At 64.7% G+C, this 57671-nt stretch carries 52 protein-coding genes and 1 pseudogene (2 of these 53 only partly in view); 15 read left to right on the forward strand and 38 right to left on the reverse strand.

Translation table 11 applies throughout. From position 1 onward, the window contains the following. The 13 genes from pks13 to glf form a co-directional block, all read right to left on the reverse strand. Positions 1-3878, reverse strand: partial view of a polyketide synthase Pks13 gene (pks13, locus tag ACFWO3_RS16585; RefSeq protein WP_378579816.1) — the 5' portion only. 991 nt of this gene lie to the left of the window's left edge; the window shows 3878 of its 4869 coding nt (coding positions 1-3878); the start codon lies at positions 3876-3878; its stop codon lies off the left edge, out of view. 80 nt (positions 3879-3958) lie between these two features. After that, entirely contained in the window at positions 3959-5854 is a 1896-nt protein-coding gene (gene fadD32 / locus ACFWO3_RS16590) for a long-chain-fatty-acid--AMP ligase FadD32 (RefSeq protein WP_378579667.1), read from the reverse strand. 193 nt (positions 5855-6047) lie between these two features. Continuing rightward, positions 6048-7040, reverse strand: coding sequence for an LLM class F420-dependent oxidoreductase (locus ACFWO3_RS16595; RefSeq protein WP_378579668.1), 993 nt, complete (start codon positions 7038-7040; stop codon positions 6048-6050). Between the two features lie 146 nt (positions 7041-7186). Then, positions 7187-8167 carry a cutinase family protein gene (locus ACFWO3_RS16600; RefSeq protein WP_378579670.1) on the reverse strand — a complete coding sequence of 327 codons (981 nt, stop codon included), beginning with the start codon at positions 8165-8167 and terminating at the stop codon, positions 7187-7189. Positions 8168-8178: 11 nt separating this feature from the next. After that, entirely contained in the window at positions 8179-8727 is a 549-nt protein-coding gene (locus ACFWO3_RS16605; protein WP_378579671.1) for a DUF732 domain-containing protein, read from the reverse strand. A 101-nt stretch (positions 8728-8828) separates the two neighbouring features. Continuing rightward, entirely contained in the window at positions 8829-10670 is a 1842-nt protein-coding gene (locus tag ACFWO3_RS16610) for an alpha/beta hydrolase-fold protein (RefSeq protein ID WP_378579673.1), read from the reverse strand. Positions 10671-10837: 167 nt separating this feature from the next. Then, on the reverse strand, positions 10838-11833 hold the full coding sequence (locus ACFWO3_RS16615) for an alpha/beta hydrolase (protein ID WP_378579674.1): 996 nt from the start codon (positions 11831-11833) through the stop codon (positions 10838-10840). A gap of 209 nt (positions 11834-12042) precedes the next feature. Continuing rightward, positions 12043-13038 carry an alpha/beta hydrolase gene (locus ACFWO3_RS16620; protein ID WP_378579676.1) on the reverse strand — a complete coding sequence of 332 codons (996 nt, stop codon included), beginning with the start codon at positions 13036-13038 and terminating at the stop codon, positions 12043-12045. Between the two features lie 236 nt (positions 13039-13274). Continuing rightward, positions 13275-15212 (reverse strand): flagellar motor control protein ZomB, encoded by a 1938-nt coding sequence (gene zomB / locus ACFWO3_RS16625; RefSeq protein ID WP_378579677.1) that lies wholly within the window; start codon positions 15210-15212, stop codon positions 13275-13277. Beyond that, positions 15190-16095: a decaprenyl-phosphate phosphoribosyltransferase gene (locus tag ACFWO3_RS16630; RefSeq protein ID WP_378579678.1), complete on the reverse strand. Its 906-nt coding sequence runs from the start codon at positions 16093-16095 to the stop codon at positions 15190-15192. The genes zomB and ACFWO3_RS16630 overlap by 23 nt, the downstream gene beginning before the upstream one ends. Continuing rightward, the gene (locus tag ACFWO3_RS16635; protein WP_378579818.1) at positions 16092-16589 is read right to left on the reverse strand and encodes a phosphatase PAP2 family protein; all 498 of its coding nucleotides are present in this window, start codon (positions 16587-16589) and stop codon (positions 16092-16094) included. The genes ACFWO3_RS16630 and ACFWO3_RS16635 overlap by 4 nt, the downstream gene beginning before the upstream one ends. A gap of 16 nt (positions 16590-16605) precedes the next feature. Next, positions 16606-18522 carry a glycosyltransferase gene (locus ACFWO3_RS16640; protein WP_378579680.1) on the reverse strand — a complete coding sequence of 639 codons (1917 nt, stop codon included), beginning with the start codon at positions 18520-18522 and terminating at the stop codon, positions 16606-16608. Beyond that, positions 18519-19733, reverse strand: a complete 1215-nt coding sequence (gene glf, locus ACFWO3_RS16645; RefSeq protein WP_378579681.1) for a UDP-galactopyranose mutase — start codon at positions 19731-19733, stop codon at positions 18519-18521. The genes ACFWO3_RS16640 and glf overlap by 4 nt, the downstream gene beginning before the upstream one ends. 155 nt (positions 19734-19888) lie before the next feature. On the opposite strand from glf, the pseudogene ACFWO3_RS16650 reads away from it, so the two are divergent. After that, a pseudogene (locus tag ACFWO3_RS16650) lies at positions 19889-21010 on the forward strand (glycosyltransferase). Here ACFWO3_RS16650 and ACFWO3_RS16655 read toward each other — a convergent pair. The 11 genes from ACFWO3_RS16655 to ACFWO3_RS16705 form a co-directional block, all read right to left on the reverse strand. Next, on the reverse strand, positions 20984-21487 hold the full coding sequence (locus ACFWO3_RS16655; RefSeq protein ID WP_378579683.1) for a hypothetical protein: 504 nt from the start codon (positions 21485-21487) through the stop codon (positions 20984-20986). The pseudogene ACFWO3_RS16650 and the gene ACFWO3_RS16655 overlap by 27 nt on opposite strands. Continuing rightward, on the reverse strand, positions 21471-22694 hold the full coding sequence (locus ACFWO3_RS16660; protein WP_378579684.1) for an MlaD family protein: 1224 nt from the start codon (positions 22692-22694) through the stop codon (positions 21471-21473). Before ACFWO3_RS16660 ends, ACFWO3_RS16655 begins: the two co-directional genes overlap by 17 nt. Beyond that, complete coding sequence (locus ACFWO3_RS16665; RefSeq protein ID WP_378579686.1) at positions 22691-23740, reverse strand: MCE family protein; 1050 nt, start codon at positions 23738-23740, stop codon at positions 22691-22693. The genes ACFWO3_RS16660 and ACFWO3_RS16665 overlap by 4 nt, the downstream gene beginning before the upstream one ends. Then, complete coding sequence (locus ACFWO3_RS16670) at positions 23740-24825, reverse strand: MCE family protein (RefSeq protein ID WP_378579688.1); 1086 nt, start codon at positions 24823-24825, stop codon at positions 23740-23742. The genes ACFWO3_RS16665 and ACFWO3_RS16670 overlap by 1 nt, the downstream gene beginning before the upstream one ends. Before the next feature lie 4 nt (positions 24826-24829). Continuing rightward, a complete protein-coding gene (locus tag ACFWO3_RS16675; protein ID WP_378579690.1) occupies positions 24830-25855 on the reverse strand; it encodes an MCE family protein in 1026 nt (341 codons plus the stop codon). Beyond that, a complete protein-coding gene (locus ACFWO3_RS16680) occupies positions 25852-26898 on the reverse strand; it encodes an MCE family protein (RefSeq protein ID WP_378579692.1) in 1047 nt (348 codons plus the stop codon). Before ACFWO3_RS16680 ends, ACFWO3_RS16675 begins: the two co-directional genes overlap by 4 nt. Further along, complete coding sequence (locus ACFWO3_RS16685; RefSeq protein ID WP_378579693.1) at positions 26891-28099, reverse strand: MCE family protein; 1209 nt, start codon at positions 28097-28099, stop codon at positions 26891-26893. Before ACFWO3_RS16685 ends, ACFWO3_RS16680 begins: the two co-directional genes overlap by 8 nt. After that, positions 28096-28953 (reverse strand): MlaE family ABC transporter permease, encoded by an 858-nt coding sequence (locus tag ACFWO3_RS16690; protein WP_378579694.1) that lies wholly within the window; start codon positions 28951-28953, stop codon positions 28096-28098. Before ACFWO3_RS16690 ends, ACFWO3_RS16685 begins: the two co-directional genes overlap by 4 nt. Beyond that, a complete protein-coding gene (locus tag ACFWO3_RS16695) occupies positions 28953-29762 on the reverse strand; it encodes an ABC transporter permease (RefSeq protein WP_378579696.1) in 810 nt (269 codons plus the stop codon). The genes ACFWO3_RS16690 and ACFWO3_RS16695 overlap by 1 nt, the downstream gene beginning before the upstream one ends. Next, a complete protein-coding gene (gene fadD5, locus ACFWO3_RS16700) occupies positions 29763-31355 on the reverse strand; it encodes a fatty-acid--CoA ligase FadD5 (protein ID WP_378579698.1) in 1593 nt (530 codons plus the stop codon). Positions 31356-31544: 189 nt separating this feature from the next. After that, positions 31545-32348, reverse strand: coding sequence for an enoyl-CoA hydratase-related protein (locus ACFWO3_RS16705; RefSeq protein ID WP_378579700.1), 804 nt, complete (start codon positions 32346-32348; stop codon positions 31545-31547). Positions 32349-32549: 201 nt separating this feature from the next. On the opposite strand from ACFWO3_RS16705, the gene ACFWO3_RS16710 reads away from it, so the two are divergent. After that, positions 32550-33764: a TetR/AcrR family transcriptional regulator gene (locus tag ACFWO3_RS16710; protein ID WP_378579702.1), complete on the forward strand. Its 1215-nt coding sequence runs from the start codon at positions 32550-32552 to the stop codon at positions 33762-33764. Between the two features lie 7 nt (positions 33765-33771). Here the strand turns inward: ACFWO3_RS16710 and ACFWO3_RS16715 are convergent, their stop codons facing one another. Then, positions 33772-34674, reverse strand: a complete 903-nt coding sequence (locus tag ACFWO3_RS16715; RefSeq protein WP_378579820.1) for an oxygenase MpaB family protein — start codon at positions 34672-34674, stop codon at positions 33772-33774. Beyond that, a complete protein-coding gene (locus ACFWO3_RS16720; RefSeq protein WP_378579704.1) occupies positions 34671-36188 on the reverse strand; it encodes an aldehyde dehydrogenase family protein in 1518 nt (505 codons plus the stop codon). Before ACFWO3_RS16720 ends, ACFWO3_RS16715 begins: the two co-directional genes overlap by 4 nt. 114 nt (positions 36189-36302) lie before the next feature. On the opposite strand from ACFWO3_RS16720, the gene ACFWO3_RS16725 reads away from it, so the two are divergent. Both ACFWO3_RS16725 and ACFWO3_RS16730 read left to right on the forward strand, forming a co-directional pair. Further along, positions 36303-37445 carry an acyl-CoA dehydrogenase family protein gene (locus ACFWO3_RS16725; protein WP_378579706.1) on the forward strand — a complete coding sequence of 381 codons (1143 nt, stop codon included), beginning with the start codon at positions 36303-36305 and terminating at the stop codon, positions 37443-37445. A gap of 10 nt (positions 37446-37455) precedes the next feature. After that, positions 37456-38136: a GntR family transcriptional regulator gene (locus ACFWO3_RS16730; protein WP_378579708.1), complete on the forward strand. Its 681-nt coding sequence runs from the start codon at positions 37456-37458 to the stop codon at positions 38134-38136. On the opposite strand, the gene ACFWO3_RS16735 is transcribed toward ACFWO3_RS16730, so the two are convergent. Beyond that, positions 38133-38768: a TetR/AcrR family transcriptional regulator gene (locus ACFWO3_RS16735; protein WP_378579710.1), complete on the reverse strand. Its 636-nt coding sequence runs from the start codon at positions 38766-38768 to the stop codon at positions 38133-38135. The genes ACFWO3_RS16730 and ACFWO3_RS16735 overlap by 4 nt on opposite strands. A 108-nt stretch (positions 38769-38876) precedes the next feature. Between ACFWO3_RS16735 and ACFWO3_RS16740 the strand changes: the two genes are divergently transcribed. After that, positions 38877-39695 (forward strand): oxygenase MpaB family protein, encoded by an 819-nt coding sequence (locus ACFWO3_RS16740; RefSeq protein WP_378579712.1) that lies wholly within the window; start codon positions 38877-38879, stop codon positions 39693-39695. Here ACFWO3_RS16740 and ACFWO3_RS16745 read toward each other — a convergent pair. Continuing rightward, positions 39688-41244, reverse strand: a complete 1557-nt coding sequence (locus tag ACFWO3_RS16745) for a SpoIID/LytB domain-containing protein (RefSeq protein ID WP_378579714.1) — start codon at positions 41242-41244, stop codon at positions 39688-39690. The two genes, ACFWO3_RS16740 and ACFWO3_RS16745, sit on opposite strands and share 8 nt — an antisense overlap. Positions 41245-41488: 244 nt before the next feature. Between ACFWO3_RS16745 and ACFWO3_RS16750 the strand changes: the two genes are divergently transcribed. Continuing rightward, the gene (locus ACFWO3_RS16750) at positions 41489-43621 is read left to right on the forward strand and encodes an N-acetylmuramoyl-L-alanine amidase (RefSeq protein WP_378579716.1); all 2133 of its coding nucleotides are present in this window, start codon (positions 41489-41491) and stop codon (positions 43619-43621) included. Between the two features lie 31 nt (positions 43622-43652). On the opposite strand, the gene ACFWO3_RS16755 is transcribed toward ACFWO3_RS16750, so the two are convergent. Together ACFWO3_RS16755 and ACFWO3_RS16760 are read right to left on the reverse strand one after the other, a co-directional pair. Continuing rightward, positions 43653-44492: an HAD family hydrolase gene (locus ACFWO3_RS16755; protein WP_378579718.1), complete on the reverse strand. Its 840-nt coding sequence runs from the start codon at positions 44490-44492 to the stop codon at positions 43653-43655. A gap of 95 nt (positions 44493-44587) precedes the next feature. Beyond that, positions 44588-45343 carry a lysophospholipid acyltransferase family protein gene (locus ACFWO3_RS16760; protein ID WP_378579722.1) on the reverse strand — a complete coding sequence of 252 codons (756 nt, stop codon included), beginning with the start codon at positions 45341-45343 and terminating at the stop codon, positions 44588-44590. Positions 45344-45471: 128 nt separating this feature from the next. Here ACFWO3_RS16760 and ACFWO3_RS16765 point away from each other — a divergent pair, with 128 nt between their 5' ends. Next, the gene (locus ACFWO3_RS16765) at positions 45472-47016 is read left to right on the forward strand and encodes a Rieske 2Fe-2S domain-containing protein (protein WP_378579724.1); all 1545 of its coding nucleotides are present in this window, start codon (positions 45472-45474) and stop codon (positions 47014-47016) included. 10 nt (positions 47017-47026) lie between these two features. Here the strand turns inward: ACFWO3_RS16765 and bfr are convergent, their stop codons facing one another. Both bfr and ACFWO3_RS16775 read right to left on the reverse strand, forming a co-directional pair. Further along, positions 47027-47512 (reverse strand): bacterioferritin, encoded by a 486-nt coding sequence (gene bfr / locus ACFWO3_RS16770; RefSeq protein WP_378579725.1) that lies wholly within the window; start codon positions 47510-47512, stop codon positions 47027-47029. A gap of 77 nt (positions 47513-47589) precedes the next feature. Continuing rightward, on the reverse strand, positions 47590-47772 hold the full coding sequence (locus tag ACFWO3_RS16775) for a bacterioferritin-associated ferredoxin (RefSeq protein WP_378579726.1): 183 nt from the start codon (positions 47770-47772) through the stop codon (positions 47590-47592). 117 nt (positions 47773-47889) lie between these two features. On the opposite strand from ACFWO3_RS16775, the gene ACFWO3_RS16780 reads away from it, so the two are divergent. Beyond that, positions 47890-48255 (forward strand): ArsR/SmtB family transcription factor, encoded by a 366-nt coding sequence (locus ACFWO3_RS16780; protein WP_378579728.1) that lies wholly within the window; start codon positions 47890-47892, stop codon positions 48253-48255. Next, positions 48252-48728, forward strand: coding sequence for an SRPBCC domain-containing protein (locus tag ACFWO3_RS16785; protein ID WP_378579729.1), 477 nt, complete (start codon positions 48252-48254; stop codon positions 48726-48728). The genes ACFWO3_RS16780 and ACFWO3_RS16785 overlap by 4 nt, the downstream gene beginning before the upstream one ends. Positions 48729-48768: 40 nt before the next feature. Here the strand turns inward: ACFWO3_RS16785 and ACFWO3_RS16790 are convergent, their stop codons facing one another. The 3 genes from ACFWO3_RS16790 to ACFWO3_RS16800 are packed head-to-tail and all read right to left on the reverse strand — an operon-like array spanning position 48769 to position 50978. Next, the gene (locus ACFWO3_RS16790; protein ID WP_378579731.1) at positions 48769-49260 is read right to left on the reverse strand and encodes a GNAT family N-acetyltransferase; all 492 of its coding nucleotides are present in this window, start codon (positions 49258-49260) and stop codon (positions 48769-48771) included. Between the two features lie 14 nt (positions 49261-49274). Then, on the reverse strand, positions 49275-50534 hold the full coding sequence (gene serS, locus ACFWO3_RS16795) for a serine--tRNA ligase (RefSeq protein ID WP_378579732.1): 1260 nt from the start codon (positions 50532-50534) through the stop codon (positions 49275-49277). Positions 50535-50567: 33 nt separating this feature from the next. Continuing rightward, positions 50568-50978 (reverse strand): ankyrin repeat domain-containing protein, encoded by a 411-nt coding sequence (locus ACFWO3_RS16800; protein ID WP_378579734.1) that lies wholly within the window; start codon positions 50976-50978, stop codon positions 50568-50570. A gap of 105 nt (positions 50979-51083) precedes the next feature. Here ACFWO3_RS16800 and ACFWO3_RS16805 point away from each other — a divergent pair, with 105 nt between their 5' ends. The 5 genes from ACFWO3_RS16805 to ACFWO3_RS16825 all read left to right on the forward strand — a co-directional run bounded on the left by ACFWO3_RS16805 (position 51084) and on the right by ACFWO3_RS16825 (position 55034). Beyond that, positions 51084-52211 (forward strand): septum formation family protein, encoded by a 1128-nt coding sequence (locus ACFWO3_RS16805; protein WP_378579735.1) that lies wholly within the window; start codon positions 51084-51086, stop codon positions 52209-52211. A 1-nt stretch (position 52212) separates the two neighbouring features. Continuing rightward, positions 52213-52563, forward strand: a complete 351-nt coding sequence (locus ACFWO3_RS16810; protein ID WP_378579736.1) for a metallopeptidase family protein — start codon at positions 52213-52215, stop codon at positions 52561-52563. A gap of 149 nt (positions 52564-52712) precedes the next feature. Next, a complete protein-coding gene (locus ACFWO3_RS16815) occupies positions 52713-53018 on the forward strand; it encodes a PE domain-containing protein (protein WP_378579738.1) in 306 nt (101 codons plus the stop codon). A 34-nt stretch (positions 53019-53052) separates the two neighbouring features. Further along, positions 53053-54237 (forward strand): PPE domain-containing protein, encoded by a 1185-nt coding sequence (locus ACFWO3_RS16820; protein WP_378579750.1) that lies wholly within the window; start codon positions 53053-53055, stop codon positions 54235-54237. After that, a complete protein-coding gene (locus ACFWO3_RS16825; RefSeq protein WP_378579752.1) occupies positions 54234-55034 on the forward strand; it encodes an ESX secretion-associated protein EspG in 801 nt (266 codons plus the stop codon). The genes ACFWO3_RS16820 and ACFWO3_RS16825 overlap by 4 nt, the downstream gene beginning before the upstream one ends. A gap of 11 nt (positions 55035-55045) precedes the next feature. Here the strand turns inward: ACFWO3_RS16825 and ACFWO3_RS16830 are convergent, their stop codons facing one another. The 3 genes from ACFWO3_RS16830 to ACFWO3_RS16840 are packed head-to-tail and all read right to left on the reverse strand — an operon-like array spanning position 55046 to position 57400. Beyond that, the gene (locus ACFWO3_RS16830; protein ID WP_378579754.1) at positions 55046-55714 is read right to left on the reverse strand and encodes a histidine phosphatase family protein; all 669 of its coding nucleotides are present in this window, start codon (positions 55712-55714) and stop codon (positions 55046-55048) included. Continuing rightward, a complete protein-coding gene (gene pheA, locus ACFWO3_RS16835; RefSeq protein WP_378579756.1) occupies positions 55711-56643 on the reverse strand; it encodes a prephenate dehydratase in 933 nt (310 codons plus the stop codon). Before pheA ends, ACFWO3_RS16830 begins: the two co-directional genes overlap by 4 nt. Positions 56644-56701: 58 nt before the next feature. After that, positions 56702-57400 (reverse strand): hypothetical protein, encoded by a 699-nt coding sequence (locus ACFWO3_RS16840; RefSeq protein WP_378579758.1) that lies wholly within the window; start codon positions 57398-57400, stop codon positions 56702-56704. A 106-nt stretch (positions 57401-57506) separates the two neighbouring features. Here ACFWO3_RS16840 and ACFWO3_RS16845 point away from each other — a divergent pair, with 106 nt between their 5' ends. Then, on the forward strand, positions 57507-57671 hold the beginning of the coding sequence (locus tag ACFWO3_RS16845; RefSeq protein ID WP_378579760.1) for a DUF2470 domain-containing protein. 603 nt of this gene lie beyond the right edge of the window; 165 of the gene's 768 nt are visible here — the first part of the coding sequence; it begins with the start codon at positions 57507-57509; the stop codon falls past the right edge of the window.

Below are 57671 nucleotides of genomic sequence, written 5' to 3' on the forward strand. Positions count from 1 at the left end.
GGCAGGGTGTTGAAGATGCCCTTCGCGGACTCTCCGGTGACCACGGCCCAGGTCGCGAACGTGAGTCGCTCGGCCGCGTCACGCGGCGGCACGTCGTCCTCACCGACCTCGGGAATCGCAGCCTCTTCTACCGGCACCACGGGCTCGTCGACAGTGGCAGCCTCGCTGGACGTTTCGGCAACGTCACCGGCTTCGGCAGCCTCGGCAGCTTCCTTCTCCGCCTTCTGCTTGTCCGCCAGCGCCTGAACCTCTTCGCGATTCTCGATCGCGTAGCGCAGATACTTGCCGACCTCGAGGAGGTTGGCGTCACGCACGGCCTGCAACTGCAACTGCGGAATGTCGAACTCGTACTCGACACGGTTCTTGATGCGCACTGCCATGAGCGAGTCGAGACCCAGCTCTATCAGCGGAATCTCCGCGGGCAGATCCTCGGGTGCGTATCCCATGGATTCCGCGACGATGAACGCCAGGCGGTCCTCCATGGTCTGCGAACCGTTGGGGTCCCACTTGTCGCCGATGTCCTCGACGACCTCGGGCAACGTCTCGACCGGGCCGGTGCTCTGCTCGGGAACGACCGCAGCTGGTGCGACGATCGGCTCCGGCAACGCCTCACCGGAGGTGACCACTGCGTCGAACAGGAGGCTGAACGCCCCACCGTCCTTGGCGTGCACCTGAATCGAAGCACCACCCGGATGCGGATTGAGTGTGGTGGTGAGAGTGCCGCCCGTCGGAACCCCGGCGTGCGGAATCGAAGCCGTGAGCGTGACATCCGACAGCACCTGCGAAGCTGCGGCCGTGACGAGAGCAGGCAGCTCGGTGACACTGCCCGCCTGCACCTCCCACACGTGGCGGCCGTCGGGAAGCGCAACGTGCGAGCCCGGGGCCCTGGTGTTGCCGCCCTGGTTGATGCGGTTGTCGAGCCAGTAGCGCTTGCGAATCCACGCCGTACGCGGAATGTCCGCGTAGTCGCCCTGAGGCAGCAGCGTGTTCAGGTCCACGGCGTGGCCGTGGACGTACAGCTGAGCCAGCGCGGCGAGCACACCGAGCGGCTCGTCTTCCTTGCGCTTGAGGGTCTGGATGAGCTGGACGTCGTGCATACCGGCGTCGAAGGCGGTGGCAGCAACCGACATGAGCGCAACCGGGTTGGGTGCGAGCTCGACGAACGTGGTGTGGCCGTTTCCGACAGCGAGCCGCACGGCCTGCGTGAAGTACACGCTGTGGCGCATGCCCTTCACCCAGTACGCCTCGTTGTGGATCGCATCGTGACCTGCGCGGTAGTAGGTCTCCTGGTCCACCGAGGAGTAGACGCCGCGCTCGAGCTTGGTCGGTTCGATACCTGCCAGTTCGGCAGCGAACTCGCCCAGGATCGGGTCGACCTGCGAGGTGTGGCTGGCACCCTTCGTCTTGAGGATGCGCGCCATCTTCTCCTCGCCCTCGGCGTGAGCGACGATGGCTTCGATATCCGGCTGCGTGCCGCCGATGACCGTGTGAGTCGGCGCCGCGTACACACAGACTTCGAGCTTGGGGTACTTGGGCAGCAGCGCTTCGATCTCCGGGGAGCTGTACTCGAGCAGAGCCATGAGCCTGATGTCGTCGCCCTGCAGCGTCGACTCACCCTCACCCATCAGACGCGAACGCGAGCAGATGACGCGAACCGCATCTTCGAGCGACAGACCACCCGACAGGTATGCGGCAGCCGCCTCGCCCATCGAGTGACCGACGACTGCTTCGGCGTCGGCGCCGTGGTGGCGCAGCAGAGCGGCGAGACCGATCTGGATGGTGAAGATGCCTACCTGCGAGGTCTCGACGTCGTAGTCGGTTCCGTCGTCCAGGAACATCTCACGCATCGAGTAGCCGGCCTCGTCCTCGATCAGCGCATCGACTTCGTCGATGGCCTTCGCGAAGACCTGGTTCTCCTGGTACAGCTGCTTGGCCATCTTGCGGTGCTGCGAACCGAAGCCCGACAACACCCAGACCGCGCCCTTCGACGACGGTGAATCAGCCGAGAAGACCCCCTGACCGGGCTTGCCCGCCGCGACGGCGCGCAGACCGGTGATTGCTTCCGCGCGGGTCTTGGCCAGCACCACGGCCCGCGACCGCGCGTGATTGCGTCGAGCCAGGCTGCGTGCGACATCAGCGAGCGGGGTCTTGCTGCCCACCTCGGTCTCGAGCCAGTCCGCGAGGTCTGCGGCTGCCCGCCGACGGCGAGACGGCAGAGCGCCCGACACCGGGAGTACGACGGTCACGTCTTCGGAAGGCGGCCCGACAGCCGGTGCTGCATCCTGCTCTTCGGTCTCCGCAGGCACGTACTCGCGGACGACGACGTGAGCGTTGGTGCCACCGAAACCGAAGCCCGACACACCCGCGACGGCCTTGCCGGTGTACCTGGGCCAATCGGTGGCCTCCGGGATGACCTCGAGGTGCGCCTTGTCGAAGGAGATGTACGGGTTGGGGCCCGCGTAGTTGAGCGAGGCGGGCAGCTTGTTCTCCTGCATCGCCAAAACGACCTTGATGAGGCCGGCCGCACCGGCTGCTGCCTCGAGGTGCCCGAAGTTGGTCTTCGCGCTGCCGAGCAGCGCGGGCTTGTCGTCGTTGCGACCACGTCCGACGACCCGTCCGAGGGCATCCGCCTCGATCGGGTCACCGAGGATGGTGCCGGTTCCGTGCGCCTCGATGTAGTCGACGCCGGTCGGGACGATGCCTGCGTCGCGGTAAGCGTGCCGCAGGCAGTCCGCCTGCGCGTCCGGGTTCGGCGCGAGCAGACCGTTGGAGCGACCGTCCTGGTTGACCGCGGTTCCGGCGACCACCGCGAGAACGGTGTCGCCGTCCCGCTCGGCGTCCTCCAGACGCTTGAGGACGACGAGACCCCCGCCTTCGGCGCGCGCGATGCCGTTGGCGTCGGAGGAGAACGCCTTGATCTTGCCGTCCTCGGCGAGAACGCCGCCCTCGTTGAATCCGAGAGTGGCGGGTGGGGCCAAAAGCATGTTGGTGCCGCCGGCCAGAGCCACGTCGGACTCACCCGAACGCAGCGAACGAACGGCCTGATGAACCGCGACCAACGACGACGAGCACGCCGTGTCGACGGCAACCGAAGGACCACGGAAGTCGTAGAAGTAGGACACCCGGTTCGGGACGATCGCCGTGGAGGTACCGGTCAGCGCATAGGGGTGCGCGGTGACCGGATCACTGACGGCGAGGAGCTGATAGTCGTTCGCGGAGGTGCCGATGAAGACACCCACCTGCTCGCCCTTGAGCTGGTTCGCGGGGATGCGCGCGTGCTCGAGCGCTTCCCAGGTCAGTTCCATCGCGAGCCGCTGTTGCGGATCGACGTTCGTCACCTCGAGCGGCGACATCGCGAAGAACTCGGCGTCGAACGTCTTGACGTCGTCCAGGTAGCCGCCCTTGGTGTTGGCCTTCTCCACGGCCGCCTTGATCGCCGGGTCCGAGGTGAACTCCTCCCAGCGGTCCTCGGGAAGATCCGAGATGCCGTCGCGACCTTCGAGCAGCTGTTCCCACATCTGTTCGGGAGTGAAACCCGAACCCGGGAACCGCGATGCCATGCCGACGATAGCGATGTCGTGCGAATCCGACACCGCACCCGAGGTGTAGTACGCCTCGTCACCGGCGGTGTCCGGCAACTCCGGCTCGCCTTCGATGATGCGGGTTGCCAGCGACGCGATGGTCGGATGCTGATAGGCGACCGTGGCGGTGAGCGTGACGCCCACCAACTCCTCGATCTCGCCGCTGAGCGCTACGGCGTCCCTCGACGAGAGCCCGAACTCTTCCATCGGGCGGTCGTCGGTGATCGCGGTGACCGGCTGACCGGTTGCGTCGGCAATCCATTCACGCAACCAGTCGCGCAGCTGCGCGACGGTCATATCCCCCGTCGCGGAATCAGAGGCGGTCCGGTCGTCAACATTTTCAGCCATCAATACACCAAGTTACCCGTCATGGAGGACTATTCGGACACGCTGTCGGGGAATGCGGTCTGCGTGTGTCCGCCACGCAGAGTCCCCTCGATGTAGGCCGCACGGCAGGCACGGTGAGCGATCTTGCCGCTCGACGTACGAGGAATGGAACCGGCCGGAACCAGAAGGACGTCGCGCGCTGTCACACCGTGGCGGACCGAGATGGCTGCGCGCACCGTGTCTGCGATCGGCTGCGGGTCGGCCTTGCCTGCACCCGGAGCACGCTCTGCGACGAGGACCAGCTGCTCGGAGGAGTCGTCCGGATCGAAGGCCAGACCGGAGTGCGTGTTCTCGAAGACCACAGGCGGGAGCTGGTTCGCCGGCACCGAGAACGCCGCAACGAACCCGGGACGCAGCGCGTCGCTGGCCTCCTGCGCGGAAGCCTCGAGGTCCTGCGGGTAGTGGTTACGGCCGTCGACGATCACGAGGTCCTTCACGCGACCGGTGATGTAGAGCTCGCCGTCCACGTACACGCCGTAGTCACCGGTGCGCATCCAGTTGGCGTCCTCGGGGGTTCCCTCGGCGTGGCTGCCCGCGGCGAGGGGGGTGGCCAGCTTGTTGTGGAACGTCGCCTCGGTCTCATCTTTACGACCCCAGTAGCCGATACCGATGTTCTTGCCGTGCAACCAGATCTCGCCGACCTCGTTGTCGGGACGCTCCGAACGTGTCTCGGGATCCACGATGGTCGCCCATTGGCTTCGCGCGACGTACCCGCACGCCACCTGCGGGATCGCGTGCTCTGCGTCCTTGTCGACCTTGACGATGCGGCCGGAGTTCAGTTCGTTCCGGTCCACGTAGATGACCCGTGCTTCGTCCGAGTGCTTGGTGGCCGACACGAACAGCGTCGCCTCTGCCATGCCGTAGCAGGGCTTGATCGCGGTCTTGGGCAGTCCGTACGGAGCGAACGCCTCGTTGAACTTGCGCATTGACGACGTCGTGACCGGTTCACTGCCGTTGATGAGTCCGATGACGTTGCTCAGGTCGAGGCTCTCACCGTTCTTCGGGAGACCGCGGGCGGCAGCGTGCTCGAACGCGAAGTTGGGAGCGGCGGCGAAGGTGCCGGCACCGTCGGAGACGGCCGCCAGTTCCTTGATCCACCGGTAAGGGCGCTGCACGAAGGCACGCGGGCTCATGATGGTGATGTACTTGCCACCGAGCGCAGGCAAGATGACCGTGAGCAGGCCCATGTCGTGGAACAGCGGCAGCCAGGTGACGCCCCGCGAGTTCTCGTTGAGTTCGATCGAGTCGACCATCTGCAACACGTTGGTGCCCACGGCGCGGTGCGTGATCTCCACACCGGCCGGGGTGCGGGTCGAACCCGAGGTGTACTGCAGGTACGCGATGTCGTCGAGGTCGGTGTCAGGGCGCACCCAGGTCTCGCCGACGCTGTCCGGAATCGCATCCACGGCGATCACACGCGGACGTTCCTTGGCGGGAAGTGCACGGAAGAACTGGCGAACGCCGGCCGCGGAGGAGGTTGCGGTCAGGATCGCGGTGGGCCTGCAGTCGCCGAGAACCGCGTGCAGACGGTCACCGTGACCGGGCTCGTCCGGATCGAACAGCGGCACCGAGATGGTTCCGGCGAAGATGGCCGCGAAGAAGGAGATGACGTAGTCGAGGCCCTGCGGAGCGAGGATCGCGACACGGTCACCGGGCTCGGTGACCTGCTGCAAGCGAGCTGCAACGGCGCGGAGCCGGTACCCGAACTGCTCCCAGTCGAGCTCGTGCGCCTCACCGTCACGTTCACGCGAGTAGTCGATGTAGCGGTAGGCCAACTCGTCCGCGTTCTCGCGGGTGTGGCGCTCGACGTAGTCCACCAAGGTGTTCCCCGGTGTGAGCCGAATATGGCCCGTCTCGTCGATGAAATCGTCGAACTTCGCGTTCATTCCTTCTCCTCCGAAGCGATCACACAAGCAGGCAGTGATGCATGCCGCCCTGCGCCCCTGACTTCCTTCGCTGAATCGGATCTGTCAATCGGTCAACTGTCGATCAATCAACGGACACCGTGCCGACTGCACACGCGCCCCGAACCGAACTATCGGTTCGAAACCCCCGATATGTTACAGATCTGCATCGTCATCATTCGCCGGACAACTGGGAGATGATCGGCGCGAACGCGTCCATCTGCGTCGGGAACACTCCGACGTAGGACATGGACGTCTTCTGACGCACCATACGAATCTGATCCGCGATCTCTTCGAAGGTGCCGATTGCCAGGTACGGCGAGTTCAAGATGTCCTCGACCGACAGTTTCGCGTCCGCCTCGATGTTGGGCGGGAATCCCTGATCGATCGCAGCGAGAGCCATCTCGGCGGTCTGCTCGCGGTCGTCGGTGATGACGATCGTGGTGATCGTCCAGTTCAGTTCGATCTCGTCGAAGCGGTCGCCTGCAGCCTCGCGGATACGGTCGACGCGCTCCATCGTCTTCTCGAGGGTGACGCCGGACAGCAGCAGCTTGCCTTCCTTGCTCGTCGGGGTCGCCACCGAGATGATGTCGGCGTACTTGGCCGCGAGAGCAAGCATCTTGGGTCCGCCGCCACCGACGGCGATGGGCGGACGCGGACCCTGACGCGGGCGCGGGCTACCGGTGAGGCCCTTGATCTGGTAGTACTCGCCCTCGAAATTGCACTCCCGCCCGCGAAGCAGGGTGTCGAGGATCTGCAGCGACTCTTCGAGCTTTGCGATCCGGACGCCCGGCCGCTCGTAGTCGATGCCGCCCTTGTCGAACTCTTCCTTCATCCAGCCGGCACCGATACCGAGCTCGAGGCGTCCACCCGAGAGGACGTCGATGGTCGCGGCGTCCTTGGCAAGGATGGCGGGGTGACGAAAGCCGTTCGCGAGGACGGCCGTACCGAGACGGATCTTGTCCGTGGCGACGGCGAGGGCGCCGAGGGCCGCGATCGGGCCGACCTGGTTACCGAGGTGATCCGGAATCATGAAGCTGTCGAAACCGAGCTCCTCGGCCTTCTGCGCGAGCTTCACGAACCGGCGCGCACCACCTTCGTCGGCGTTGCCCTCTCCACCGGCTGCGAATCGGAACTTGCGCAGCGAACTGCCCTCGGCGGAACTCATGTGAATTGCTTCTCCTGTGGTGACGGCGCCGGTTTACCGAATCGCACTCTACAAGGGTCGAAATGCGAGTCGGAGAACGCACTCTACCGGTGAGTAGTGTCCGCCAGCGCACCTTTGGAGCATCTCACAACCACAGTTTGTGACTGCTACTCGTGTGGAGGCGTCGGAGCAGCCTCGATTTTCTCGCCGGCCCAGTTGGCAATCCACTGCGTGGCCGTGGTGCCGGACTCGTCGACGACATAGCTGTTGTACATCGCGTGCACCGGATTGTTGAAGTACTCGAGAAGCCGCGAAGCACTCGCAAGCCAGTTGCCCGGCTTGAACGCACCGGGAGGTGCGTCGCAGATTCCGTCCGAGGGTGCGCAGATCTCGACGGTGCGATCACCGAGTGCACCGAACCCGCCTTCGCGTGGTCCGGTCATCGAAATACCCGGAACCTTCAATCCGGCCAGCGACAGTTCGGCACCGACACCGGCGACCGGCTGTCCGACATTGGTCGCGGCTGCCGGGTCCCGTCGACCGTCCGCGATGAGACCGACACCGAGCACCTGGTCGGCGGGCACCGGCCCGTCACCCGCGCCGATCGACGCGGCGATGTCGCCGGCGATCACCGCACCCTGCGAGAAGCCGACGAGGAGGTAGTTGGTGAGGGGGCATTCCTGGTGCCTGCGAGTGAGCAGGTCCGTGGCAGCAGCCGTGCCCTCGCCGCGGCTGTTGTTGTACGACTCCTGCCCGTCCGGGGGGATCGCCACAGGATTGGAGAACTGCGCCACGTACGGGACGGTGTAGACGTCGGCACGCGACTGATCGAACCGAGCCTGCAAAGGCTGCGTGATGTTGAGCATCAACGACGCAGGATTCGCCGACGGGGCATACGGGTCGTCCGACGAGGCGGACTCCCACGTACCCGGAACGGATACGACCTGGACGTCCGGGCAACTCGCAGGTTGAGCCGACGGACGTTCGGGTCCGGGCGGGGTGGGCGTGATCTTCGTGCCACGGCCGGCCAGAATGTACCAGAGCACGATCGCGACCAGCACGAACACGAGGAACAGCGCAAGCGCGATCACCAACTTGCGCAGCAATCCGCCTCGCTTCTTGCGCGTTCCGCGCCCGGACCACGACATCGTCTACCGCCCTACTTGCAGTACACCGCGTTGGCGGCGTCGATGTAGACCTGCGCCTGTGCGGCCGCATCCACCGGCGACAGTTCCTTGCCCGACGCCGCTGCGTCACTGCCGACCATCGGAGTCAGGAACACGAGCGTCTCGGCATCGGGCTTGCCCTGTTCCTTCGATGCACAGATGAAGTCGCCGGCGCTGATCGCGATCTGCCCGTCACCGGCAGGCGTGAGACCACGATTCTCGAGTTCGTCGAGGAACTTCTGTCCCTCCGCGCTCACCGGAACCTCGGTGGGGCCGGGGAACTCACTGGGCACGGATTCTGGAGTCTCCGGCGGCGCGGTTGCGGCTTCACTGGGACTCGTGACGGGTGACGACGACTTCTCGCCGGCCTTGGACGAAGGCGCTGCACTCTCCGAAGCAGCCGACGTCGTCTGCTCGGGCGTGGACGATGCGGTCGAATCGTCCGATCCACACGCGACCAACGACCCTCCCACAGCAGCGGTGAGAGCACCCACGGCGAGTGCGCGAGCGAAGGTGGTGCGGGTCCGTGAGAACTGCGGCATGAATTTCCGTCCTTGCGTCCAAGTCGTTGTCGATCAACAGGATACAGACGCAGCGCGGACGGCAGCGTTCAAGCTGCCGCCCGCACCGATCCGCTCCGGACCTAGTGAACCTCTGCCTTGTCGCCTATCACGGTGATGTAGCCGAACTGGAAGTTCTGCTGCACACCACCCGGGATCGCGAACTTGTCGCTGATCGGATAACCGATCCGGCCCGCCTCGTAACCCACGCTCTTCCAGGCGTCGAAGATCGGCCCGTTCTCGATCGCCCACGCGCCGGAGAGCGGACTCCAGTAGATGTTTCCGCCCTCGAACTCGTTGAACCGGCCCATGTCGCGGACGGGAATCTCGCTCGTCTTCGGGAAGCCGAGCCACCCGCCCTCGTATCCGAGTTCGGCGTACTTGCCCAAGATCATTCCCTGGACCGCGTTGGTGCCGTTCTTGGGACTGAAGTACATCGCGCCGATCTCGAACCCTTGCACCGCGCCCGGCTTGTCCGGGGTGGCGACCTCGTCGGCAACCGGGTAGCCGAGCGGTCCGGCTTCCCAGCCCTGGCGCGCCCACTCGTCGCGAATCGCGCCGCGGACGGCGTGGCCACCCGTCTCCGGAGTCCAGTAGATGGAGCCGTGCTCGAAGTGGTTGAAGCGACCACGCCCGTCAGGAGTCCCCAGCTCGGGGGTCGACGGGAAGCCGAGCGGGCCGGCAGGACCACCTGCGGCCTGGTACGCGCCACCGACTCGTCCGGCGACGGGCTGCGTCTTTCCGTCCTTGGTGAAGATGCGCCCGAATCGGAAGTCCTGTGCGGTACCGCCCGCAACGCTGTATTCGCCCGTGACGCAGTCGCCGATCCACTGGTTCGCGCCCGCAGTGTCACCGATGGCGCCGCCGACGTTGCACGCCGGCTTGTCGACCTCGACACCCAGTGTGTTCGCGAGCTGCGGCCACAGCTGGTGCAGTTCGAATTGCCAGTACGGCCACGAGTGCGTTCCCGAAGGCCGGTAGTTCACCTGCGCGGGAATGCCGAGCTTGTTGAGCTTGGTTGCGAAGGCCTGCGAGGTGAGACGCGACAGGATCTCGAGACCCATACCGGCGTAGTTGGTGCTGACGCCGGGAATGCCGGAAGGCTGGTCGTACGGACCGGTCGTACCGCTGCCGCTCGAGACGTAGAGGCTGACACCCTTCAGATGTTCCGCCAGGAGGTAGGGGTCGTGCTCCTCCCAAGCCGGGCTCGAAGGCGGCCCCCACATGGCTCCCGAGTCGAATCCGCCAGCGTCCATCATCGCGTACTGGACGGCCTGCGGCATTCCGAGAGAAGTGGTGGTCAACATGCCGGACAGTGAACCGGCGAACTTGAAGAAACCCTGGTTCCTGGCTGCGAGGAACATGGCGGACGTACCGCCCATCGAGAGGCCGACGACCCCGCGCTCCTTGGTGCTGCGCCAGTCGTTCTCGAGAATGGGAGGAAGTTCCTTGGTCAGGAACGTCTCCCACTGGTAGTTCTGACCGTTGTCCTGATCGACCCAGTCCGAATAGAAACTCGACTGACCGCCGACAGGAAGAACGACGTTGACGTTCTTGTCCGCGAAGAAGGCTTCCGCATCGGTTTCGAGAGTCCAACCGTTCTCGTTGTCCTGCGCACGCAGCCCGTCGAGCATGAACACCGAGGGGAACTTCGCGTCGGGCTTCGCGTTCCAATCTCGCGCGAGCAACATCTGGACCTGGATCGGCACCCCCATCGACGGCGAGTTGATCCACAACGCGACCCTGCGATCGGACAGCCAGTCGATGTGATGAATGCTCACACCCGCCGGTGCCTGCGTCGCGACCGGAGCCGCGTGGACGGGCGAAACAGCCGAAACGGTGGCGGTCGACGTGAGGCCGACCGCCACCGGAAGCACCAGTACGGCTGCGAGAGAGGCGAGGGACCGCCTTCGAAGGTGCCGCATCAAATTTCCACTCTCTTTCTGCACACGGCGGCCGCAGGAGTGCGACCAGCGCGTAGAGGTCGTCGAAACTGCTGTACGACCTCACGTTCGGGTTCTTTTTACACGCAAAAGCCCGCAGAGTGGAGTTGCCGCGCTGTTACTACTGATGCATTTGTTATGAAAGTTCCCTAGCCGATGGTGTTGCTGAGATCGCCGGCGAGGTCGTGGATCTGCTGCTCCCAGTAACGCCAGGTGTGGATGCCACGCGCCGGGAAGCTGTAGGTGACGTTCTTGGCGCCGATAGCCGCCATCTTCACCTGGAATGCACGGGAGTTGGCGAGAGCCAGGGTCTCGAGACCCGCACCGGTGCTGGCGTTGAACACGTCCATCGCACTGGTGGGCGCGGCGCCACCCTTGGCCGGGATACCGCTGGCAGCCGAAACCCATACTCGGGTGCCGTTGTCACGGAGACGATCGGCGAACACGAACGGATCGTTGCGTAGCCACGCCGGGGCCCACGGCGGGCCCCACATCGCGTCGACGTTGTAGCCGCCGGCGTCGAGCATTGCGATACGAATGGCCTCACGCATACCGGGAGCCGAGATGTTCAGGTAGCCCGACAGCGAACCGGCGTAGTTGAACTGGTCAGGGTGGTACGCGGCGAGGGTGAGTGCCGCGCTACCGCCCATCGAGAGGCCGATGATCCCGTTGTTGGTCTGCGAGAATCCGAGCTCGTTGCCAAGGGCGTTCGGCAGGTTCTCGGTGAGGAACGTTTCCCACGTGTAGGCACGGTCCTGCTTGTTGAGCGTGGACTTGGTGACCCAGTCGGAATAGAAGCTGGACTGTCCGCCCACCGGCTGGACGACATTGATGTTCTGACCGGCGAGGAAAGCACCCACGTCGGTGTTGATCTCCCAACCACTCAGATCGTCCTGCGCACGCAGTCCGTCGAGCAGGTAGACGACCCGATCGGTGTTGCCGTCGGCTGCATGCCAGATGCGGCTCTTGACGGGCCCCATGTCCGAATCGACCCAGAAGTCCTGGGCAGCCGGGTCGAAGGCTGCGGACGCGGTGGCGCCGCCTCCGATGAGCGTGACGCCGAGCGGCATCGCAACAGCCACTGCGACGGCGGCTGCGACTCGCTTGAGCCATCCGCCTGTTCTCGTGGAACCCCCAACTCGCATGTGAATCCTTGTCTTCCCGCTAGGTCGGTCGGCCGCGGTGAGCGGCTCTACTGGGCATATCCGGACGCGCCCGCGAGCGCGACAAATTCTCAGTACAGACGCCACCCGCGCAGCGTGGCTGCGCGGGTGGCGTCTTGACGGGGATACCTTACCGACTGATCAGTTCATTGCATATCCCAGGTGTCCAAAATGTGGTGATTCACCACAGATCACCATGCGTTGAGCGCGTCCAGGATCTGCGGGCGAGCCTTCCACAGCTCGCCTTCCCAGTACTTCCACGAGTGCGTGCCCCGTGCCGGGAAGTCGAAGTTTGCCGGAATACCCAGCGTTGCGAGGCGAACCTGGAACGCACGGGTGTTGGCGAGAGCCAGCGCCTCGAGTCCCATTCCGTTGGCGGTGTTGTAGTAGTCGATCAGCGACGACGGGTTGTCGTGCGGACCCGGGAGGCCACTGGCCGCCGAGATGAACATCGACAGACCCTGGAGCTGAGGCGCGAACACGAACGGGTCGTTGCGCAGCCACGCCGGGTTCCACGGCGGGCCCCACATCGCGTCGACGTTGTAGCGACCGGCGTCGAGCATCGCGATACGAATGGCCTCGCGCATACCGGGAGCCGAGATGTTCAGGTAGCCCGACAGCGAACCTGCGAACTTGAACTGGTCACGGTGGTAGGCCGCGAGGGTGAGGGCAGCACTGCCACCCATCGACAGGCCGAGCACCGCGTTGTTGTCACGCGCCACACCGAAGCCGGCCAGGTAATCGGGGAGTTCCTTGGTCAGGAACGTCTCCCACTTGTAGGTGATGTCCTGGCCGTTGAAGTTACTCGGCGAGTACCAGTCGCTGTAGAAGCTCGATTCACCACCGACGGGCATGACGAGGGTGACGTTGTCGCCGCCGTACTGCTGCTGGGCGTTGGTTTCGAAGGACCATGCGTTGGCGTCGTTGCGCGCACGCAGACCGTCGAGAAGGTACAGCGCTGCGTTGCCGCCACGCGCTGCCCACTGAACCTGAACCTTGATGTTGCCCATCGAGGAAGGAACCCACAATTCCTGGTATCCGCCCGCGGGTGCCTTGTGAGCAGGTGCGGCAGTTGCCGCAGCACCACCTGCAAGACCGCCGACAACGGGGAGGACCAGCGCCGCAGCACCGACACCGATCAACCGCTGCTTGAAGCGTTCAGACAACCTCGGTCTGGCAAAACGCATGAAAACTTCTCTCTCTTCGTCTGCGGCACACTGCGCCGGAACCGATTCCGCCCCCGACCGACAAAGCCGTTGAACACTTCCGAGATGCCGGGGCGTTCGCCACCGACGACTCATCATTGGGGTACATCGTGCCGAACTTGCCCACCGTTACACAAACGAGACCGAAATGCAGCTTCCATAACGGTCTCGAGACCTGTTGCACACCTACCCCTACATGTGACTAACACCACCCCGCATCACCGTGGTTCAGGATGGGGTGGTGGCAGACCACACCGCTGAATCTCGTAGTCCGGCACACGTTCGAACCGATAACCGGCCAGATCCAGGGCTTGCCGGAAGTTCTGCTTGAACCGCGGCCAGGTCAGATCGGCTCGATACGAGGTGAGCAGTTCCTGAGTCTCGGGGCAGCTGATCGCAACGCGCGCCTCGTCGACCCATTCCTCGTCCAGGAAGAACGGCATCCATGGGTGCCTGTCCACCATTCCGGTGTCGACAACGACCCAGTCCGGGTAGAGATTCTTGTCGTGACCGATGCGGCCGTCGTCCAGGCGCTCGGTGTGCGCGGCGAGCGGGTAGGCGAGACCCATCTGGTCCAGCACGCGAACGTCGAGACCGACGTTCATGCTCGTCATGCCGAGGTTCAGGAAGTAGACGATGTGCTCGGCACCGCCCTCCGGAATCGGGAGCGGCGGTGGCACCACGTACCAGAAGTTGTAATCGGCCGACGGCAACAGCAGTCCGCCGTCCGGGCTGTTCGCAATAGTCTCGGCCATCGCCCGCATGCGCGGGTAGTCGAGGTAGTCGCTCGCCCGAATCGGATGCGCGTGACCGGTGTTGAGGACGTAGAAGGCACGCTCGTCGACGATCCCCGAGCGGCCGACGACGGCCCCCTCGGGCATACCCGTCGTATTCGAGGCGAATGCCGCCCACACCACGGTGCCGATCCACATGACGGCGAGGCCGGCGAATGCGAAGGTGCCCCGATTTCGGCCGAACGTGGGCACCCGCAGCGGAATCACGGCCACCGGGATGAGCAGACAGAACAGGGTCGGGAGCAGAACTCGCCCGTGCATGAAGTCGCCGCCGACGCGCAGCGAGTACAGGCAGAGAATGACACCGCTCGCGAGAACGAAGGTGAGGACGGCTGCCGGGGTGCGGAGCCATGCCCGACGTGACGCCCACAGTGGACCCCTGACCTTTTCTGCGCCATGGACGGTCGCCGCCTTGGGTGCCCGCACCTGCCAGGCGATGATCGCGCCCACGAGCAGAAGCAGCAACGGGAGCCACAGCAGATAGGGGCCGACGAGGTTCCACAGGTAGGAGAAGCCCTGTGACCACTTGGCGCCGCCCGCGTCCTTGGACACGGCGGTGTTGGGGTACGGGAGGGCGTAGTAGCCCATTCGCCAGATCTGGTAGCCGACCGGAACCAGGCCCGCGGCGACCACCATCAGAGTGCGGACCTTCCAGGTCGCACCGGGTGCCACGAAGATCATGGCGAGCGCGAGGGCGGAAAGAATTGCCAGCTCGGGGCGCACGAGAGGTCCGAGCCCGGCTACGAAAGACAGGGTCAGAATCGACGCGGTGGACGGCGTCCTCGGCTCGGTCCAGCGGACGAGAAGCCACCACAGCAGCGCGATCCAGAACACGACAAGGCAGGTTTCGAGCCCCGAGGTGGCGAAGTCGCGGGCAGGCGGAACAGCGATGTACACGAGCACACCGGCCGGCAAGAGCAGCAGCGTGCCACCCGAGCCGAACGTCGTACCGCGGTACAGGCGGGCGGTTCCGAACATAGCGAGAGCGATGGCGGCGGTCGACAGCACCAGGGCGATGGTGAGAACCACGTACTCGAGTCGAACCTGGGTGATCCAGCTGAACGCGTAGACGATGAACGTCCACGCGGTACTGGTGTTGGTCTCCACACGCTCACCGGCGTTGAAGACCGGGCCGTTTCCGGCGAGGAGATTGCGGACCGTGCGGAGCACGATCAGACCGTCGTCGGCGATCCAGCGGCGTTCCCAGGCGCCGAGGAACATCAGGAGTGAAGCCACAGCGACACCAACGAGGAAGACCGCCCGTGACAGGGCCGGCCTCTCGATGGTCTCTTCCGGCTTCCGAGTCGGCGCGTCCACGCCTTCTACATCTCCTATTACGTCAGACGAGGTAGACAGCGACACCGACTACTCCGATCCACGCTATCGCGAGGAGTTGGAGCACCCTGTCTCCGAGTGCGATCTCCTCAGGCTCACCTGCCTGACCCCCATCGACGTCCACCGCGTATCGCAGAATCGCGATCGTGAACGGAACCATGGAGATCGCGTACCAGTTGGTGCCCTTCAGAGCGTCCTGCTCGAACGCCCACAGGCCGTAGCAGAGTACGACTGCCGTTGCGCTCAGCGTCCATACGAAGCGCAGGTAGGTGGTCGTGTAGTTCTCGAGCGCCTTACGAATCTTCGCGCCCGTACGCTCGGCCAGTTGCAGTTCCGCGTAGCGCTTACCGGCAGCCATGAACAGCGAACCGAACGCCATGACGAGCAGGAACCACTGCGACAACGCGATCTCGGCTGCCACACCACCGGCGATCGCGCGCAGCAGGAAGCCCGAGGACACGATGCAGATGTCGAGCACTGCCTGGTGCTTGAGTCCGAAGCAGTACGCCAGCTGGATGCCGATGTACACGGCCATGACGACGGCAAGTTGCCAGTTCGCGATGAACGACAGTCCGATCGAGGCGACGATCAGCGCGCCGGACATGATGTATGCCAGCCTGACCGGGAGCACTCCGGCCGCGATTGGCCGGAACCGCTTGGTGGGGTGCGCCCTGTCCGCTTCGACGTCCATCGCGTCGTTGACCAGGTAGATACCCGAGGCCGCAAGGCAGAAGACGACGAACGCGAGCGCCACCGGCAGCAGCACGTCCGTCTGGGTCGCCGTGCCGGCAGCGATCGGAGCCGCGAGGACCAGGACGTTCTTCACCCACTGGCGGGGGCGCATCGCCTTGACGATGCCACCGGCCAGAGACTTCGGGGGCCCGCTGACGGCAGCCGGTTCCTCGCTCATTTCTCTCCAAACTTCTGCTCGGCCTTCAACACGGCCGCCGCGGACACAGCTCCCAGTGCCGAACCGGCGAGCACGTCGGTCGGGTAATGCACTCCAAGGACGAGCCTGGAAAGCAGCATCGGCGGCACCAACATCGCTGGCAAGGGTAGCCCGGTGAGTTTGCCGATCAGAACAGCCGCCGCCGTTGTGGACGTCGCGTGCGAGGACGGGAAGCTCAATTTGCTGGGCGTGGACACGTTGACCTGGATCGACGGGTCGTCGGGTCGGGGCCTGCGGACGATTCGCTTGATGACGATCGACGCGACGTGCGCGCCGACGGCCCCTACTGCCACGCCGGCCCACTTGCGGCGGCGCGGCTTGTCGATCGCGGCGCCCACACCCGCAACGGCGACCCATCCGAGTGCGTGTTCACCGAAGTGGGACATGCCGCGGGCCGCCTCGATCACCCCTGGCTTGCTGGCGATGTTCGATTGCACCGAGTTCAGGATCGCCACCTCACGCGAGGAAGTCCTACCGAATACCGAAGACACTTTCCCACCTCTCCTTGCTGGTCAGCGCGGGTGCGGCACTCCGGTATTCGTCGGCGAGTTCGGGGAACCTGCGAATCAGTTCGCGACGCAGTTCCGTGGCTCGCTTGAACAGTTCGTATGCCTGCTTGGGGTTGCGCTTGCGGTAGACGACGCCACGGCCGTCGGCGGTGGTCACGGTGACCCCGTCGACCTGCGAGAGCAGGAACCAACGCGCGTCGAGGGTGGGCACGTTGAGCTGCGGGCGCTCGTGATGCTCTTCGTTGGCGGGCTTGACGTTGTGGACGAGGCCCTTGACCAACCGCACGATCTTCGACAGCGGGTTGGTCGGAAGCGACACCGCACCCACTCCGGCACCGGACGGCAGCGGCAGTTCCGTCGACGAAGGCAGAACCACGGCGTCCGGGAACTGCTTGCGCATCGCGTGGACGTCACCGAGAGCTGTGCCGAGTTGCTCCGCAATGTGCTCGGGGCCTGCGAGGAAGTCCTCGATCGCCTTGTTCTGGATGGCCACCGTGGAGTACTCGAGGCACATGAGGTGCTTGACGGTCGCCTTGGTGCTGCTGATGGCAACACCCTTGATGCTGCCGGGAAAGTGCAGCGCCGCGACGACGAGTCGGTTGCGCAGGTGGAAGTAGGCCTGCCAGTCGATGGCGTCGTCCTTGTCACTCCACGCCATGTGCCAGATCGCGATGCCGGGGATCGTGGCGGTCGAGTAGCCGGCCGCCTTCGCGCGGAGCGCGAACTCCCAGTCGTCCCACTTGATGAAGAGAGGCATGGGGAGGCCGATCTCCTCGGCGCACACCCGCGGGATCATGCACATCCACCAGCCGTTGCCGTCGACGTCGATGCGACGGTGCAGGTTCTTCGAGTACTCGCGATCGCTCAGTGGGTACTTGGAGAAATCGTGGTCGTACTCCGCCTTGGGTGCGCCGGTCCACATGACGATGGACCCGTCGACGACCTCGCCCATCGTGTGAAGGTGGCTGCGTTCCTGCAGGTTGAGCATCTGGCCCCCGACGAGCATCGGGGATTTCGCGAAACGCGAGAAGGCGAGTGCCCGAAGGATCGAGTCGGGTTCGATCTCGATGTCGTCGTCCATGAACAGGATGTACGGGCTGTCCGTGGTCTTCAGCGCCTCGTACATGATGCGGCTGTAGCCGCCGGACCCGCCGATGTTGGGCTGGTCGTGAATGGTGAGACGGTCGCCGAGGGCACTCGCGGCCTCCGCATATCCGGGCTCGTCCACGACCTTCTTGGTGCCCTGGTCGGGCATGATCACCGCGTCGATGACGTCGAGGACCAATTCGTCCGATGCGAGCGCCGACAGCGCCTTCACCGCATCCGTGGGTCGGTTGAACGTGGGAATGCCGAGCGCGACTCGCCCCTCCCCCGGGGCCTCGACCGGTGCGAACCAGCCCGCGCTCTCGAGGACCACCTCGGAATCGGTGGTGATGTCGAACCAGATCCAGCCACCGTCCTCGAACGGCTGCAGGCCGACCTCGAACTCGAGGTCGATATCGCCGTCCTCGAATTCACGACCCTCGACGTGAATGCGGGAGCCGTCCGCCTTCGAGCGGTAGACGTCGACCCGGCAGTGGCCGGTAAGCGCGAGACGCAGGACCACCGATTCGAGTGTGGTCCACCGACGCCAGTAGCTGGCGGGGAAGGCGTTGAAGTAGGAGCAGAACGACACCTCGGACTCGGCGCCGATCGACAGCGAGGTCCGCGACAACGAATGTGCGCGACGGTTGTTGGTCCGCGACTCCTCCAGGTACAGGGTGCGCACGTCGAGCGGCTCCCCGGCACGTGCGAGCAGAACTCGCTGCAGCAGTGCCTTGCCCTTGTACTCGAGTTCGTTGCCGGTTTCGTCTGCGTCCAGCAGGTGACGCGCACTCATTCGGTCTCTCCTGCGAGAGCGGCACCGGTCTCGAAGTGCGGTCGAAGCGAGTTGTCGAACATCGACAGCGCACTCGCGATCGCCATGTGCATGTCGAGGTACTGGTAGGTGCCCAGACGGCCACCGAACAGCACCTTGTTGTCGGCCGTCTCAGTCTTGGCACGGCTGCGGTAGGCAGCGAGCTTCTCGCGGTCGTCGGGGGTGTTGATCGGGTAGTACGGCTCGTCGCCGCTCTTCGCGAAGCGGGAGTACTCCCGCATGATGACCGTCTTGTCCTTCGGGTAGTCCCGCTCCGGGTGGAAGTGACGGAACTCGTGGATACGGATGAACGGCACGTCACCGTCGTTGTAGTTCATGACGGGCGTGCCCTGGAAGTCACCGGTCCCGAGAACTTCGGTTTCGAAGTCGATCGTGCGCCACCCCAGCTCGCCTTCTGCGTAATCGAAGTAGCGATCCAGCGGGCCGGTGTACACGACGGGAGCATCCGGGTTCGCGGCGCGAATCTCGTCGCGCACGTCGAACCAGTCGGTGTTCAGACGCACGTCGATGCGCTCGTCCTTCGTCATGTTCTCGAGCCAGGCCGTATACCCGTCGACGGGCAGCCCCTCGTAGGTGTCGTTGAAGTAGCGGTTGTCGAACGTGTAGCGCACGGGCAGGCGCGTGATGTTGCCGGCCGGGAGGTTCTTGGGGTCGGTCTGCCACTGCTTGGCCGTGTACGCCTTGATGAACGCCTCGTACAGGGGGCGACCGATCAGGGAGATCGCCTTCTCCTCGAAGTTGGCCGCGTCCTTCGAGTCGAACTCACCGGCCTGCTCGGCGATGAGCCTGCGAGCCTCGTCCGGGCTGAAGTAGCGACCGAAGAACTGTGAGATCAGACCGAGGCCCATCGGGAACTGGTACGACTGGCCGTTGTGCAGCGCGAACACGCGGTGCTGGTAGTTCGTGAACTCGGTGAACTGGGTGACGTAGTCCCACACCCGCTTGTTGGAGGTGTGGAAGAGGTGCGCGCCGTACTTGTGGATCTCGATTCCGGTCTCCGGCTCGGCCTCCGAGTAGGCGTTCCCTCCGAGGTGGTGACGACGGTCGAGCACGAGTACACGCTTGCCGAGCTGGGTGGCAGCGCGTTCGGCGACGGTCAGCCCGAAGAAGCCGGAACCGACGACGACGAGGTCGTACCTGGAGGCGGTGGTCTCTGTTGTTGCAGCGGTCACGAGCAACCAGGGTAGGCGACCGCATACCCGCTTCGCGTTTCCGGTGCTCGTACCCGCACCGAACGCCGCCGCGGACGCCGAGGGTTGGGCCGATGTTCATCGCGGCGATGCGTCGGGTTGTCGCGACTGCCACCGAGAAGTACGTCCATTGAGCAGTGCGCATCGTCCAGCCCGCGAACTTCTACGGTCCCCGCTCCGGCGGGTTGAGAACCGCCCTGCACAACTGGGGAGCGGGCTATGTCGATCACGGACACGAGGTGGTGCTCGTGGTCCCCGGTTCCCAGGACACCGAGGAGGTGATGCCGAGTGGCGTTCTCCGCATCACCCGACGTGCTCCGACCGTTCCGGCAACCGGTGGATACCGGGTCGTCGACCCTCGTCGCGTCGCGGACGTGGTCTCCGGGCTGCGACCGGACGTCCTCGAGGTGTCGGACCGGCTCACTCTCAGAGGATTCGGGGCGTGGTCCCGCAGGCACGGCATCCGCAGTGTCGCGGTCTCGCACGAGCGACTGGACCGCCTGATCGGTCAGTTCACCCCGCGACGGGTCGCGAGGAGTTGGGCGGACGTCGCGAATCGGCGAATGGCACAGCACTACGACGCGGTCGTCTGCACCACCGAGTTCGCGAGCGAGGAGTTCACCCGAATCGGGGCGCCGAACCTCTTCCGAGTGCCTTTGGGTGTCGACCTGGAGATGTTTCACCCCGGAAAGCACGACCAGGCCGTGCGGGACGAGTTCACCGAACCCGGCGAGCGACTTCTGTTGCACTGTGGCCGCCTGTCGGTCGAAAAGCAGGTCGACAGAAGTATCGCCACGGTCCGAACCCTCGTACGTCAGGGCCACGACACCAGGTTGGTGATCGCAGGCGACGGACCGCGTCGTGACGCGCTCGAGTACAAAGCCCGCGGATTACCGGTGGACTTCACCGGATTCGTTCACGACAAGCGGCGCCTGGCGTCCCTGTTCGCCAGCGCGGACGTCTAGCTCGCACCGGGACGGCACGAAACGTTCTGCCTGTCGGCCCTCGAGTCACTGGCCGCGGGCACCCCGGTCGTCGCCTCGGAGTCCTCGGCGCTGACCGAGATCATCACGTCCGATTGCGGGGCCGTCGCACGAAACCGGGGGTCGGCGTTCGCCGACGCGGTGAGCACGGTGCTCGAAGTTCCTTCGCGGCGGCAGTCCTCGAGAACACGCGCGGAAAGTTTCGGATGGGCCGCGTCCGTCGACGGAATGCTGGGCGTCCTGGGGGCCTCACTTCGTGTCGGCAGCGTCCAATAGCCAACGATCGTCGGATCGGACCAGCGTGACGATCATTCGACTCACGTCGGTACGACCTTCGGGAACCATCACGTTGCGCACCTCTTGATCGAGGAACACCGCAACCACGGCACGGTCGGCATCGAGAGAGACGAGACCGGCGTAGGGCACGGACCCTTTCGCGACCCCCTCCCCCTGAGCCAGAATGCCCTGCAGCTGTGACGCCACCTCCCGATACTTGCCTCCGAACTCGGGAGTCGACTGCGCCGCAACGGTATCGAGGTTCGCATCCTTCTGGTTGTAGTCGTAGGTTGCGAGGTCCACGGTGTATCGACTGGCGGCGTCCACGGCACTCGTGCGCAATTCCTCCAGGTGGCCGTACCGGTAGTACTGGTAGCCGAAAAAGGCCGTCGCCGCCGCCAGCACCACCACGAGACACGGCACCGCAGCACGACGCAGGAGCGATCTCGTGGGGGCGTCGTCACTCGAAGCTGCCATGTCGAATTCCTTCCAGCAGTTGCTTCCAATAGTCGAGGGCCTGCACCCCGGTGGGGATGAGCACCGGGTCGTCGACCATCGGTGGCCCGGTGCGGTGCCCCGGCTCGGTTGCGCCGCCGAGACCGAGCGCGTCCGGCCGCGGCGCGTTTCGGGATCCACGTTGTTCGAGGTCATCTCCGGGCGGGCAGTACAGTGCCAGGTTCGGATCGCGAGGGCTCACGTCACCGACGACCCGACGTGGCGTGTCGTAGTAGCAGACGGGTCCCTGGGTGCCGACGAGAGTGAAATCGGCACGGTCGCCGTGCACTACCGAACCGAGCGAGTCGAGGGCGTCCGGGATGGACTCGAGGCCGGCCGCCAGAGCCGGCTGCCTGTCGTCGAGCACCCCGCCGACCGTGACGAGATTGGTCAAGAGGCCGCCCACCGAGGCCTGGTTGTCGTCGAACAACTGTTGCGCCCGTTCCAGAGCCTCCGGAGAACGATCCATCAGATAGACGAGCGACGGCTCATTGGCGACCAACTGCTGCGACACGTCACGGAACGCCCCAGCCACGCCGGGTATGGAATCGCTGTTGTCCGCCAGGGTTTCCAGCAGTGGAACACCGTTCTCCACGAGGCGAGCGAGTGCCGGCGCACGCTCGGACAACATGTCCGACAGCTGACCTGCGTTCTCGATCAGTTGCTGCAGCTCCGGCCCGGCTCCGTCCAGTCCGGTGCCGAACGTGCCGGACAGCGTGCTGATCGAGCCGGGATCGACAGTCTCGATCAGATCTGACATACGCACCAGAAGGTCGCCGAGTTCTGCGGGTTGATCCTCGTCCCGCACCACCAGCGATCCGCCTGCTTCGAGATACGGACTGGCCTCGGTGTCCGGTGTGATGTCGAGGGTCTGGATGCCGAGAGCCGTTGTGGTGGTGACCTTCGCCGGGCTGCCGACCGGTATGCGGGTACCGGGGTCCAGTGCGATGCGCAGGTCCGCGCCGTCACCACCGGGCGCCACCGACACGTTCTCGATTTTGCCCACCTGCATACCGCGGTACGTCACGGCACTGCCCACACCCAACCCGAGAGCGTTCGACATGTGGGCATTCACGTGGATCGCCCCGCCGAGAGACTGCGGCCCGAGGACGTACCAGGAGCCCGCCGTGACAGCGAGAATTGCCGTCACGACGAACATCACCATCTGAACAATCACGGCCCTGCTCATCTCGCGCCTCCGCGCATGAGGGTCTCGAAATCGGTGACGACCGATTCGGGGCGTCCGCCGCTCAACAGTTTCGCGATGGAACCGGGGACGTCGAGAGCACCGTCGAACACGAGATAGTCGCCGCGCACCGCATCGCTGAACCTGCTGATGAACGCATTCATGTTCTCGAGTGCGGGACCGACTTCGGCGTTGAAACCTGCCATGGCATCGAGCACCTCGGTGGTATCTGCGAGGCCCTTCGAAATCTTGTCGCCGGTGGCGTCGAGCATCGCGTGGGCGTTGTTCACGAGGACGGACGTGTTGTCGACGAGCGTGGTGATCGTGTCGCGCTGCTCGATCAGCAGGTCGATCGTGGGTGCCATCTCGTCGAGACCGGAATCGAGAACGTGCCGCTGATCGGACAACGCGCCGGCGACGTCGTTCGCCGCAACGAGCGCACGATTCATGTCTTCCCGGTGAGCGGAGGCCGTACCCAGTGTCCGTTCGAGGCTCTCGGTGAGGTAGCGAATCCGATCACCTCGGCCGCCGAACGCCCGGTTCGTCTCGGCTGCAACGGTACTCAGCTGATCCAGGCCGCTCCCGTTCAGGACCACACCGAGAGCGGCCAACGTGGATTCCAATTCCGGGCCCATCTCGGTGCGCTCTGCGGCAATCACACCGCCATTCTCGAGGACTACCGGTGACGGGTCCGGCGGCTGCAGCACCCGCACGAACGGATCACCCAACGCAGAGGGCAGTTCGATTCGCAGTCCGACGTTCTCCGGGAGTTGCACCGCTTGTTGCAGGCTCAGTTCGACCGCTGCATGCGAACCGTCGGTGTCGAGATCGTGAACCCGGCCGATCACTTGTTGCCCGAGCCGTACCTCGGTTCCTCGCATCAGGTTGTCGGCTGACGCGAGGTGCGCGGTTACGCGGTAGTCCTCGCCGTCCGCGGTGTGCCCGACCGGCAGTTGTTGCAGTCCCAGACCACAACCCGCGGTGGACAGAACCATGCAGGCGGCCGCGGCACGGAGTGCCGCACGCAGGCTCGGTATCCGGGCGCGCATCAGCGGCCTCCCTGCATGAAGGTGGCCAACCCCAGTGGATCGGACGTACTGATGGGCACCGAGATCGGATTGGTCATCCCGGCCCCTTCGCACAGTGGAACGACATAACGATCGCACAGCGGCTTCGCCACTTCGAACTGCGAGAGTGTGGTCGACAGGTTCAAACGTATGCGTGCACGCTGATCGGGCGTGATCATTCGGTCGATGTTCTGCATCAGAAGCGGAACGAGGTCCATGAACTCCGCGAAGTCGCCTTCGTGTCGCGCGAACTGGTCGGTGACTGTCCGTGAATCCGCCAGCACTCGCCCGATGTCACCGCCCCGCTCCGTGACAAGTGCATCGATCCGGTCGAACAGCACTGTGAGCTCGCTGATCGTGTCGCCGATCGCGAGGCCCTGTTCGGTGACGGCATCACCGATCTGCGACATGGAGGTGGCGACCGATTCCACGGTTTCTCGACGTTCCGCGAAGGCCGCAGTCACTCTATCGAGGTTCTCGATCAGCGCACCGATGTCGTCGCCACGGCCAGCGATCACCGACGTCGCCTGCGAAAGGTTGCGGATGGAGGTTCGAATCTCAGGGCCCAGCCCTTCCACCGAACGCGCTGTGGTGTCCAGGGTTTCACCGATGTCGCCGCCCTCGGGGCCGAGGGCCGTCGCCAACGTGTCCACGCTGGACATCAATTCGTCCCAGTTGATCGGCGAGTGGTTGCGCTCCACGGGAATGACCGCATCGTCCGCGAGAGTGGGTCCACCCGTGTATGCCGGGCCGAGTTCGACGGACCTGTCACTGATGACGCTGGGGTTCATCACGAACGACTGAACGGACTCGGGAAGTGTCAGATCGTTGGGCACCGACATGACCACCCGGACCACGGTGCCTGCCGGCTCCACCGACTCGACGGAACCGACGGGAACACCGAGAACCGACACCTTGCTTCCGGCGAATATTCCGTTCACGTATGCGAACTCGGCGGTGATGCGCTTGTTTCCATCGTCGCCGAAGACGTACCAGACCCCGGCGAGCACCAAGGCGAGGACGGACACGGCCGAGACGACACGTACGACCGTATTGCGGGTCTTCACACGATCACCTACATCCCTGCATGACCTGCAGTGCACACAGCAGGTTGTCGGGCACCGGTCCGGCCGGCGCGGACACGTCCATCCAGGTGCCGTTTCCCGACGCGTCCGTGGCGGCGCGAAGTGCCGGCGGCAGGCTCGTCATCAACCGATCCATCTCAGCGGCTCTGCCGGCGAGAGTCTCCAGCACGGAGCCCAGGTCGGTGATCAACTGGTTCAGCGAATCGTCGTTGTCGACCAGAAAGGCCGAAGCTTGATCCACCAACGTCCGCAGGTCCTCGCTCAGTTTCGTCAAAACGTCCCGCCTCTCGGCGACGGTGCCGAGCACGATCCGAGCATTGTCCAGAAGTGCAACGAGCGAATCACTCTGTGCGGCTACGAGTACCGATACGGAACGCGATGTCTCCAACAGCTGTGAGATCTGCTCGCCGTTCCGCGAGATCGTGCCCGCGACTGCACTCACCCCGGTGAGAGCTGCACGGGTCCGGTCCGAATCCGGAAGTACGTCTCCAAGGGTGGACATCATGTCTTCCAACGCGGGCACGTCCAGTTCCGAAGCCGTCCGCATCGTGTCCGTCGCGACCTCGTCGAGGCTGTAGGGAACGGTGGTCCGCGCAAGGGGGATGGTGTAGCCCTCCCCGACCTCGCCGTGCCCACCCGGCGTCACGTCGAGGTACAGCTTGCCGAGAACGGTCCGGAACTTGATCGCCGCCGCCGTCGCGTCACCCAAAGGTTGGTCGCGGTCGAGACGGAAGCCCACACGCACCCGATCACCTGCGAGATCGACACTTTCGACGCGTCCGGCAGGTACACCTGCCACGTACACCGGATCGGAGGTCGACAGACCTGCTGCACTCTCGAACTCTGCGGTGTAGCCGTCCGTCCGCACGAGATACCACCCGCGGGGAAGTGCAACGGCCGAGGCGAGTACCGCTGCGACCAGGGCGATACCGATCACCCCGAGCACCAGCGGATTCACCCTGTTGCGATGGGGATCGACGATCATGTCGAGGAAGGAGCGGAGGACAGTCACCGGCACACCTCCGAATGTGCGGCACCGAAGATGTCGACCTCTGCGTCATCGGCCAACAGCGTGAAGTTGCACATGTACAGGTTCAGCCATCCGCCGTAATCGGCTATCTGGTTGATCGCGCCGGCGAACCGGGGCAGATCCGTCATGGTCGTCTCGAAAGTCGGTGTGTTCGGAATCCAGGAACCAGTGGTCGCGTTGAGCCGATCGATTGTTCGATCAACCGGTTCGAGCGAACTCGCCATCAGTGTCACGATGGAATGCAATGCGGCACTGCCGTCGTCGAGCAGTGCGATCAGCTGGTCGTTCCGGTCCGCGGCCGTGGCACCGAGATCGGCCAGCCCGCCGATCAAGCGCTCCACTTCGGCGCCGCGTTCGTCGACGGCACCGAGCAGATTCTCGAGGTTCGCCACCAACTGCGTGAACACCGCCTCGTGGTCTTGGAGGTTGCTCGCGATCTCGGCGAGTCGGACGAGCAACGAATCGATCGTGCTCCCCTGCCCTTGAAATGCGTCGACGACGGTTCGTGCCAGTTGGTTGACGTCCGCAGGATCGATGGCATCGAACAACGGCTCGAAGCCGTTGATCAACGCGGTGAGATCGACCGGCGGCGTCGTGCGTTCGACAGGAATGGTGGACCCCGGCAGCAATCGGTCGTCCGGGTCGGCGACATCGGCGGCGACGGGATTGGTCAGAGCGACATAGCGGACGCCGAGCATGTCGCCGTAGCGCACAGCTGCCTCGACGTTCGAGGTCAGCACTCGATCACTCTCGACCTCGAACTCGACCAGGGCCTCCGCACCCCCGTTACCGGCATCCTCGAAGCGGACCGATTCCACCTGCCCGACGCGGACTCCAGCGAGTGTCACGTCGTTACCCGGTCCGAGGCCTTCGATGTCGGTGAAGCGGGCCGAGTAGGTTTTCGTGGCACCCGACACCGGCACGGTGAGGGTGTTCGCCACCACCACCGTGGCCAGGATCCCGACGCCGAGCAGCAGCACCAGCCGCAACGCCGGTCCACGCAGGGACGTGCTCCGACTACTCACCGACAGTCACCTCCGTGCCACGCAACAGCGGCCCGAGAAGCAGCCCGGCAGCCGGATTGGCGTGATCCGTTGCCGGGTTGGCACCGGTAGCGGCCTGCTCGACGACCGAAAGGGCCTGCCGCTCGGCCTCGCTCCCACCCGTGACCGGGCTACCACAGTTCGCTCCGTCCATTCCTGGATAGCGTGGACATTCGGAAGCTGTGTACGGCATCGGGTCGGCAAAACTCGGGACCGCGGTGATGCTGAACTTTCCGGTCTGGAAGATGCGGGCCCCGGCGGCGCCGAAGTCGTCCAACCCTTCGAGAGTTCGTGCGAGTCCATCACGTCCATCGGCCACGGTCCCCAGAACCGAGCCGCCGCTGTCGACGACGGTGACGATCCGCTCGCGGTTGTCCTGGAGGAAGATGTTCCCCGTGTCCGTGAGCCCCACGGATGCGGTGAGAATCGACTCGAGACCCGCACGATGGTCCAACATCGTGCGCGAGATACGTGTTGCCGCATCGATTCCCGCGAGCGCGTCGGGAGTGGCGGCGGCAAGGTTGTCCGCGAGCCGCGCCACCTGCCCGGTGGACGCCAGCGCAGAATCCACGAGAGGGCTCAGCACCTCGGTCAGGTGCACGGACTGGTCCACCATGCGTCCGATGTCGTCGCCCCGGCCTCGCAGCGCATCGCTCAGAGCCGTGAGCGCCTGCTGCGCCTTCTGCGGTTCGAGCCGACCGATCAGAGCGCTCACCTCGGAATACAGTGAGTACAACTGCACGGCTTCCGCCGATGTGTCCACTCGTAGTACGTCGCCCGAACGCAGACCCTCACGGTTCGCCCCACCTTCGAGTTCGACGAGGTCGACGTACACATCGCCGAACAGGGTGCGGGGAGCCAAGCGCACGAGCACCGTACGCGGAACGCGCGGCATCTGGTCCGCGGCCAATCGCAGGGTGATCCGCGAAGACTCGGTGCCGGTGTCGATCTGCGTCACCGACCCGATGCTCACGCCGTGGTATCTGACCGAAGGGTTTCCCGTCACCAGACCTGCTTCGGCCGGAACATCCGCATACACGGACGGACTCCTGTCGAACGCGCCCCCGCCGTGCGCGACGAGGAGTCCGCCGACCACCACCGCAACCACCGTTGCGGCCAGACCACGAGCCGTGAGCACTCCCCGGGAGGGACCGCCGCGCGTGTCGAATCGAGTGCGCCTCACGTGGCAACCCCCGGTACCGAAGGCACGAGCCCCCACAGCGCGAAGGTCAGAACCACGTCGATGATGCCCACCGCGAGGATGCTGGTCCGTAGTGCACGCCCCGCCGCCCGGCCGACCCGTTCGGGGCCGCCGCTGGCATGGAACCCGTACGAGCAGTGGACGAGTGCGATGACGATTGCGAACACCACTGCTTTCGTCAGCGAATACCAGAGGTCACTTGGTCCGAGCGTGAGGTGGAAGTAGTAGTCGTAGGTTCCTGCCGAGCTGCCACTGAAGTTCACGATCACCACGCGGGTCGCGACGAACGCGGCGAGCAACCCGACCATGTAGAGCGGAATGATGCACACGACGGAGGCCACGAGCCGCGTAGCCGCCAGGAAGGGAATCGATCGCACCGCCATTGCGTCGAGCGCGTCGATCTCGTCCGAGATGCGCATGGCGCCCAACTGCGCCGTGAACCCGGTTCCCACTTTCGCGGCCAGAGCGATGCTGGCGACAACGGGCGCGAGTTCCCTGGTGTTCGCGATTGCCGAGAGCATCCCGGACAGCGAGGTCATGCCGATGAGGTCGAGCCCCCGATACGTCTCGACCCCCACCATCATCGCCGCGACAGCCGACATCGCGAACACGATTCCCAGCGTGCCCCCACCGGCGAGCAACGACGCGTACCCGAAACTGACCTCGCCGATCTGCTTCAGAATCTGTCGCCAATACCGTTTGATCGCGAACGGAACCGATGCCGTCGTGGACACCGCGAAACTGACGTGGACCCCGACCTCTTCGAAGCCTCGCCCCACCACGACGAAAGGGTGCCCGAGCTTGCGAGCACGTTCGACGTTGGCGAGGCCGATCATCAGTACGCGCCCACGGCAGGAACGATCACCGTGTACAACTGCGACAGAACGGTGTTGACGACGAACACCATCACGAAGGCCAGCACCACCGCTTCGTTCACCGCATCGGCAACACCACTGGGTCCGCCCTTGGCATGCAGCCCCTTGAAGGAAGCGATCAACGCCGAAGTGACCGCGAAACACATGGACTTGACCATCGCCATCGTGAAGTCGGAGAGCCGACCGTACTCACTGAGCGTCGCCAGGAATGCGCCCGAGGACTGATGCTGGACATACACCTCGAACAGCAGGCACGCCGTGATGCCGACCAGAGTCACCAACGCGCACAGGACCAGCGAGACGAGAACCGATGCGAGAAGTCGGGGAACCACCAGCCGCGAGACGACGTCGAGCCCCATCACCTCCATCGCCTCTATCTCTTCCCGAATGGTTCTCGAGCCGAGGTCCGCGCAGATGGCCGAACCACCGACCCCGGCAAGCATGAGTGCGCACACGAGCGCCGACGCCTGGCCGACCACCACGAACGCCACCACCGCACCCGAGTAGCCACCCGCACCGAGTTGCCCCGCAAGCGAGCCCACGGATACTGCAATCAGAACTCCGATGGGAAGCATGAGCAGAAGGGCCGGACCGCTGCAAACTTTCGCGATGAACAGCGTCTGCCGCAGGGTCTCCTCGAGGGAAAGGCGCCGCAGGAGCAACGTCCGTCCCGTTTGGTGCATCGTGTTGAGTGAGAAGCCGACGAGGGCTCCCATCTGATTGGCGAGATCCCGAGCGGGCCCCTTCGCTGGGGGAAGTTCGAAGCTCATTCAGGCGCCGGCTGCGACATCCGAGGTCGCCCCGTAGGAGTCGCGCAGCGTTCCCTTGACCACCTTGCCACTTGCGTTGCGCGGGAGAGCATCCACGATCACGAGTTCTTTGGGATGCTTGAAACGCGCGAGCCGTTCACCCAGCCACGACGTCACTTCTTCGATCGACGGCTCCGCCGCCTCCGGCTTCAGCGCGACGACAGCGACGGGCACCTCGCCCCACTTCGCGTCGGCTCGGCCGATTACGGCGACTTCGGCAAAGCTGGGGTGCCCGTAGAGAACGTTCTCGACCTCTGCGCAATAGACGTTCTCACCACCGGAGATGATCATGTCCTTCTTGCGGTCGACCACGAACACGAACCCTTCCTCGTCCTGCCGGACGAGGTCACCGGAGTGAAACCAGCCACCGGAGAACGAGTCGGCGGTGGCCTGCGGGTTCTGCCAGTAGCCCTCCATGAGAGTGGGTCCGCGGTAGACGATCTCGCCGATGGATCCCGGTTCCACGTCGTTGTTCTCCTCGTCCACTATCCGGGCGGCGATGGTGGGAACGACTCGGCCCACCGAGCCCAGTTTGCGTAGCGCGTCGTCTCCGTCGAGCACACAGGTGATGGGCGACATCTCGGTCTGCCCGAACACCGCGACATTCGCGGCATCCGGGAAGGTCTCGGCCATCGCACGCAGCACGGTGTCCGATGCCGGCGCAGCACCCCACGAAATCACTCGCAGTGCAAGATTTCTGGGCTTCGCCTGCTGCTCGCCGCACACTGCCTGCCATTGGACGGGAACCAGGAACAACGTGGTCACGGCCTCGGCTTCGAGTACGTCCAGCAAAGCTCCCGCGTCGAAGGCACCCGTCGGGTGGATCACGGTGGTCAATCCCAGAACGAGGGAGGGCGCGATGCTGCCGAGCGCCGCTATGTGGAACATCGGTGAAGCGCAGAACCCGATCTCGTCGCCGGATTGCAGACGAAGCGCCCGGATGCAGGTGAGTGATTGCGCCTGCAGGTTGGCGTGTGACAGGACAGCACCTTTCGGTCGTCCCGTCGTGCCCGAGGTGTACATGATCAGCGCAGGCGTGTCGTCCGGAACGTCCGGCCGAGGCGCCTCCTCCCCTTCCTCGGCGAGAAGGTCCTCGTAAGCGTGAAGGTTTGCCGCGGAATCGGTTTCACCGCCCACGACCACGGTTGTCTCCAGCGAGGCCACCGACTCTCGCACCTTCGAGACGAGCGGCGCGAGCACCGCATCCGTGACTACCGCGCGTGCGCCGCTGTCCTCCACCAGATATGCCACCTCCGGCGGTGTCATCCGAAAGTTCACCGGAACCGCAATGGCGCCGAGCGCGTTGATGGCGAGCACCGTTTCGAGGTACTCCGGCCGGTTGAGCATCACGATCAATACGCGATCTCCGAACCCGATACCGCGGCGCCCGAGAGCATCGGCGATCGCGTCTGTGCGCTGCGCCAGTTCCTTCCAGGACAGAGATTCTCCGTCGAACCGGAGCGCAGTGTGGTCCGGCTTCATGAGGGCATGGGTTGCAACCTGGTTGTTCCAGTGATTTCGGCGGGAACGAACCGGTTCGGGCGCTGAAGTCATGAAATCCCCTCCTGAGGAGCCCGGTGAGGCGAGCCCCTCACCGGAAGAGTGTGACGAGTATTACATGTAGGACAGCTCCGGGCCAAGGTTTTGTTAACGACGATTCTTCCAAGTGCTGCGCGAAGGACCGGCTATACAACAGTTGATCTGAGTTCTTGCTGCTCCAAGTACATGCCGATTCGGCTCGGGTCATTCGAAACGAGGGCGGGTTCCTCCGAGGACCGCGGCAATGCCGGTCGCGAAGTCGGGAGCCTGTAGAAGCTCCCGCTGCCCACTGGACTCCCGCCTCAGAGCGTCTTCCAGCACTGCCAACGTCACGGCGTTCATCGCGTTCTTCGTCAGCTCCAGCGCCCGACGCGGACCATTCGCACATCTGCGTGCCACCTTGGTCACCCGCGCGTCCAATTCGGCCGCCGACGCGACGTCGTTGATCAATCCGAAGTCGAGCGCGGTATGTGCATCGAGACGCTCACCCATCAAGACCATTGCATTCGCTCGGGCACGGCCGACCGCCGCCGCGACGAGCAGACTGGCCCCTCCGTCCGGCATCAGCCCGACGCCCGTGAAGGCGAGGAGGAAATACGCATCCGCCGACGCGTAGACGAGATCCGATGCCAGAGCCAGGGATACACCGAGCCCCACCGCCGGACCGTTCACGGCCGCAATCACCGGAACCGGCAGGTGGACGATTGCGCGCACCAGCTCGGCCGCAGTTTCCATCGTGCGGCGAGCGAGAACATCGGCACTTTCGGGCGTGGACGGTGGAGCAGCCGCCATCGCAGCAATATCGGCGCCCGTGCAGAACGCATTGCCCTCACCGGTCAGCACCACGACGCGCACTTGCCGGTCGTTCGCATCCTCGGTGAGCACGCGGATCAACTCCTGCGCGGCCGTGTCGTCCAGCGCGTTCATCCGTTCGGGCCGCGCGATCGTGATCCGGAGAACGCCTTCCGCGAGCTCGCAGCGAATCCGACTTTCCGTTCCATCACCCATGAGCACGCTCCTGCATGTCCGGAGAGGATCGAGCTATTATGAGAACTGCGGTTAACATTCGTACGAGACCGCCGAGTTGTCAATGTGGTTGATCTGGAAATCACCCAAAACAACGTCGACTGAACAGGGCCTCTGATCTGATAATCCCGAATCACCGAACGATGCACACGGTTGCCGAAGAACAATGTTGGAGGAAGTGCCGTGACCGAACGAGCTGACGCCGTTGCCTCACGTCGACGGCGCCCGAAGAACCGCAAGGCTCAGATAGCGTCGGTTGCGGCAGCCGCCTTCAGCGAGCGTGGCTATCACGCCGTGGGGATCGACGACATCGCAGCGGAGGTAGGGGTTTCCGGCCCCGCGCTCTACCGCCACTTCCCCAACAAGTACGCCCTGTTCGTCGACGCGGCAATGGGATTGGCCGACGCACTCCACGAATCCGTCACGACGGTTCGCGAGGATCCCGACGCGGCGGTACAGCTCGAGCAGGTACTGGCGGGCGTCATCACCACCACCATCGACAACCGGCGAACGGGCGGCCTGTATCGCTGGGAGAACCGCTACCTTCGTCCCGAGGACCAGTCCCGCCTCCGCACCCGCATCGAATCGATCAACCACGCGATCGCCGAGCCGTTGACCCGTCTTCGCCCGGAGCTGAACTCGTACGACGCCGCGACACTCGCTGCCGCAGCACTAAGTGTCATCGGCAGCATCACGGCGCACCGCGCCGTCCTGCCCTCGAAGCGGATCGAATCATTGCTGCTTGCTGCCGCGACTGCAGTGCTGCACACCGAACTCCCGAAACTGAAGGGCCGCGTGAGCGAGTCCGTCACAGATCCGAATCGTGGAATGCTCACCGCATCGAAACGTGAACTGCTGCTGGCGGAATCGCTGCATCTGTTCTACCGCTACGGCTACCACGAGGTGAGCATCGAAGAGATCGCCGTGGCAGCGGGCATGAATGCGTCCGGGGTGTATCGGCACTTCTCCGGCAAGTCCGACCTGCTCGCCACGAACTTTCGTCGTGCCGGCGACCGCCTCGCCCTGGCAGTGGGATCCGCACTCGAACGTGCGAACACACCACACGAGGCACTGACCGGCCTCGTCGAGGTCTATGTCGACCTCTCGTTCCGGCACCACGAACTCATCTCCGTGTATTACGCGGAGATCCTGAATCTGCCCGCCGACGAACGGACGACACTGCGAAACGTGCAGCGCATCAACATCGACGAGTGGGCGCAACTGCTACGGGACACCCGCCCGGACCTCGCCGTCGCCGAGGCGCGCTTCCTCGTCCACGCCGCCCTCGGGCTGGTACTCGACGTCGGGGGTCTACTGCGATTCGATTCCGACTCCGGCGCTCCGGCACGCGTGAAGACGCTCATGCTCACCACCCTGAGCGACTCGCAATTGGCGTGACCGGCACCTATTCCGGCCGCGAACGAGACCGATTGTCCGCGCCCAGGTCGGCCGGCCGGTAGCCGACCGGATACCCGGGGTAAGTCCGGTTGTGTGGATCCTTCGACGATTTGGACTCGGTTCGCGCGGGCATCAACCGCTCGACTCGTGCCCGTGCGAACAAGGCGGCGTCCAACACCGACCTGAGCCGCTTCGATCCCGAGGGAAAGCCGAATGCCACGGCCATCTGTTCGTCCATCATCGCGTACACGCCGCGACGTGCCATCGGCCTCGCGAAAGCGGGATACCAGCTGGCGAACAACTCCAGCGTGTACCCACCCACCTTGTGATTGTCGTCCGTATACCGAAACTGCTCTCGCTCGTAGTCCGACTTGAAGGTGTGAAATTCCTGGAAGGACTCCGGAATGTGCTTGATACCCATGCGCGTTCCGACTTGCCGGTAGAAATGGAACGCCGCAAGCCGCTCGTTCGGATCCATACGGCGCCACCCGTACTTGTCGATCCAATCGATCGGGTCGTAGACGAAAGTGGAGAGCACATACAGCATGTCGGCATTGTCGATGTCGTACTTGCCATGCATGCGGTTGACGACGCGCAGCGACTCACGCCCACGCTCGGAGTCGTACCCGTGCTCCACCATCTCGGCCATCAACAGCGCCGTGTCGTCGTACCGCTTCTGCGGTTTGTGCTCGAATTCCCCTGTCTTCTGTAGGAGAGCCGACACCGTGGGCACGCAGTATGTCCGGAACAGTGCGAACTCGAGGGAGCGTTGATAGTCCCAGGGAAATTCGAAACCGGCCGTCAATCGGTGTATCTCGTGGTTGTCCGCGACGGGGTCGAGTTGCTGGATCCGGCGCAGAGTCGCGTACCGGCCGTGTCCGGTGCGCGTGGGTGCGGTCAGGAAATTCATCCGTGCCTCTTCGCGAGCATCCACGCCGAGATCTTCATGTCCCGGGCCTTGCGATCGAGGGTGAGCAGGTTGAGCGGTGCGGTGAACTTCTGCACCGTCATCGATTTGACGGTGCTGAACTCGCGCAGCCCGTCCGCACCGTGGATGCGTCCGAAGCCGGAATCACCGACACCGCCGAAAGGCAGCGCGGGGACTCCCGCAAAGCCGAGCACCGAATTGACCGTGACGACACCTGATTGCAGCCGCTCGGCGATCCGCCTGCCCTGCGCCTTGTTCTTCGTGAAGACCGAGGCACCGAGTCCGTACTTCGACGCGTTGGCCCTCGCAACGCCTTCTTCCAGGTCGGCGACTTCGTTGACCACGACCGTCGGTCCGAACGTCTCTTCGGTGATCGCGGTGCTGTCCTCCGGGACATCGGTCAGCACGACGGGATCGACGTATCGCTCCCGGACGGAGTCGACGCCGCCGACCACGGCTCTGCCACCCTTGGACAGGGCGTCCTGGATCTGGTCGCGAACGATGCCGATCTGCTTCCCGAGTGTCATCGGTCCGTATGCGGAATCGGGCGCGCCTCCCGGTTCGGTGGTGACGACCTTCTGTGCCAGTCTGTCGAGGAACTGTTGATAAACGGGCTTCGCCACGTAGATTCGCTCCACCCCCGCACAGGTCTGCCCGGCATTGCCCAGTGCACCGAAGGCTGCGAACTCGACCGCAGCATCGATATCGGCATCCTCAGCGACCAACATCGCGTCCTTGCCACCACACTCGGCGACGATGGGGACGAGGTTCTCGGCACACGTAGCCATCACTCGTTTGGCCGTGGCGGTTGATCCGGTGAACGCGATCTTGTCCACGTCGGCTCGGCACAGAGCCGCGCCGGTAGATCCGTCTCCCGTGATCGCCTGCAACACGGGCTGACTCGGTGCGATCGACTGCCATTTGTCGGCCAGCCACTTGCCCACTCCGGGGGTGAGCTCGCTCGGCTTGAACACCACCGCGTTACCCGCGGCCAATGCATAGGCGATCGATCCCATCGGGGTGTAAACGGGATAGTTCCACGGCCCGATTACTCCGACCACTCCGAAGGGCCGATAACCCACGTAGGCAGCCTGATTCGCGCTCACGAGTCCCGACGACACCTTGCGTTGCTTCAGGATCTTCTTCGCATTCTTCGCCGCCCAGTCGAGGTGTTCGACCGCGAGCATCACTTCGAGGAGTGCGTCCTCGGAGGGCTTTCCGCTCTCGCGTGAAACCACTGCTGCGAGACTCTCTGCTTCCGAGGCGACAGCACGCTTGAACTCGAGCAGCCAGTTGCGGCGGCCTCGAAAACCTTGCACGTCCCACCAGCGCGCGGCGGTGCGCGCCCTGGCGACGGCCGCCTCCACATCGGCAGTTCCCTGCAGCGGGTAGGTGGCGATCACGTCGCCGTTTCGCGGGTCGAGACTGTCGAACTCACGTCCGGCGTCGGTGTCGCTTTCACGGTCGGCGTCGAACGGGGTCAGCTGATCGGTCATCGAGACTTCCTCCGGCGTTGTCCACACATCACATATATTTGATGTGATCTACTGTTGTGAAACTCACACTATGCGGACTTCACATTGCCGACAACCCCTCCCAGGAGTCGAACGATGACCAGCAGTTTCACCCAGGAACAGACTGACTTCGCAAAGGCGGTGTCCGACTTCTGCAAGCGCGAAGCAGGCACCCGTGAACAGCGTGACGCCCTCACCGAGCACGGGCAGCACGCCCACAACCAGTCCGTGTACGACAAGATGGCCGACCTCGGCTGGCTCGGCGTCACCACGCCCGAGGAGTTCGGTGGATCGGCCGGCACCACTGTGGACATGTGCATCCTGCTCGAGGAAGCCGCCAAGGGAATGCTGCCCATCGCCGGCATCGGGCCCACACTCATCACCGGCGCCGCCTACCAGAACTTCGGCACCGAGGAGCAGAAGCAAACCGTTCTCGGCGGCATCGTCCGAGGCGCTTCCCAGTCGATCTCGATGTCCGAACCGGAAGCGGGATCCGACGTCGGCAATCTGTCCTGCCGCGCCGAGAAGACCGATTCCGGATGGCTGGTGAACGGCCAGAAGACCTGGTGCTCCAACGCGCACTTCGCGGAGAACATCCTCCTGGTCGCTCGGACCGGACGCGGCGATTCCAAGCACGAGGGCCTCACGATGTTCCACGTTCCCGCAAACACCGACGGGCTGCAGATCAGTGGCATCGACACGATGGGCGGCAAGGAGGTCAACGACCTCTACTTCACGGACTGCCACCTGCCCGCCGACGCCGTGGTGGGAGAGGTCGGCGCGGGCTGGACCCAGCTGATGACCGGCTTGAACATCGAACGCTTGATCCTGGCTGCCATGATGCTCGGAACCGCACAGCGCGCCTTCGCGGACACTCTCGAGTTCGTCACCCAACGCAAGCAGTTCGGCCGCCCGGTCGGAACGTTCCAGGTCATCCGACACCGAATCGCCGACCTCGCAACCGAAATCGAGTGCGGACGACTTCTCGTGTACGACGTGGCACGGAAAGTGGACGAGAACCCCGAGAAGATGTTCCCGCGCGAGGCGTCGATGGCAAAGCTCAAACTCACCGAGACCGCGAAGAAGGTGGCGCTCGAGGGCATGCAGATGATGGGCGGATACGGTTATGCCACGGAGTTCGATATGGAGCGCCACGTTCGGACGACGTTGGTGTCGTCGATCTACGGCGGCACCAACGAGATCCAGCGAGACATCATCGGCAAGACGTACGGTTTGTGAGGAGAGCGTGATGGCCACTCGCACTGGCGCGCCCGCACTGAGAAGACGCCCGCAGCTGTCGGAGGACGTCGCCGACCACGTGCGGGGACTCATCATGTCGGGCGAGATCCGTCCCGGCGACTTCGTGCGTCTCGACGAAACGGCCGCAGACCTCGGGGTGAGCGTGACCCCGGTGCGCGAGGCCCTCCTCACTCTCCGGGGCGAAGGCATGGTCGAGCTGGTTCCGCATCGCGGCTACAAGGTGTCGCCGCTCAGCCGCGACGACGTCCGTGACATCTTCTGGCTGCAAGGGGTGATCGCGGTCGAACTCGCAGGCCGAGCGGCGCGCGTCATCACCGCGGAGGACATCGACCAGCTCGAGCGTTTCGGCAACGGCCTACGGTCGGCTGTACAGAGACGCGACGTCGGGGAGATCGAGCATTACGAGTTCGAGTTCCACCGGCACCTCAATGTCGTTGCCGGAGCGGGAAAGTTGGCCTGGTTCCTACACAACGCCGTCCGGTACACCCCTCATCGGCTCTATGCGGCAGACCTCACGTGGGGTGAACTGGCGGTCGATTGCCACGACCGATTGATCACCGCCTTGCGGACGGGAGACTTCGCCCAGGTAACCGAACAGACGCGACGACAATTCGACGACGGCGCCGACCGGCTCACCAAACACCTCGACAGTGCCGGGATCTGGGTCTAGCCCTTCACGAGCGGCACGAGTACCGAGACGGCGAAGTCGCGCATCTCGTCCTCGGTGCGCAGCCTCGGCGGGCCGTCCTGCGTCAGCAGCAACGACTGCGCGAGCCTGGCGAGCAGTGCTGCGAGATCGGTGACATGCCGATCTGTCGCCGGGTCGTCCGGGGAGCCGAGCGTTCCTGCACGTGTACGCAGATCGCGAATCTTCCCGGCCAGAAATTGTGACGCCAGGTCGAGGACGCTGCCGGCACCCACCGTCAGGCTCTGCAGGGTTTCTTCCCGGTCCACCTGCAACATCTGCTCGAGCAGGCGGTTGCCGCGCAGCGCAGTGATCGTGACGGTGAACATGCGGACCACGTACTCGTCCACGTCGTCGACTCCGGCCAGTTCGGTCTCGATGTGTTGCAGAACCCGTACCGCCTCGTACAGGTATGCGGCGGACACGATGTCGTCCTTGGGGCCGAGACGTCGGTAGAGAGTGGCGCGATTGACTCCGGCGCGGCGTGCGATGTCGTCGGTGCTGGTGCGCCGCACCCCGGTCAGCGCGAACTGTTCGAGCGCTGCCTCGAGGATGCGCGCGTCGACGTCGGAGTGGTCGTCACCGCCGAAGAGCGTGGACAACAGGTCGGTGGTCATCGCAGTCGAATCTAGCCGATACCGCTCGACCCATTGCCACAACTCCGCAACCATGCAACAGTATTCGTATATCCGTTGCACACCGGAGACGCACGCACCGGGAGAGATATGAGCACTCGACTGACCGAACGCCGTACTCGACGAGAAGACGAACTCGACCTGGCCGACTTCGTCGGTGAGAGCTTCCTGTTCCTGGGAGCGGGCTCCACGGTCCTGCTACAACTCGCCAGCCCCGGCGTCGGACACGGAGTCGCCGACCACAGCACCACACTCGTCCGACCCCTGGACCGACTTCGCACCACCATGACGTACGTCTACGCCGTCACCCTCGGCACACCCGAGGAGAAGCGCGCGATCGTGCGGATGGTCAACAAGGCGCACGTCCCCGTTCGCTCCGAGACCTACAACGCCTTCGATCCCGAGTTGCAACTCTGGGTCGCCGCCACGCTCTACAAGAACGGCTCGGACCTCTACGAACGCTTCTACGGGAAACTCGACGACGACGCTGCCGAACGCATCTACCGTCAGTCCGCGGTGTACGGCACCGCACTCCAGGTCGACGAGAGCTCGTGGCCGGACAGCCGGGAAGCTTTCGAGAAGTACTGGGACCACATGATCGAGAACACCGAGGTCGACGATCAGGTGCGCCGATACGTACACGCACTGCTCGACGGCGGGGACGTACCCATCGTGGCCCGAATACTGCTTCCCCTCAACCGATTCGTCACAATCGGTCTGCTACCGCAGACCATGCGTGAGAAGTTCGAGCTGCCATGGGACCCCCGCGATCAGCGCCGGTTCGACGCGCTGATGCGGCTACTCCCCATCGTGTACCGATTGGTCCCGCGACCGATCCGGTGGGCGCCGGCGCACATCTATCTCCTCGACATGCGCCGGCGTCTCCGTAAGCATCGACACGTCATCTGACGGGTTGCTCGACACCCTCTCGGTCACTGCTTCCACTCCCGGGCAACACCTCTCGAATGACGTTGCCGTCTATCACCTGCGCACCGAGGGTCTCGGTCCACACGATCGTGCCCTTCTCGTACATCCGGAACTTGCCCGCTTCGCTCGGAAGCATCAGCTCGGGTCCGATCGGTGCACCGAGAGTACTTCCGGGGCCGCCGATTTCGCGGTACTTCTCGTCGATGGGCGAACCGGGATTCGTTCCGATCGGATCGTCCGGATCGGCCTGGCCGGGGTCGTGTTCCGGCGCGTCGGGCACGGTGACGCCCTCGGTGATGGTGAACCAGTCCGACCTCAGTTTCAGCTTGGTTCGTGCCTGAGCGCCCGTCACTTCCGCCGTACCGGTGGTGCCGACGACTTTCACGGCCGTCGCTCGTCCGCCGTCGGTCCCGAAGTTGTTGCGGGACGTCACCTCGATCGACTGCAGTTCACCGACACCGAACGCCGACCCGATGTCACCTGCCGTCATCGTGACACTCCAGTCGTGGTGCGGCGAGGCCGAATCACCGAGATCCTCGACGGCCGGGAACTCGCCACCGGCGGTGTGCCCACCTGTGGACGAGGAGAACTCGGCCGGCACGACCTCGTTGTCCTTCGTCAGCACCATGCCCGTGGTGGAGCGCACCGCGTCCGTAGTGCGCGGGTCCTCGTTGGCCGAGCCGGTGTACACCTGGCAACTCTGGGTGTCGCACGTACGTGCGTAGGTTTCGCGATTCTCGGCTGCCGCATACGAACGGGCGGCGACGGCCTGTGCGCGCAATGCTTCCGCGCCACCGGTGTCCGCCCAATCCGCGCGCGACTCCGCTGGAACCACGCCGAGCAGGTAGTCGTCGATGTTCGCCACGTTCACAGTTCGCGGCGCGACGCCGTCGAGTGCCACTCCGAGCGACCCGCGATACGAGGCATCGCTGCCGCAGAACTTCAGATGTTCGTTCGCGGGCCGGTCCGGGGCCAGGTCGATGGGGTCGACCCAGGGATGATCGGTCGCGTCCTGCCACAGCACGTCGCCGGCACACCCGGAGGTGACCACGACGTTCGCGCCACCGCCGGGGATGGGGGTCAGGTGCACGCCCTCACCGGGCGCCACCTGCTTGCCTGCCACGACGGCACCAGCATCGGAGTAGACGTCGAGCCCCTTGTCGTCCTGTCCTTGAATACGCACGCTGATCTGCGCGTCCTCGAGCTGGCCGAGTGTGGTGCCTCCGTAGAAGTGACCGAGGATCCGTTCGGCGGCCCATCCCTGGTCCTTCGCGTACCCGTACGCACCCCACTGCCCCATGCCACGACCGTGACCATTGCCGTGTCCCGTGACCGTGAACGGCGTGTCGGAGGCAACGACCGAGGTCACGGGCTCTTCGGATGTCGATTTCGCGACGTACACGCCGCCCGCTACGGCCCCCAATGTCAGGGCGGGCGCGAGCCCCAGCGCACTCGCTCGAAGCGCCGTGCTGCGCCACCCTCCACCGCGCGGACCTGCCACGATGGAGCGTTTCCTGAAAGACCTCGCCATTGACGGACTCCTCGTCGCATAACCCGACCGAAGGGGGTCCGGTGAGTGCGGGTGAAAGTTTTCGATTAAAGTCTCAATCTAAGGTTGAGCCTTACACACTTGTGTGACTAGTGTGGCAATAGTGACTGGAGTTGGCAACATCCGACACACCGGCCACAGCACCATCGCAAGTTGCAGACATATGCGTCCGGACCACGGACATCGACCCTGGTCGAACGCTGGAACCTACAACTGAGGAGTCCCCTTGCCGCACCGCCGACCGAAGCCCTCGCTCGTCCTGGGGGCCGTAGCCGTCCTGGCTGTCGCAAGTCCTCTCGCGGTCTTCGGCATCACCAGCGCGCCCTCCGGCGTCCAGTCCGCAAACGAATCGAACACGGTGGTTTCCACCGACATCGCCAAGGTCGCCCTCGAACAGGTCCCCGACATCGTCATTCCGGTGAAAGACCTGACCGGTCTCGATCTGCCCGACGTCAACATCGGACAACTCCGCAACCTGCCCATCCCGTCGAGCATCCAGATCCCCGACGGGATCACACTGCCCCGCGGACTGAAGATCCCCACGAACCTGGAGATACCCCTCCAGCTCCCGACTCCCGGTGACATCTCCGGCGATTCGGTGGCCCCGCCCGAGGACCAGCAGCCGGGAGCGGTCGTGAAGGAACTCGACCAGGACACCCCGTTCAGCATGGTCGCGCTCACCTCCAACTCGGTCGCCTCCGCCGAATCCAAGGTTCGCGCGATGCAGGAAGACGGATCCTGGGGCCCGTGGATCTCCCCCGACATGGTCGACAGCCGAGCAACCGACAAGACGAAGTTCGACGGCACGGTCGCCACCGAGCCCATCTACGTGGGACTCACCAAGGCCGTCCAGATCCTGACTCCGACGATCCTTCCCGAGGAAGCCCCCGCCCCGGCGGCTCCGGCTCCCGAAGCCGCACCGGCACCCGAAGCAGCTCCCGCACCCGAGGCGGAGCCGACTCCGGAAACCCTCACGCCCGTCGAGCCCGCGCCGGAAGGTGCCGCACCGCTCGGCTACACCCCCGCCTCCGTGAGCAAGCCGCTGCACGAACAGCCGGCTCCCGCACAGACCGGAGCCGAGGACGTCACGGCAGTGCTCATCGAGCCCGGATCGGGGCCGTCCGACGGAAACCTCGCCGACATCGCAACCCCGGCATCGGCCGGTGGACCCAACGTCATCACCCGTTCACAGTGGGGCGCCGACGAGTCCATCCGTTGCGAGGAGCCGACATACGACGACTTCCTCGGTGGCGCGACCGTGCACCACACAGCCGGTAGCAACGACTACTCCAAGGCCGAATCCGCCGAGATCGTCCGCGGCATCTACGCGTACCACGCACAGACGCTGGGATGGTGCGACGTCGGATACAACGTGCTGGTCGACAAGTACGGCCAGGTCTTCGAAGGCCGCGCAGGCGGGCTGGACAAGCCGGTACAGGGTGCTCACGCCGGTGGTTTCAACGAGAACACCATGGGCATCGCCATGATGGGTGACCACTCCTCGGTCGAGCCGACCCAGGAGAGCATCGACGCAGTGGGCAAGTTCCTCGGATGGCGACTCGGCCGTGCCGGCCTGGACCCCAAGGGTCAGACCACCATGTACTCCGAAGGCACCGAGTTCACGCCGTACGGCCAGGGCCAGGCGGTCGACCTGCCGGTCATCTTCGCCCACCGCGACGTCGGCAACACCTCGTGCCCGGGTGACGCCGCCTATGCCCACATGGACGAGATCCGCGACATCGCGGCAGCCAACGTCGCCGGATCGGACGTCGGAATCCAGGCGTCGGCGCCGCAAGCCGAGTCGCCCGGTACCAACGCAAGCGCCGAGGCGGCCTCCCAGGTCCCCGCACTCGTCAGCGAACTCGCGCGGATGGCCGACCAGTCACCCGTCGTGCAGAAGTGGGTTGCACAGGGCGGTGACGCCGGCCGACTGGGCCAGGCACTCACCGGACTGCTGCAGGCAAAGGCAGGCAACACGGGTGCACAGTTCGTCAACGGCGCCATCTACAGCGCACCGAACGGCGGCGTGTGGACGGTGCTCGGCGAGATCTACAAGACCTGGCAGAGCCTCGGATTCGACGCCGGTGAACTCGGACTCCCCACCTCGGACGAGTACGCAGTGCCGGGCGGATTCCGGACCGACTTCGAGAACGGTTCGCTCATCTTCAACGAGCTGACCGGTTTGGTCACCAAGGTCCTGAAGACGTACAACGACACGTACCAGGAGACGTACTCGAACGGTGCACGCGTCGAGGCCGCCGCGCCTGCTCCCGAGCTGGCACCCGCACCGGCTGCTGCTCCGGCACCAGAACCGGCGCCGGCTCCAGAAGCAGCACCGGCTCCGGCTCCCGCCGGCTGACGTCCCTACCCGAACCCGAGCGCTGGTGGTCTCAGGACCACCAGCGCTCGAGTACTTTTGCGACCCCGTCGTCGACATTGGTCGTCGTGACCTCGTCGGCTGCTGCCTTCGCGTCGGGGTGCGCGTTCTCCACCGCCACGCCCGTCCCGGCGAGGGACAGCATCGGGATGTCGTTGGGCATGTCCCCGAACGCGACGGCGTACGCCGGATCGACCCCCAGATGGTCCGCCAGATACAGGAGCCCGGACGCCTTCGTGATACCGGATGCCGAGAGCTCGACCAAACCGTTGTCGGTGGAATAGGTCAGATCTGCCTGGCCCGCGACGTGAGGCGCCAACGCGTCGACCATCGACTGGCTGGTGGCGCCCGGGAGCCGGACGAGCAGCTTCACTGCAGGCGCAGACAGCAGTTCCACACCGGAGAGTTCCGTGTTGTCCGGGTTGAGCCAGGCATGTTCGTAACCGGGTTCACTGACGAATTGCGGGGTGGCCGCGTCGTGCGCGCTCGCTCCGACTCGTTCTGCTGCCAGTCCCGATCCCGGCAGGACTGTTGCGGCCAGATCCGCGAGCCACTCGAGCAGATCCACCCCTAGCGTCGCCGCACTCAGAACTCGGTCCGTGGCGCTGTCGTAGATCACCGCACCGTTGGCGCACACGGCGAACGGCGCGAACCCGAGTCCATCCACCACAGGTGGAATCCATCGCGGCGGGCGGCCGGTGGCGAGTACGAACGGGGTGCCCGATGCGACGACGTCGCTCACCGCCGAGCGCGTCCGTGCACTCACCCGCTCATCGTGACCGATCAGGGTGCCGTCCACGTCGGAAGCGACGAGACTCGGGCGGTTCGATGGGAAGGACGGGTATGCGCTCACCCGCTCATTGTGCCTGCCCCCACCCCCGACGAATGTCACACCGGTTCGTGTGAGTCGAACGGGTGTGACATTCGTCGGGGGTAGTGGGGGTAGGGCTAGTTGTCGTCGGAGCCCGGAGGGCGGGACGCAGCTTTCGCAGCCGCGTCTTCAGCGTCCATACGGTTCGCTTCCTCGAGGGTGGGCGCACCGCCGCCGAGCCGGGCAGGCACCCAGTACTCACCGGCGGGGTGCTCGTAGTCCTTCTGAAGTTCGAGGAGCTGCTGCTGCATCGTCGAGCGCACTTCGGCCGTGAGGTCCGCTGCGGGCTCGTACGGGGCGATCGGCTTGCCGACACTGATGGAGATCGGGGTGTTGGTGCGCCCCAACCTCCTCGGAAAGCCCTTGGTCCAGACACGTTGCGCACCCCAGATCACGATCGGGATGATCGGCACGTCGGCTTCCAGTGCCATTCGCGCCGCACCGGACTTGAAGTCCTTGATCTCGAAGCTCCGGCTGATCGTGGCTTCCGGGTACACACCGACCAGTTCGCCGCGCTGCAGATAAGCGACAGCCGCCTTGTACGAATCGGAGCCGGCAGCACGGTCGACGGGAATGTGTTTCAAGGTCCGCATGATCGGACCGGAGACCTTGTTGTCGAACACTTCCTTCTTCGCCATGAACCGGATGTACCGCTTGACGTTGCGTACCGGAATTCCTGCGTAGGTGAAGTCCATGTACCCGGTGTGGTTGACGGCGAGCACAGCGCCGCCCTTCGCCGGAATGTTCTCGGCACCGTGGATGGTGAACTTCAACCCTTCGGCTGCGAAAACCGTGCGGGCAAGGCCGATGATCGTTCGATAGACAGGTTCCACGGTGCACAACAGTAGTCGGTTCCTTGTGGTCCGGCTCACCGCCGACGACAGTGAGCGGGCGAAGTGGGTCGCCCGACGTCATTCGCATACCCTGGTGTAGTAGCTCAGCTTTTCAGGAGGCAGAACCAGTGCAGGTCACCAGTGTCGGACACGCCGGCTTCCACATCCAGACGGACGCAGGCTCGATCCTGTGCGATCCGTGGGTAAACCCCGCGTACTTCGGATCGTGGTTCCCGTTCCCCGACAACACCGGTCTCGACTGGGACGCACTCGGCGCCTGCGATTACCTGTACGTGTCCCACCTGCACAAGGATCACTTCGATCCGCAAACGCTCACGAAGCACGTCAACAAGGACGCGACCGTTCTGTTGCCGGACTACCCGGTGCCGGACCTGCGTCGCGAACTCGAGGCGCTCGGCTTCCACAAGTTCTTCGAGACCGAGGACTCGGTCAAGCACACGTTGTCCGGACCGAAGGGTGATCTGGACATCATGATCATCGCGCTCCGCGCGCCGGCGGACGGGCCGATCGGAGACTCCGGCCTCGTCGTGTCCGACGGTGAAAGCACGTGCTTCAACATGAACGACGCACGTCCCGTCGACATGGACGTACTGCGGGAGTTCGGCAAGATCGATATTCACCTCCTGCAGTATTCGGGTGCGATCTGGTACCCGATGGTCTACGACATTCCGAAGAAGACGAAGGCGAACTTCGGGAAGCAGAAGCGCCAGCGCGGCATGGACCGTTGCCGCAGCTACATCGAGCAGGTGGGCGCCACCTGGGTCGTTCCGTCGGCCGGCCCGCCCGTCTTCCTGGACGACGAACTGCGCTACCTCAACGACGATCACGGCGACGAAGGCAACATCTTCCCCGATCAGATCGTGTTCCTGGAGCAGATGCGCATCCACGGCAACAACGGCGGAATCCTCATGATCCCGGGGTCGACCGCCGAGGTGCACGGGAGCGACCTGGACCTCACCCACCCGGTCCCGGATGCGGACGTCGACAAGATCTTCAGCGACAAGGCCGCGTACATCGAGGACATGGCGCAGCGGATGGCACCGGTTCTCGCAGCCGAGAAGGCCACGTGGGCACCCGCAGAGGGCGAACCGCTCCTCGCGGGCCTCAAAGCGAAGTTCGAGCCGATCATGCGCCAGTCCGATCTCATCTGCGACGGTATCGGCTACCCGGTCGGCCTCGTGATGGGTGACGAGACCGTGGTGCTGGACTTCCCGCAGCGCATCGTTCGTCCCAAGGGCGAGAAGGACGGCAAGTACCGCTACGGCTTCCGTATCGCGCCGGAGCTGGTTCGCACCGTCCTACGCGACGACGAACCGGACTGGGTGAACAGCATCTTCCTGTCGACCCGGTTCGAAGCGTGGCGTATCGGCGGGTACAACGAGTTCCTCTACACGTTCTTCAAATGCCTCACGGACGAGCGCATCGCCTACGCGGACGGCTGGTTCTCCGAGGCCCACGACGACGATGCATCGATCGAGCTCGGTGGTTACGAGATCCAGCGCCGTTGCCCGCACCTCAAAGCCGACCTCGAGAAGTTCGGCGTCGTCGAGGGCACCAATCTCACCTGCAACCTGCACGGTTGGCAGTGGGACCTCGAAACGGGAAGGTGCAAGACATCGAAGGGCCACGAACTCCGGTCGAAGAAGCTCTGACCGGTTGGTCTCAGCCGACGGTCGGGGGTTGATCGACGACCTGGGCCATGTACAGCTGGTCGCCCATCTTGTCCATCAGCGCGATCTGGGTTTCGAGGTAGTCGACGTGGTCTTCTTCGTCGCGGAGGATCTGCTCGAGAAGGCCGGCCGATGTGGCGTCGCCTTTGGACCGCACCATCTGCACACCCGGGCGAAGCCGTTCGACGACCTCGACTTCGATTGCGAGGTCCGAGTGGAACTGCTCGCGAAGATTCTGGCCGATGCGCAGCGGCAGCAGTCGCTGATAATTGGGCAGGCCTTCGAGCAGCAGAATTCGATCTGTCAGCTTCTCCGCATGAACCATCTCTTCGATCGATTCTTCGCGGGTCTTCGCAGCCAGTTTGGTGAAACCCCAGTCGGCCTGCATCTTCGAATGCAGAAAATACTGGTTGATCGCGGTCAGTTCACTGGTCAGCTGTTCGTTGAGTAGAGCGATAACTTCGTCGTCGCCACGCATTACAACCTCCGGTCGCCGGAACAAAGCGACCGTATCAAGTGCTATCGCCGAACCGCAGCGATTCGGGATTCAGGTTGTCAGGCAGCAGTGGAGCTGCCTACCGAACGAGAGCAGAGGATCTCGTTCAGACGTTCGACGCAGGTACCACATCCCCATCCGGCTCCACAGCGCTCGCCGACCGCGTCCGCGTCGCCTGCCCCGTCGTCGAAGTGCTGGTGCACCTCTTCTTCGGTGACGGCTTTGCAGATGCAGACGAACATGTAGAGCTCCCTCGAGACCAAAACTGATTAGGTAAGGGTTACATCATTTCCCTGTCTTTGCAAGGGTAGCCTGCCCAACCGTTGACATGCGACTATTTAGTCACCTATTCTCGATTCGTGCAGGAAGACGACCTCGTGTTCAAGGCGCTGGCGGACCCGGTCCGCCGACTGCTACTGGACGCGCTGTTCGAGCGCGGTGGCCGCTCGCTCGGAGAGCTCGAGAGCGTCGTCAACAGCACCACCGAGATGACGCGTTTCGGAGTCGCCAAGCATCTCAAACTGCTCGAGGACGCCGATCTGGTCACCTCACGCAAAGAAGGTCGGACCAAGCTTCACCATCTCAATCCCGTCCCGATCCAGTCGATCCACGAGCGCTGGATCGGCAAGTACACCCGTCACACCGAGCACATTGCGACGTCCCTACTGGACCTCAAACGTGGCCTGGAGAACGGCGTCGACGACACCGAGGAGCAGGAACCATGACCGACAACCGCGTGTACAGCATCTACATCGATGCGCCTGCCCAGAAGATCTGGGACGCCATCACCTCGTCCGAATACACGACCAAGTACGGGTACGCAGGGCCCGTCGAATTCGACCTCGCACCCGGCGGCAAGTACACCGCGTACGCCAGCGAGGAGATGAAGGCCATGAACATGCCCGACATCGTCGTGAACGGCGAGGTGATCGAGGCCGACCCGCCGAAGCGTCTCGTGCAGAAGTGGGACCCGGTCTGGCTCGAGGAACCGGCAACCACGCTGACATGGGAGATCACCGAGTTCACGAACGGGCCCTGCCAGCTCACCCTCACCCATGACGTCACCGATGCCCCCGAAACCGACCGTCAAACCGCAGGCGGCGCAGATCCCGCCACCGGTGGCGGCGGCTGGCCCTGGGTGCTGGGCAGCATGAAGACCCTCATCGAAACCGGCAAGCCGATGGCCGGAATCCTCTGAGAGGCTCCGGGCACCCGCTCTGCATGAGCGGGTGCCCACGTCAGAGACGGAGCAGCATGGTGAGCGAGCCGTTCAGCTCGCCGACCTGCTCGAAGCCGTGTCGTTCGTAGAGTCGACGCGCGCGGTTGTCGGGCTCCACGCTGAGACCGAGCGAGGGCACACCGACTACCCGGGCGGCGCCGATCAGCGCGTCGAGGAGACGGCCCCCGATACCGAGCTCCCGCCACTGCTTCACCACCCCCATGGCGACCTCGGGGGTCGCGGCGTCGACGAACCCGTACCCGGGCTCGGAGGCGTTGAAGAACCGTAGCCAGGCGGCGCCCACTGGCCGATCACACTCGGCGACCATGCCGAGGTCACCAGGACGCGGCCAACCCACGACGTAGTGCGCGAGATCCGGCTCGCGCAAAACATGACCGATACCTCGACCGGAATCGTCGGACCGCCAGAAGGCGGCTTCTACCAACATTTCGGTCAGAAAGCCCACGTCGCGCGCATCCGCGCGACGGACGGTGACCTGCGGACAATCCATTCGACACCGACCTGTCAGGACTTGCGCAAAACGTCCGTTCCCACGAACGGGACGAGAGCTTCCGGCACCCGCACGGACCCGTCGGCCTGCTGATGATTCTCGAGGATCGCGACGAGCCAGCGGGTGGTCGCGAGCGTCCCGTTGAGGGTGGCGGCGGTCTGCGGCTTCCCGTTTTCGTCGCGGTAGCGCACGCTCAGCCGCCGACTCTGGAACGTCGTGCAGTTGGACGTGGACGTCAGCTCTCGATATGCCTTCTGCGTCGGCACCCAGGCTTCGCAATCGAACTTGCGGGCCGCAGACGAACCGAGATCGCCGCCGGCCACATCGATGACCCGGTAGGGCACCTCGATGGCCGCGAGCATCTCGCGCTCCCAGGACAGCAACCGGTGATGCTCTGCGTCGGCATCCTCGGGCTTGCAGTAGGTGAACATCTCGACCTTGTCGAACTGGTGCACCCGAATGATGCCGCGGGTGTCCTTGCCGTAGCTGCCCGCTTCGCGGCGGAAGCACGACGACCAACCCGCGTAGCGCTTGGGTCCGCCGGCCAGATCCAGAATCTCACCCGAGTGGTAGCCGGCCAACGGGACCTCGGAGGTGCCCACGAGGTACAGATCGTCGTCCTCGAGGTGGTAGATCTCGTCCGAGTGGGCGCCGAGGAAGCCGGTGCCTGCCATGATCTCGGGACGGACCAGAACGGGCGGAATCATCATCTGGAAGCCGTTGGCCATCGCCTTCTGCGCGGCCAACTGAAGCATCCCCAGCTGCAGCATCGCGCCGAAGCCGGTGAGGAAGTAGAAGCGCGCACCCGACACCTTGGCGCCGCGCTCCATGTCGATGAGACCGAGCGATTCGCCGAGCTCGAGGTGATCCTTCGGTTCGAAGTCGAACCCCGGAATCTCGCCGACGGTCTCGAGGGTCACGAAGTCGTCCTCGCCACCGGCGGGCGCACCGTCCTGCACGATGTTGGAGATCGCACGATGCGCGGTGTCGAGTGCGGCATCGGCCTCGTTCTGGGCGGCCTCCGCTTCCTTCACCTTCGCCGCGAGTTCCTTCGAGCCTTCGAGCAGTGCGGGCCGCTCCTCGGGAGATGCCTGGCCGACCTTCTTCCCGAATGCCTTCTGTTCGGCACGAAGGGTGTCACCCGCGAGGACCGCGGCACGACGGGAAGCGTCCGCCTCGAGCAGTGCGTCCACCAGAGACGGGTCCTCGCCTCGGGTTCGCTGCGACTGCCGTACGGCCTCGGGGTTCTCACGGACGAATTTCAGGTCAATCACGACTCCAAACCCTACCGGGCGCGTGAGCGGCGATTATTCGGGTTTCGGTTCGAGCAGTTCGAGGAGGTCCTCCCGACCGAACATCCGCGCTGCATCGATTGCGGCGGGTTGTCCGATCGTGGCGCTGGCACCACCGGCGATCAGTGCGCGCACCACCGCGTCCTCCCCCTTGAACAGGGCTCCTGCCAGCGGCGACTGTCCCCTGTCGTTGAGTCGATCGACGTCCGCACCCCGGTCGATCAATGCCTGCACCGCCTCCTGGTGGCCGTGGTATGCAGCCAGCATCAGCAGGGTGTCGCCCTTCTCGTTGGTGAGATTCACCGGCACGCCGGCGTCGACGTAGGTCGCGAGAGCATCACCGTCGCCTGCGCGGGCGGCGTCGAACACCCGGCCCGCGAGTTCCTGCAGCTGCGGATCGATGTCGTCATCGCGATGTTCGCTCATGTCACTCGAAACTAATCCATGTCGGCCGAAACCGATCGGCGAGCACGCCGACGATTCGGCGGAGTTGTTCGGAAAGGCCGAGAGGAGCAGGCATGATGGACGGCGATGTCCGAAGAGCAGCCCGAACCCAAGGATCCGGAGTCGCGCCGACGCAGGAAGGCACGACCGAAATCCCCGTCACGACCCATGTCACCGTCGGGACGAACCATGTCCGCATCCACGACGCGACGTGCCCTCCTCGCGGTGGCGGTCGGCGCCGTCGTGGCCGCGATCGCGACGTTCGCCATTTCCGGCGGGTTCAATCGCAGTGACCGACTCCCCACCCACACCAATGCGGCGGGCCACGCCCAGTCCTCGGAGCCGGGTGAGTTCGACGCTGCGGTCGCCGGTGACTGCCTCGAGTGGACGCCGTCGGAGGATCCTCAGGAAGATCGCCAGGACGTCGCCCGCGTGGACTGCGCCGACGAACACCGATTCGAGGTGGCCGCGCCGCTCGACCTGAGCACGTACCCGGGAGCCGAGTTCGGTCCCGGTGCGCGTTATCCGGGCGCTCTCCGCTTCGCCTCGCTGCGTGACGAGCACTGCGTCGCCTCGGTCAACTCCTACCTGGGTGCGAAGTTCGACCCCTACGGCAAGTTCAGTGTGGGTCTGATGTTCCCGAGCGAGTCCGCCTGGGCCGACGGTGACCGCACCTTGCGCTGCGGCATCCAGCTGTCCAGTACGGCCGGGACCCTGCTCCCGTTCACCGGCGCGGTGGCCGGACAGGACCAGTCGAACGTCTGGGACACCGGTACCTGCATCGGCATCAACCAGAACGTTCCCGCCGACCCGGTCGATTGCTCGCAACCGCATGCTTTCGAGGTGATCGCGGCGGTCGATCTGAGTGGCCAGTTCCCGGGTCCCATGCCGTCCGTCGAAGACCAGGACAAGTACCTCGAGGGTGTGTGCACCCAGTCGTCCAACGAGTACCTCGGCTCGGCAGACGCGCTTCGCGACAAGACCCTCACCCTCTTCTGGGACAACCTGGACCTCGACAGTTGGCTCGCCGGTAGCCGCAAGATCAACTGTTCGATGGGCAAGGAAGTCGAAACCGGTGGTTTCGCCGCCATCACCGGAACCGCGAAGGGCGACATCCTGATCGACGGTGCACCGCCCGTGCCGCCGCCACCTGTGCCCGAGGGACGTTCGCTACCGGTTCCGCTGCCCGGCGCCGCACCGCCGGAGGGGAACTGAGTTGTCGGTGCAGATGACGCCCGAACGGTTCGAAGAATTGGTGGGCGACGCACTCGATCTCATTCCGCACCAGCTCATGGCCGCGCTGGACAACGTGGTGGTACTCGTCGAGGACCGTAACGACGAGGAGCCGGACCTTCTCGGCCTTTACCACGGAATCGCGTTGACGGAACGGGACAGTCATTACGGCGGTTCGCTCCCCGATACGATTACGGTGTATCGGGACGCACTTCTCGATATGTGCAGTTCAGAGACAGAAGTTGTGCATGAGGTGGCTGTGACCGTCATACATGAGGTTGCACACTACTTCGGGATAGAAGAAGATCGTCTGCACGAGCTCGGCTGGGGATGAACGAACGCTCGAAGAAACTTCGGGCACGGGGGAACCAAGGAGCACGTTGCAGCGTCCAAGAAACCAGGACGTGTTGGGCAAGTAGTTTGTATTCGCAGTCGTCCAGGGGGGCCTCTGCCTCCATGACTAGGTAGAAGGAGTTCGACGCCGTGCCAGCTCTCAACGTCAGCCCCGAAGCTCTCATTGCCGCAGCAGCCGAACTGGATTTGTTGGCTGCTCGCCTCCAGACCTCGGTCACCGCCAATTCCGCGGCCATTCGCGTTCTTCCTTCCGGAACCGAAGAAGTCTCCTTGCACGCTGCGGGCTACTTCAACACGGTCGCCAACACCTTCCTGCCCGCCGTTACCCAGGGGATCGCCGAGATGCAGGCAACGGCGGCCACTTTGCGCCAACAGGCAGCCACCTACGTCGCACAGGATCTCGCCGGGGGCGCGTCCCTCGACGTGATCATGTGATTCGGCACACCAGAACTTTCAGGGAGAACGCAACATGACTTTGGGACTGACAGGCGTCATCTGGTTGCCGCGCGGTGCGACCGTCAACTCGACAACCCTCAACGCGGGTGCCGGGCCGGTGCCGCTCAGTGTCGCCAGCGCAGGGTGGACCGCGCTGTCCACCACCTTCCTCGACGTGAACGCAACACTCGTGCGTGTCATGGCCGAACTGGGTGCCGGCTGGCAGGGCATCGCCTCCGCGTCCGCCATCGCGAAGATCGCCCCGTTCGCACTGTGGACAGCGGAGTGCACCGAGCTGGCCGCCGATACCGCAGCCAAGGCCGGCCTCGAAGCCGGTGCGTACACCACGGCGCGATTGGTCATGCCGAGCATCCCCGAGATCGTGGCGGTGAAGTCCGCGAAGGCGACTGCGTACACCACTGGTGGTGCCCTCAACGGCAGTGCGGCCGTCGCCGAGGCCGCAGACCGTGCGATGGACATCCGCGCCGGACTGGTCATGGAGGGCTACGAGGCCGCTTCCAACATCCTCGCCTTGCAGCGCACCTACCGTCAGCCGCCCCGCATCGTCACGAAGGCGGACGGCGACTCCTACGAGAGCTTCGACGAGATCAGCGATTTCGAGAAGGATCCGGTGAAGGCCGCCACGGCCGCTGCCATGACTCTCGGCCAGAACCCGGGCGTGACCACCGCCGCCTCACAGGCAGGCAGCATCGCGAGCACCACGGTTTCCACCGCGACCTCTGCCGCCACGAACATCGGCAGCGCCGCGATCAGCGCATCCACCGGTGGCGTCAACTCCTCCACCCCCATGATGGGCGGTGCTCCCATCTTCAGCAGCGGCATGTCGGGTAGCGCCTCCACGTCGGCCGCATCGGCCCGCGTTCCCGCTGCCGGAGGCGTCGGTGCTCCCGGCGGTTCCAGCGGTGCCGGACTCCCCGAGGGCTGGGGGAAAGCCGACGGAGGACAGGGCCGCCCGGGCGGCGCACCCGCAGCGGGTGTCGGTGAGATGCGCGCGGACGCATCGTCTTCGGCCGGTGCCCGCGGAGCTTCGGGCTCCGGACCCATGATGGGCGGGCGCGGAATGGGCGCGGGTGGTGGCGCCAACGACGACGCCGAGCGGGACACCCCGGAGTACCTGAAGAACTTCGAACACTTCTCCGATGGTCGTACGGTCATCCCGTCCGTCATCGGCGCCGACCCGGAGCAGTCTGGACGTTGATCGACCTCGGAACCACGCTCGGCACGAGCTCCACCACACTCCCGCCCGTCACCCTGAGCCTCGACGAGATCGAGTTTCTCGTCGACAAGCTCTCGCTCGACGTGCTGCCGGTGGTGCTCGACGCCAACCCTCGCCACGACTGTCTCGATGCGCGCGATGCCGCGTTCCGTGAAGCGACCGAAAGCCTCACCGAACGAGATTTGTTCCAGTACGGAACGGTGGATCAGTCGCTCGAAGACCGGCTACGCGTCCTTGCTCGCCCCACCTGGGAAATCGCGGTGCGGTGGTACGTCGCCGGAACGGTGTCCCGGATGTGCGTGTCGTACAGCCCGGACATGTCCGTGCTCACCATGCGTGCCGGCGACGATTTCGTGGTCCAGGACGCCGGTGCCGATCTGTTCGCACCGATCATTCGTGCGCTCGGCAACGCGCAGCCGATGAAGTTCCAGAACGTCAATGCACCCACCGCCGATCTGAGCGCCGCCTTCGACGATGGAATCGACGGCGCCAACCTTGCGGACCGACTGGTGCGCCTGGGTGTTCCTGCTCCGGATGCAGGGCAGCTCGGCCGGGCCATCCATGGCTGCGACACCCACGCCGAAATCGTGGGAATCGCCTACGGCGACGGTCAATACGACCCGGTCGGTGGTCCGGTGACAGTGTTCGACACTGAACTCGGCCGCATCGTGGGCACGTCGAGTGTGTCGGCACACGGCGTTGCCTGGTCGTCGCTCAGCCCGGGAACCACGCAGCGCCTGCGGCAAGCCCTCGAGTCACTCGCGGATCGTCTGCAGTAGCGCCGGCCCGGTCAACCCATCGGGTCGTCCGCACCGGGAATCACCGTGTGCTCGAACGGCGGTTCCAGTGAGCCCCAGCGCACGCATTCCCACCCACCGTCAGGTGCGGGGACCAGTTCGACGGTCTGAGTGTTCGACAGATGATTGTTGGCAGCGAACAATCCCGGCACTCCGGAGAGGTGCGCACCGACCAGACGAATCGCGGCGCCGTGGCTGACCACGACAACATCGCCGGACGCCGGGTCCCCGAGGAATTCGTCGCGCAGCGCGGTGAGCACGGGCACGTAGCGGTCCAAGACGTCGTAGCCCGACTCCCCGCCCGGCACGTGAGCGCTCAGGTCACCGGTGTGCCACTGGTGGAAGGTCTTAACGAACAGATCGTGTGATTCCCGGTCACTGCGGTCCTCGAGTTCACCGGCCTGCGCCTCGTGAATACCTTCTCGAAGCTGCGCCGCCACTCCCGACGCGGATTCGACGAAGCCCGCCGTCTGTCGAGCACGCAATGCCAACGAGGACACCAGGGTGGCGGGAGTGCGGCGAGCAGCGAGGTTTCGTCCGAACAGTTCAGCCTGCGCCAAGCCCTCCGTCGTCAGCGGTGCGCCGGGCAGCCTGGTGTCGAGACGTTTGGCCACATTGGCCACCGTCTGCCCGTGACGGACCAGGATCAGTTTCCCACTCATGATTCACGGTCTCCCCTACGGATCCGTTCGATCCACTCGGCCGCGTCGTCGTCGGAGGGCGGTGGCGGCCCACTCGGGTTGGCGGCGGGCCACGATCCGAGAAAGAGGACGTCGGACGTCCGGTGCACGGCCCGAAACGCCTCCGCGACGAGCGGGTCCTCGATATGCCCGATGCAGTCGACGAAGAACCGGTACGTTCCCATGCTGGTCCGGAGGGGACGAGACTCGATTCGAGTGAGATCGATTCCACGACTTGCAAATTCGGACAGAACTCGCACCAGCGACCCGGGAGCGTTGTCGGGGAGCAGAACTGCGGCACTTCGGTCGTAACCGGTGCGCTTCGGCGGCGCCGTCGGACGAGTCACGAGGACGAAGCGGGTGCGTGCGCTGTCGACGTCGGCAACCCCGCCCGCCAGGGTGTCCAGGCCCAGTTTCGTACCGGCGAGGGCAGTCGAGACGGCTGCGTCCGCGATGCCCGCCGCGACGTCCTCGGCTGCACCGGCATTGGAGGAAGCCGGCTGCAGTTCGACGGCCGGCAGGTTGCGTGCCAGCCACTCGCGGACCTGCCCCGACGCATGCGGGTACGCACGGATCGTCTTGACGTCGGCGAGGGCGGTACCCGGGCGGGCGAGGATCGAGAACGCGATGTCGAGCTCGGTTTCGGCGACTATCTGCAGACGTTCGCCGGCCGCCAACGAATCGAGGGTCGGCGTGACACCGCCCTCGACGGAACTCTCTATCGGGACGACGGCACCGTCGACCGAACCGTCACGAACTCTGGCGAGCGTGGCGGGTGGATTCGCCGCAGAGATTCGCTCGACCGGCCCGTCGAAGACACCTTCCGCCTCCAGCTGGGCGAGAGCCATTTCGGTGAAGGTTCCAGACGGTCCGAAGTACGCGATACGAGGCACGCCTACGAGGTTACGCATCGCAGGAAAATGCCCGAAGGATTGTTCGTGAAGTCGGCTTTGCGTGCCGCCCACGGCCCTATGTCAGGCCGAGCGCGTTCAGTTGTGCGCCGACGTCCACCGGGGCTGCCACTTCGATCCCGATCAGCACCTCACGAACGGCTGATGCAGCTTCCGGAATCAACGAGGCCAAACTGGCGGCGTTCGGGGATTCGAGAGCGCGACGCACATCGTCGCCGCGTAGGGATGCGACCGTGCCGGCCAGAATCGACAACACTTCCGATGGATTGTCGGCCCTCGCCACGAAACCGGTGTCGGCATGGGCGAGCACCGAAAGGAAGTCCGCAATCGCGGAAGCCGAGTACCCGCGTCCGAGGCCCGGAATCTTCCCGCCGTCGACCAGTGCACGGGCCGCATCGGCGAGGCCCGGGTCGCCCGTCGTGGGATAGACAGCAAGGGGCGAGGGCACCCGCAGTGCGATGGCGTCGCCGAGATCATCCGCCGGGCAGTCGAGCTGATACCGGACCGCCTCGTACGCCGCCTGTGGCGCGCCGCGAAGCTTCGTCGGGTCGAGGTCGAGGTCCACGACGATCTTTCCGAGCTCGAGCCCGTCTTGGCCGAGCAGACTCGCGGCCGACACGATCGGCGGACCACACACCGACGCAGTCTTCGCGGTGCGAGCTTCGTCTGCCTGCGTGAATCGCTCGCTCAGCAGGGCGGAGAGCAGCGATTCCGGGCCGGCGGGCCGGGGAATTCCGAGGGGGAGATCGATCGACACTCGTCCACCGTAATTCTCGTAGGGGTTGCGACTCACGCCACGCTGATATTAATTTAGGCTTACCTTATTCACCGACTTGCAGTACCGACCTCTCGGGAGGGGAACGATGGCCACCACGACACCCACCGGACCGACAACGGCCGAGCGCGTCCGCAGCTCGTGTGCCAGGACGCGGGATGCCGTCCTCGCCATCGAAGGCAGCGCACCCACCGTCACGACGGTTCACCACCTCCTGCCCCGCGGCGACGTCGTGGTCGCCGTTCCGGCCGAG

This window comes from Rhodococcus sp. NPDC058521, assembly GCF_042719695.1.
Classification (GTDB): Bacteria; Actinomycetota; Actinomycetes; order Mycobacteriales; family Mycobacteriaceae; genus Rhodococcus_F.

What these genes read in the sequence shown, in the direction of transcription:
- ACFWO3_RS16740 (WP_378579712.1), top strand. Translation starts at nt 38,877, where the DNA reads ATGAGCACTCGACTGACCGAACGCCGTACTCGACGAGAAGACGAACTC.
- ACFWO3_RS16705 (WP_378579700.1), bottom strand. Translation starts at nt 32,348, where the DNA reads ATGGGTGATGGAACGGAAAGTCGGATTCGCTGCGAGCTCGCGGAAGGC.
- ACFWO3_RS16790 (WP_378579731.1), bottom strand. Translation starts at nt 49,260, where the DNA reads ATGGATTGTCCGCAGGTCACCGTCCGTCGCGCGGATGCGCGCGACGTG.
- ACFWO3_RS16720 (WP_378579704.1), bottom strand. Translation starts at nt 36,188, where the DNA reads ATGACCGATCAGCTGACCCCGTTCGACGCCGACCGTGAAAGCGACACC.
- ACFWO3_RS16715 (WP_378579820.1), bottom strand. Translation starts at nt 34,674, where the DNA reads ATGAATTTCCTGACCGCACCCACGCGCACCGGACACGGCCGGTACGCG.
- fadD32 (WP_378579667.1), bottom strand. Translation starts at nt 5,854, where the DNA reads ATGAACGCGAAGTTCGACGATTTCATCGACGAGACGGGCCATATTCGG.
- ACFWO3_RS16820 (WP_378579750.1), top strand. Translation starts at nt 53,053, where the DNA reads ATGACTTTGGGACTGACAGGCGTCATCTGGTTGCCGCGCGGTGCGACC.
- ACFWO3_RS16655 (WP_378579683.1), bottom strand. Translation starts at nt 21,487, where the DNA reads ATGGCAGCTTCGAGTGACGACGCCCCCACGAGATCGCTCCTGCGTCGT.
- ACFWO3_RS16615 (WP_378579674.1), bottom strand. Translation starts at nt 11,833, where the DNA reads ATGCGAGTTGGGGGTTCCACGAGAACAGGCGGATGGCTCAAGCGAGTC.
- ACFWO3_RS16610 (WP_378579673.1), bottom strand. Translation starts at nt 10,670, where the DNA reads ATGCGGCACCTTCGAAGGCGGTCCCTCGCCTCTCTCGCAGCCGTACTG.
- ACFWO3_RS16745 (WP_378579714.1), bottom strand. Translation starts at nt 41,244, where the DNA reads ATGGCGAGGTCTTTCAGGAAACGCTCCATCGTGGCAGGTCCGCGCGGT.
- ACFWO3_RS16605 (WP_378579671.1), bottom strand. Translation starts at nt 8,727, where the DNA reads ATGCCGCAGTTCTCACGGACCCGCACCACCTTCGCTCGCGCACTCGCC.
- ACFWO3_RS16640 (WP_378579680.1), bottom strand. Translation starts at nt 18,522, where the DNA reads ATGAGTGCGCGTCACCTGCTGGACGCAGACGAAACCGGCAACGAACTC.
- fadD5 (WP_378579698.1), bottom strand. Translation starts at nt 31,355, where the DNA reads ATGACTTCAGCGCCCGAACCGGTTCGTTCCCGCCGAAATCACTGGAAC.
- ACFWO3_RS16620 (WP_378579676.1), bottom strand. Translation starts at nt 13,038, where the DNA reads ATGCGTTTTGCCAGACCGAGGTTGTCTGAACGCTTCAAGCAGCGGTTG.
- ACFWO3_RS16805 (WP_378579735.1), top strand. Translation starts at nt 51,084, where the DNA reads ATGTCCGAAGAGCAGCCCGAACCCAAGGATCCGGAGTCGCGCCGACGC.
- ACFWO3_RS16600 (WP_378579670.1), bottom strand. Translation starts at nt 8,167, where the DNA reads ATGTCGTGGTCCGGGCGCGGAACGCGCAAGAAGCGAGGCGGATTGCTG.
- ACFWO3_RS16775 (WP_378579726.1), bottom strand. Translation starts at nt 47,772, where the DNA reads ATGTTCGTCTGCATCTGCAAAGCCGTCACCGAAGAAGAGGTGCACCAG.
- pheA (WP_378579756.1), bottom strand. Translation starts at nt 56,643, where the DNA reads ATGCGTAACCTCGTAGGCGTGCCTCGTATCGCGTACTTCGGACCGTCT.
- ACFWO3_RS16690 (WP_378579694.1), bottom strand. Translation starts at nt 28,953, where the DNA reads ATGATCGGCCTCGCCAACGTCGAACGTGCTCGCAAGCTCGGGCACCCT.
- ACFWO3_RS16695 (WP_378579696.1), bottom strand. Translation starts at nt 29,762, where the DNA reads ATGAGCTTCGAACTTCCCCCAGCGAAGGGGCCCGCTCGGGATCTCGCC.
- ACFWO3_RS16735 (WP_378579710.1), bottom strand. Translation starts at nt 38,768, where the DNA reads ATGACCACCGACCTGTTGTCCACGCTCTTCGGCGGTGACGACCACTCC.
- ACFWO3_RS16800 (WP_378579734.1), bottom strand. Translation starts at nt 50,978, where the DNA reads ATGAGCGAACATCGCGATGACGACATCGATCCGCAGCTGCAGGAACTC.
- ACFWO3_RS16660 (WP_378579684.1), bottom strand. Translation starts at nt 22,694, where the DNA reads ATGAGCAGGGCCGTGATTGTTCAGATGGTGATGTTCGTCGTGACGGCA.
- ACFWO3_RS16630 (WP_378579678.1), bottom strand. Translation starts at nt 16,095, where the DNA reads ATGAGCGAGGAACCGGCTGCCGTCAGCGGGCCCCCGAAGTCTCTGGCC.
- ACFWO3_RS16785 (WP_378579729.1), top strand. Translation starts at nt 48,252, where the DNA reads ATGACCGACAACCGCGTGTACAGCATCTACATCGATGCGCCTGCCCAG.
- ACFWO3_RS16595 (WP_378579668.1), bottom strand. Translation starts at nt 7,040, where the DNA reads ATGAGTTCCGCCGAGGGCAGTTCGCTGCGCAAGTTCCGATTCGCAGCC.
- bfr (WP_378579725.1), bottom strand. Translation starts at nt 47,512, where the DNA reads ATGCGTGGCGACGACGAAGTTATCGCTCTACTCAACGAACAGCTGACC.
- ACFWO3_RS16725 (WP_378579706.1), top strand. Translation starts at nt 36,303, where the DNA reads ATGACCAGCAGTTTCACCCAGGAACAGACTGACTTCGCAAAGGCGGTG.
- ACFWO3_RS16730 (WP_378579708.1), top strand. Translation starts at nt 37,456, where the DNA reads ATGGCCACTCGCACTGGCGCGCCCGCACTGAGAAGACGCCCGCAGCTG.
- ACFWO3_RS16830 (WP_378579754.1), bottom strand. Translation starts at nt 55,714, where the DNA reads ATGAGTGGGAAACTGATCCTGGTCCGTCACGGGCAGACGGTGGCCAAT.
- ACFWO3_RS16665 (WP_378579686.1), bottom strand. Translation starts at nt 23,740, where the DNA reads ATGCGCGCCCGGATACCGAGCCTGCGTGCGGCACTCCGTGCCGCGGCC.